This window comes from Sphingomonas kyeonggiensis (assembly GCF_030812785.1).
In the GTDB taxonomy this organism is placed as follows: domain Bacteria; phylum Pseudomonadota; class Alphaproteobacteria; order Sphingomonadales; family Sphingomonadaceae; genus Sphingomonas; species Sphingomonas kyeonggiensis_B.
On the sequence record NZ_JAUSTJ010000002.1, the window covers coordinates 1,624,825 to 1,679,229 of the forward strand.

Annotated in this window: 57 protein-coding genes and 1 tRNA gene (1 of these 58 only partly in view); 34 read left to right on the forward strand and 24 right to left on the reverse strand. The window is 66.8% G+C overall.

The window, feature by feature from the left end; all coding sequences use genetic code 11:
• From cobA to J2W22_RS17315, 7 genes are all read left to right on the forward strand, one after another.
• A protein-coding gene (cobA, locus tag J2W22_RS17285) for a uroporphyrinogen-III C-methyltransferase (protein ID WP_307119464.1) crosses the window boundary here: on the forward strand, window positions 1-690 show its 3' portion. The gene continues 96 nt to the left of window position 1, outside the view; only the last 690 of its 786 coding nucleotides appear in the window; the start codon falls outside the window, past its left edge; the stop codon is at window positions 688-690.
• Window positions 687-983 (forward strand): DUF2849 domain-containing protein, encoded by a 297-nt coding sequence (locus J2W22_RS17290; RefSeq protein ID WP_307119465.1) that lies wholly within the window; start codon window positions 687-689, stop codon window positions 981-983. The genes cobA and J2W22_RS17290 overlap by 4 nt, the downstream gene beginning before the upstream one ends.
• Window positions 980-1,252 carry a hypothetical protein gene (locus tag J2W22_RS17295; protein ID WP_307119466.1) on the forward strand — a complete coding sequence of 91 codons (273 nt, stop codon included), beginning with the start codon at window positions 980-982 and terminating at the stop codon, window positions 1,250-1,252. The genes J2W22_RS17290 and J2W22_RS17295 overlap by 4 nt, the downstream gene beginning before the upstream one ends.
• Window positions 1,252-2,883: a nitrite/sulfite reductase gene (locus J2W22_RS17300; protein WP_307119467.1), complete on the forward strand. Its 1,632-nt coding sequence runs from the start codon at window positions 1,252-1,254 to the stop codon at window positions 2,881-2,883. Before J2W22_RS17295 ends, J2W22_RS17300 begins: the two co-directional genes overlap by 1 nt.
• A gap of 126 nt (window positions 2,884-3,009) precedes the next feature.
• Window positions 3,010-3,435 (forward strand): DUF934 domain-containing protein, encoded by a 426-nt coding sequence (locus J2W22_RS17305; RefSeq protein WP_307119468.1) that lies wholly within the window; start codon window positions 3,010-3,012, stop codon window positions 3,433-3,435.
• Window positions 3,428-4,204, forward strand: a complete 777-nt coding sequence (locus J2W22_RS17310) for a phosphoadenylyl-sulfate reductase (RefSeq protein ID WP_307119469.1) — start codon at window positions 3,428-3,430, stop codon at window positions 4,202-4,204. Before J2W22_RS17305 ends, J2W22_RS17310 begins: the two co-directional genes overlap by 8 nt.
• Window positions 4,205-4,217: 13 nt before the next feature.
• The gene (locus J2W22_RS17315) at window positions 4,218-4,820 is read left to right on the forward strand and encodes a hypothetical protein (protein ID WP_307119470.1); all 603 of its coding nucleotides are present in this window, start codon (window positions 4,218-4,220) and stop codon (window positions 4,818-4,820) included.
• On the opposite strand, the gene J2W22_RS17320 is transcribed toward J2W22_RS17315, so the two are convergent.
• Together J2W22_RS17320 and J2W22_RS17325 are read right to left on the reverse strand one after the other, a co-directional pair.
• Window positions 4,814-6,253, reverse strand: a complete 1,440-nt coding sequence (locus J2W22_RS17320; RefSeq protein WP_307119471.1) for a S41 family peptidase — start codon at window positions 6,251-6,253, stop codon at window positions 4,814-4,816. The genes J2W22_RS17315 and J2W22_RS17320 overlap by 7 nt on opposite strands.
• A 42-nt stretch (window positions 6,254-6,295) precedes the next feature.
• Window positions 6,296-7,789: a replicative DNA helicase gene (locus tag J2W22_RS17325; RefSeq protein WP_183996387.1), complete on the reverse strand. Its 1,494-nt coding sequence runs from the start codon at window positions 7,787-7,789 to the stop codon at window positions 6,296-6,298.
• A gap of 83 nt (window positions 7,790-7,872) precedes the next feature.
• Between J2W22_RS17325 and J2W22_RS17330 the strand changes: the two genes are divergently transcribed.
• From J2W22_RS17330 to J2W22_RS17345, 4 genes are all read left to right on the forward strand, one after another.
• Complete coding sequence (locus J2W22_RS17330) at window positions 7,873-8,358, forward strand: UPF0262 family protein (RefSeq protein WP_307119472.1); 486 nt, start codon at window positions 7,873-7,875, stop codon at window positions 8,356-8,358.
• A gap of 5 nt (window positions 8,359-8,363) precedes the next feature.
• A complete protein-coding gene (locus J2W22_RS17335; RefSeq protein WP_307119473.1) occupies window positions 8,364-9,056 on the forward strand; it encodes a GH25 family lysozyme in 693 nt (230 codons plus the stop codon).
• Window positions 9,053-9,493: a cytidine deaminase gene (locus J2W22_RS17340; protein WP_307119474.1), complete on the forward strand. Its 441-nt coding sequence runs from the start codon at window positions 9,053-9,055 to the stop codon at window positions 9,491-9,493. Before J2W22_RS17335 ends, J2W22_RS17340 begins: the two co-directional genes overlap by 4 nt.
• A gap of 467 nt (window positions 9,494-9,960) precedes the next feature.
• Entirely contained in the window at window positions 9,961-10,329 is a 369-nt protein-coding gene (locus J2W22_RS17345) for a glyoxalase (protein WP_307119475.1), read from the forward strand.
• Here the strand turns inward: J2W22_RS17345 and J2W22_RS17350 are convergent.
• Window positions 10,326-13,016: a glycosyl hydrolase 115 family protein gene (locus tag J2W22_RS17350; protein WP_307119476.1), complete on the reverse strand. Its 2,691-nt coding sequence runs from the start codon at window positions 13,014-13,016 to the stop codon at window positions 10,326-10,328. The genes J2W22_RS17345 and J2W22_RS17350 overlap by 4 nt on opposite strands.
• 94 nt (window positions 13,017-13,110) lie before the next feature.
• Between J2W22_RS17350 and dcd the strand changes: the two genes are divergently transcribed.
• A complete protein-coding gene (dcd, locus tag J2W22_RS17355; protein WP_183996397.1) occupies window positions 13,111-13,662 on the forward strand; it encodes a dCTP deaminase in 552 nt (183 codons plus the stop codon).
• Between the two features lie 96 nt (window positions 13,663-13,758).
• On the opposite strand, the gene J2W22_RS17360 is transcribed toward dcd, so the two are convergent.
• The 5 genes from J2W22_RS17360 to J2W22_RS17380 all read right to left on the reverse strand — a co-directional run bounded on the left by J2W22_RS17360 (window position 13,759) and on the right by J2W22_RS17380 (window position 16,870).
• On the reverse strand, window positions 13,759-14,124 hold the full coding sequence (locus tag J2W22_RS17360) for a tetratricopeptide repeat protein (protein WP_307119477.1): 366 nt from the start codon (window positions 14,122-14,124) through the stop codon (window positions 13,759-13,761).
• Between the two features lie 185 nt (window positions 14,125-14,309).
• A complete protein-coding gene (locus J2W22_RS17365; RefSeq protein WP_183996898.1) occupies window positions 14,310-14,732 on the reverse strand; it encodes an ExbD/TolR family protein in 423 nt (140 codons plus the stop codon).
• Window positions 14,733-14,764: 32 nt separating this feature from the next.
• Window positions 14,765-15,244: an ExbD/TolR family protein gene (locus J2W22_RS17370; protein ID WP_307119478.1), complete on the reverse strand. Its 480-nt coding sequence runs from the start codon at window positions 15,242-15,244 to the stop codon at window positions 14,765-14,767.
• Window positions 15,245-15,338: 94 nt separating this feature from the next.
• Complete coding sequence (locus J2W22_RS17375) at window positions 15,339-16,103, reverse strand: MotA/TolQ/ExbB proton channel family protein (RefSeq protein WP_307119479.1); 765 nt, start codon at window positions 16,101-16,103, stop codon at window positions 15,339-15,341.
• An 86-nt stretch (window positions 16,104-16,189) separates the two neighbouring features.
• Window positions 16,190-16,870 carry an energy transducer TonB gene (locus J2W22_RS17380; RefSeq protein ID WP_307119480.1) on the reverse strand — a complete coding sequence of 227 codons (681 nt, stop codon included), beginning with the start codon at window positions 16,868-16,870 and terminating at the stop codon, window positions 16,190-16,192.
• 368 nt (window positions 16,871-17,238) lie between these two features.
• Between J2W22_RS17380 and J2W22_RS17385 the strand changes: the two genes are divergently transcribed.
• Entirely contained in the window at window positions 17,239-17,940 is a 702-nt protein-coding gene (locus J2W22_RS17385) for a hypothetical protein (RefSeq protein ID WP_307119481.1), read from the forward strand.
• A 172-nt stretch (window positions 17,941-18,112) separates the two neighbouring features.
• Here J2W22_RS17385 and J2W22_RS17390 read toward each other — a convergent pair whose 3' ends face one another.
• Entirely contained in the window at window positions 18,113-18,487 is a 375-nt protein-coding gene (locus J2W22_RS17390) for a dihydroneopterin aldolase (RefSeq protein WP_307119482.1), read from the reverse strand.
• 180 nt (window positions 18,488-18,667) lie between these two features.
• On the opposite strand from J2W22_RS17390, the gene J2W22_RS17395 reads away from it, so the two are divergent.
• From J2W22_RS17395 to J2W22_RS17410, 4 genes are all read left to right on the forward strand, one after another.
• Window positions 18,668-19,189: a GNAT family N-acetyltransferase gene (locus J2W22_RS17395; RefSeq protein WP_307119483.1), complete on the forward strand. Its 522-nt coding sequence runs from the start codon at window positions 18,668-18,670 to the stop codon at window positions 19,187-19,189.
• Window positions 19,190-19,553: 364 nt separating this feature from the next.
• Window positions 19,554-20,120: a DUF1285 domain-containing protein gene (locus J2W22_RS17400; RefSeq protein ID WP_307119484.1), complete on the forward strand. Its 567-nt coding sequence runs from the start codon at window positions 19,554-19,556 to the stop codon at window positions 20,118-20,120.
• Complete coding sequence (locus J2W22_RS17405; RefSeq protein WP_307119485.1) at window positions 20,117-20,707, forward strand: CoA pyrophosphatase; 591 nt, start codon at window positions 20,117-20,119, stop codon at window positions 20,705-20,707. The genes J2W22_RS17400 and J2W22_RS17405 overlap by 4 nt, the downstream gene beginning before the upstream one ends.
• Window positions 20,695-21,885, forward strand: coding sequence for a CCA tRNA nucleotidyltransferase (locus tag J2W22_RS17410; RefSeq protein WP_307119486.1), 1,191 nt, complete (start codon window positions 20,695-20,697; stop codon window positions 21,883-21,885). The genes J2W22_RS17405 and J2W22_RS17410 overlap by 13 nt, the downstream gene beginning before the upstream one ends.
• Here J2W22_RS17410 and J2W22_RS17415 read toward each other — a convergent pair.
• Both J2W22_RS17415 and parC read right to left on the reverse strand, forming a co-directional pair.
• On the reverse strand, window positions 21,855-23,471 hold the full coding sequence (locus J2W22_RS17415; protein WP_307119612.1) for a putative bifunctional diguanylate cyclase/phosphodiesterase: 1,617 nt from the start codon (window positions 23,469-23,471) through the stop codon (window positions 21,855-21,857). The genes J2W22_RS17410 and J2W22_RS17415 overlap by 31 nt on opposite strands.
• Before the next feature lie 159 nt (window positions 23,472-23,630).
• Complete coding sequence (gene parC / locus J2W22_RS17420; RefSeq protein WP_307119487.1) at window positions 23,631-25,871, reverse strand: DNA topoisomerase IV subunit A; 2,241 nt, start codon at window positions 25,869-25,871, stop codon at window positions 23,631-23,633.
• A 536-nt stretch (window positions 25,872-26,407) separates the two neighbouring features.
• Between parC and J2W22_RS17425 the strand changes: the two genes are divergently transcribed.
• Window positions 26,408-27,025: an outer membrane protein gene (locus J2W22_RS17425; protein ID WP_307119488.1), complete on the forward strand. Its 618-nt coding sequence runs from the start codon at window positions 26,408-26,410 to the stop codon at window positions 27,023-27,025.
• 42 nt (window positions 27,026-27,067) lie between these two features.
• On the opposite strand, the gene J2W22_RS17430 is transcribed toward J2W22_RS17425, so the two are convergent.
• Window positions 27,068-28,009 (reverse strand): LysR substrate-binding domain-containing protein, encoded by a 942-nt coding sequence (locus tag J2W22_RS17430; protein ID WP_307119489.1) that lies wholly within the window; start codon window positions 28,007-28,009, stop codon window positions 27,068-27,070.
• A 114-nt stretch (window positions 28,010-28,123) separates the two neighbouring features.
• On the opposite strand from J2W22_RS17430, the gene J2W22_RS17435 reads away from it, so the two are divergent.
• The 7 genes from J2W22_RS17435 to J2W22_RS17465 all read left to right on the forward strand — a co-directional run bounded on the left by J2W22_RS17435 (window position 28,124) and on the right by J2W22_RS17465 (window position 33,113).
• A complete protein-coding gene (locus J2W22_RS17435; RefSeq protein ID WP_307119490.1) occupies window positions 28,124-28,441 on the forward strand; it encodes a UrcA family protein in 318 nt (105 codons plus the stop codon).
• Window positions 28,442-28,613: 172 nt separating this feature from the next.
• Window positions 28,614-29,522, forward strand: a complete 909-nt coding sequence (locus J2W22_RS17440) for a hypothetical protein (protein WP_307119491.1) — start codon at window positions 28,614-28,616, stop codon at window positions 29,520-29,522.
• 115 nt (window positions 29,523-29,637) lie between these two features.
• Window positions 29,638-30,636, forward strand: a complete 999-nt coding sequence (locus tag J2W22_RS17445; RefSeq protein ID WP_307119492.1) for a DUF4349 domain-containing protein — start codon at window positions 29,638-29,640, stop codon at window positions 30,634-30,636.
• A 104-nt stretch (window positions 30,637-30,740) separates the two neighbouring features.
• Window positions 30,741-31,520, forward strand: coding sequence for a phosphoribosylaminoimidazolesuccinocarboxamide synthase (gene purC / locus J2W22_RS17450; RefSeq protein ID WP_183996436.1), 780 nt, complete (start codon window positions 30,741-30,743; stop codon window positions 31,518-31,520).
• A gap of 180 nt (window positions 31,521-31,700) precedes the next feature.
• The gene (gene purS, locus J2W22_RS17455; RefSeq protein ID WP_307119493.1) at window positions 31,701-31,931 is read left to right on the forward strand and encodes a phosphoribosylformylglycinamidine synthase subunit PurS; all 231 of its coding nucleotides are present in this window, start codon (window positions 31,701-31,703) and stop codon (window positions 31,929-31,931) included.
• A complete protein-coding gene (gene purQ, locus J2W22_RS17460) occupies window positions 31,928-32,593 on the forward strand; it encodes a phosphoribosylformylglycinamidine synthase subunit PurQ (protein ID WP_307119494.1) in 666 nt (221 codons plus the stop codon). Before purS ends, purQ begins: the two co-directional genes overlap by 4 nt.
• A gap of 7 nt (window positions 32,594-32,600) precedes the next feature.
• Window positions 32,601-33,113 (forward strand): cysteine hydrolase family protein, encoded by a 513-nt coding sequence (locus J2W22_RS17465; protein ID WP_307119495.1) that lies wholly within the window; start codon window positions 32,601-32,603, stop codon window positions 33,111-33,113.
• Between the two features lie 127 nt (window positions 33,114-33,240).
• Here J2W22_RS17465 and J2W22_RS17470 read toward each other — a convergent pair whose 3' ends face one another.
• The 4 genes from J2W22_RS17470 to J2W22_RS17485 form a co-directional block, all read right to left on the reverse strand.
• Window positions 33,241-34,578, reverse strand: a complete 1,338-nt coding sequence (locus tag J2W22_RS17470; protein WP_307119496.1) for a methyl-accepting chemotaxis protein — start codon at window positions 34,576-34,578, stop codon at window positions 33,241-33,243.
• A gap of 147 nt (window positions 34,579-34,725) precedes the next feature.
• A complete protein-coding gene (locus tag J2W22_RS17475) occupies window positions 34,726-35,556 on the reverse strand; it encodes an alpha/beta hydrolase (RefSeq protein ID WP_307119497.1) in 831 nt (276 codons plus the stop codon).
• 57 nt (window positions 35,557-35,613) lie between these two features.
• Window positions 35,614-35,952, reverse strand: a complete 339-nt coding sequence (locus J2W22_RS17480) for a hypothetical protein (RefSeq protein ID WP_307119498.1) — start codon at window positions 35,950-35,952, stop codon at window positions 35,614-35,616.
• A gap of 4 nt (window positions 35,953-35,956) precedes the next feature.
• Complete coding sequence (locus J2W22_RS17485) at window positions 35,957-36,706, reverse strand: queuosine precursor transporter (protein WP_307119499.1); 750 nt, start codon at window positions 36,704-36,706, stop codon at window positions 35,957-35,959.
• A 58-nt stretch (window positions 36,707-36,764) separates the two neighbouring features.
• On the opposite strand from J2W22_RS17485, the gene J2W22_RS17490 reads away from it, so the two are divergent.
• The 4 genes from J2W22_RS17490 (at window position 36,765) to J2W22_RS17505 (ending at window position 39,744) form a co-directional block, all read left to right on the forward strand.
• Window positions 36,765-36,841, forward strand: a tRNA-Arg gene (locus J2W22_RS17490).
• A 186-nt stretch (window positions 36,842-37,027) separates the two neighbouring features.
• On the forward strand, window positions 37,028-38,071 hold the full coding sequence (locus tag J2W22_RS17495) for a rod shape-determining protein (protein WP_307119500.1): 1,044 nt from the start codon (window positions 37,028-37,030) through the stop codon (window positions 38,069-38,071).
• Window positions 38,072-38,373: 302 nt separating this feature from the next.
• Window positions 38,374-39,216 carry an NPP1 family protein gene (locus tag J2W22_RS17500; protein ID WP_307119501.1) on the forward strand — a complete coding sequence of 281 codons (843 nt, stop codon included), beginning with the start codon at window positions 38,374-38,376 and terminating at the stop codon, window positions 39,214-39,216.
• 63 nt (window positions 39,217-39,279) lie between these two features.
• The gene (locus J2W22_RS17505; RefSeq protein ID WP_307119502.1) at window positions 39,280-39,744 is read left to right on the forward strand and encodes a hypothetical protein; all 465 of its coding nucleotides are present in this window, start codon (window positions 39,280-39,282) and stop codon (window positions 39,742-39,744) included.
• Window positions 39,745-39,792: 48 nt separating this feature from the next.
• Here J2W22_RS17505 and J2W22_RS17510 read toward each other — a convergent pair whose 3' ends face one another.
• On the reverse strand, window positions 39,793-40,023 hold the full coding sequence (locus J2W22_RS17510; protein ID WP_307119503.1) for a hypothetical protein: 231 nt from the start codon (window positions 40,021-40,023) through the stop codon (window positions 39,793-39,795).
• An 84-nt stretch (window positions 40,024-40,107) separates the two neighbouring features.
• Between J2W22_RS17510 and J2W22_RS17515 the strand changes: the two genes are divergently transcribed.
• Window positions 40,108-41,265 (forward strand): aminotransferase, encoded by a 1,158-nt coding sequence (locus J2W22_RS17515; RefSeq protein WP_307119504.1) that lies wholly within the window; start codon window positions 40,108-40,110, stop codon window positions 41,263-41,265.
• Window positions 41,266-41,382: 117 nt separating this feature from the next.
• Window positions 41,383-42,090, forward strand: a complete 708-nt coding sequence (locus J2W22_RS17520) for a hypothetical protein (RefSeq protein ID WP_307119505.1) — start codon at window positions 41,383-41,385, stop codon at window positions 42,088-42,090.
• Window positions 42,091-42,186: 96 nt separating this feature from the next.
• On the opposite strand, the gene mtnA is transcribed toward J2W22_RS17520, so the two are convergent.
• The 5 genes from mtnA to J2W22_RS17545 all read right to left on the reverse strand — a co-directional run bounded on the left by mtnA (window position 42,187) and on the right by J2W22_RS17545 (window position 45,919).
• Window positions 42,187-43,233, reverse strand: a complete 1,047-nt coding sequence (mtnA, locus tag J2W22_RS17525) for an S-methyl-5-thioribose-1-phosphate isomerase (protein WP_307119506.1) — start codon at window positions 43,231-43,233, stop codon at window positions 42,187-42,189.
• Complete coding sequence (mtnC, locus tag J2W22_RS17530; protein WP_307119507.1) at window positions 43,230-43,868, reverse strand: acireductone synthase; 639 nt, start codon at window positions 43,866-43,868, stop codon at window positions 43,230-43,232. Before mtnC ends, mtnA begins: the two co-directional genes overlap by 4 nt.
• 126 nt (window positions 43,869-43,994) lie before the next feature.
• A complete protein-coding gene (locus J2W22_RS17535; RefSeq protein WP_307119508.1) occupies window positions 43,995-44,543 on the reverse strand; it encodes a 1,2-dihydroxy-3-keto-5-methylthiopentene dioxygenase in 549 nt (182 codons plus the stop codon).
• Window positions 44,540-45,157, reverse strand: a complete 618-nt coding sequence (locus tag J2W22_RS17540; RefSeq protein ID WP_307119509.1) for a methylthioribulose 1-phosphate dehydratase — start codon at window positions 45,155-45,157, stop codon at window positions 44,540-44,542. Before J2W22_RS17540 ends, J2W22_RS17535 begins: the two co-directional genes overlap by 4 nt.
• A gap of 45 nt (window positions 45,158-45,202) precedes the next feature.
• On the reverse strand, window positions 45,203-45,919 hold the full coding sequence (locus tag J2W22_RS17545; RefSeq protein WP_307119510.1) for a L,D-transpeptidase family protein: 717 nt from the start codon (window positions 45,917-45,919) through the stop codon (window positions 45,203-45,205).
• A gap of 262 nt (window positions 45,920-46,181) precedes the next feature.
• Between J2W22_RS17545 and J2W22_RS17550 the strand changes: the two genes are divergently transcribed.
• A complete protein-coding gene (locus tag J2W22_RS17550) occupies window positions 46,182-46,898 on the forward strand; it encodes a murein L,D-transpeptidase catalytic domain family protein (protein ID WP_307119511.1) in 717 nt (238 codons plus the stop codon).
• A 256-nt stretch (window positions 46,899-47,154) separates the two neighbouring features.
• On the opposite strand, the gene J2W22_RS17555 is transcribed toward J2W22_RS17550, so the two are convergent.
• Entirely contained in the window at window positions 47,155-48,666 is a 1,512-nt protein-coding gene (locus tag J2W22_RS17555; protein WP_307119512.1) for a hypothetical protein, read from the reverse strand.
• A 95-nt stretch (window positions 48,667-48,761) separates the two neighbouring features.
• Here J2W22_RS17555 and J2W22_RS17560 point away from each other — a divergent pair, with 95 nt between their 5' ends.
• Both J2W22_RS17560 and J2W22_RS17565 read left to right on the forward strand, forming a co-directional pair.
• Entirely contained in the window at window positions 48,762-50,813 is a 2,052-nt protein-coding gene (locus J2W22_RS17560) for an NAD(+) synthase (RefSeq protein WP_307119513.1), read from the forward strand.
• Between the two features lie 144 nt (window positions 50,814-50,957).
• Entirely contained in the window at window positions 50,958-53,177 is a 2,220-nt protein-coding gene (locus J2W22_RS17565; protein WP_307119514.1) for a beta-glucosidase family protein, read from the forward strand.
• Window positions 53,178-53,223: 46 nt separating this feature from the next.
• Here J2W22_RS17565 and J2W22_RS17570 read toward each other — a convergent pair whose 3' ends face one another.
• Complete coding sequence (locus tag J2W22_RS17570; RefSeq protein WP_307119515.1) at window positions 53,224-54,369, reverse strand: oxidoreductase; 1,146 nt, start codon at window positions 54,367-54,369, stop codon at window positions 53,224-53,226.
• Window positions 54,370-54,405 lie beyond the last annotated feature (36 nt).

Sequence of the window (54,405 nt, forward strand, 5' to 3'; positions counted from 1 at the left end):
GCGCTCAAGCAGGCCGATGTGCTCGTCCATGACGGCCTCGTCGATCCGCGCGTCCTCGATCTCGCCCCCCAGGCGCACCGCATCTCGGTCGCCAAGAGCCGCTCGAAGCACACCGTGCCGCAGGAGGCGATCAACGCCCTTATCGTCGCCCATGTGAAGACCGGCGCGATCGTCGTACGCCTCAAGGGCGGCGACCCGTTCATCTTCGGCCGCGGCGGCGAGGAAGTCGAGGCGGTGCGCGCCGCCGGCCTGCCCGTCGAGGTCATCCCCGGCATCTCCGCCGCGCTCGGCGCCGCCGCCGAGGTCAACCTGCCGCTCACCCACCGCGACTGGTCGAGCGCGGTCAGCTTCGTCGCCGGCCAGTGCAAGGGCCTGTCCGAGCAGAACTGGTCGGGCCTCGCCGGCAAGGGTCGCACCCTCGTCATCTACATGGGCGTCGCCACCTGCCCGGACATTTCCGAGAAGCTGATGAACGACGGCGTCTCGCCGGACATGCCCGTCGCCGTGCTCGAGCGCGGCACGCTGGAGGGCAGTCGCGCGCTGCGCACCCTGCTCGCCGATCTCGGCCCGATGGTGAGCCGCGAGAAGGTGCAGAGCCCGGCGATCATCATCGTCGGCGAAGTCGTCATGCTCGCCGATGCCGAGGACAAGCTCGCCAACTGGGCCAAGGCTGCGGAGGCGCTGGCATGAAGCTCCTGACCGGAAACGATCTCGCCAGCGGCGACGTCACTTGGTGGACCGGCACCGGCTGGTCTCGCCATGTCGAAGATGCGGTCGATGTCGGCGACCAGGGCGAGGCGATCGCCCATGCCGAGGAAGGCGCCCGCCGCGTCAACGGCCCCTATGTGATCGACGCCACCGCGACGCCGGAGGGCCCGCGCCCCGCCCACATCAAGGACCGCATCCGCGCCCTCGGCCCCACCGTCCGCCCGGACCTGACTCTGAAGCCCGCCGATCCGAATGCGGGGAGTTGGGTGATATGAACTTTCTCACGCGAAGCCGCGAAGGCGCGATGATTTCTTCGCGCAGAGGCGCAGAGAGCGCAGAGAAGAAGGTGCGCGCGAAAGCGCGCTTTCTTCTGCCTTCGGCAAAGATTGAATGGCTGTTGGGGCAGTCGGGCGAGACACCTCTGCGCTCTCTGCGCCTCTGCGCGAACCAATTCTTCTCCGCGCCTCCGCGTCTCCGCGTGAACCAATCTTCCTTCTTCGCGTCTTCGCGCCTTCGCGCGAACCAAATCGAAGCGACCCGCTGATGTACAAATACGACGAATATGATCACTCCATCGTCGCGGCCCGCGTCGAGGAATTCCGCGACCAGGTGAACCGCCGCCTTGCCGGCCAGATCACCGAGGACCAGTTCAAGCCGCTGCGGCTGATGAACGGCCTCTACCTGCAGCTCCACGCGTACATGCTGCGCGTCGCCGTGCCCTATGGCACGCTCGACAGCCGCCAGATGCACATGCTGGCGCACATCGCCCGCAAGTACGACCGCGGCTATGGCCATTTCACCACCCGCCAGAACCTACAGTACAACTGGATCAAGCTCGAGGACGCGCCCGACATCCTCGCCGAGCTGGCCACGGTCGAGATGCATGCCATCCAGACCAGCGGCAACTGCATCCGCAACATCTCGTCGGACCAGTTCGCCGGCGCCGCCGCGGACGAGCTGACCGATCCGCGCCCCTGGGCCGAGCTGCTGCGCCAGTGGAGCACCTTCCACCCCGAATTCAGCTACCTGCCGCGCAAGTTCAAGATCGCGGTGATCGCCGCCGAGGAAGACCGCGCGGCGATGCGCCTGCACGATATCGGCCTGCAGATCGTCGAGCGCGACGGCAAGCTCGGTGTCGCCGTCTATGTCGGTGGCGGCATGGGCCGCACGCCGATGATCGCGCCGCTGATCAAGGACTATGTGCCCTTCGAGGATTTCGTCAGCTATCTCGAGGCCTGCTTGCGCGTCTACAATCGCTATGGCCGCCGCGACAATATCTACAAGGCGCGGATCAAGATCCTGATCCACGAGCTCGGCGCGGAGAAATACGCCGCCGAGGTCGAGGAGGAGTTCAAGGCCGTCAAGGCGCTCGGCATCGATCCGCCCCGGGCCGAGTTCGACCGCATCGCCGCCTATTTCGCCCCGCCCGCCTATGACGCGGAAGCGCCCGACGCGCTCGATCGCAGCGATCCCGATTTCGCGGTCTGGCTCGACCAGAATGTCTCGGCGCACAAGCAGCCGGGCTATGCAGTGGTGACGATCAGCCTCAAGCCGATCGGCGGCATCCCGGGCGACGCCAGCGCGGACCAGATCGACCTGATGGCCGATCTCGCCAAGACCTATAGCTTCGACGAGCTGCGCGTCACCCACGCCCAGAACATCGTCCTGCCGCATGTCCGCAAGGCCGATCTCTACGGGCTCTGGCAGCAACTGCGCGACGCCGGCCTGGCCGAGGCCAATCTCGACCTGATCAGCGACATCATCGCCTGCCCGGGCCTCGACTATTGCAGCCTCGCCAACGCCCGCTCGATCCCGCTCGCCCAGAAGATCGCCACGCGCTTCTCGGACATCGGACGTCAACGGGAGCTGGGCGAGCTCAAGCTCAAGATCAGCGGCTGCATCAACGCCTGCGGCCACCACCACGCCGGTCACATCGGCATCCTCGGCGTCGATCGTAAGGGCGTCGAGAATTACCAGCTGCTGCTCGGCGGCTCGGGCGCGGAGGACGTGTCGCTCGGCACGATCACCGGCCCCGGCTTCAGCGAGGACGGCATAGTCGATGCGATCGAGAAGGCCACCGACGTCTATCTGCGCGAGCGCGACAAGGGCGAGCGCTTCCTCGACACCTATCGCCGCCTCGGCATGGCCCCGTTCAAGGAGGCGATCTATGGGTAATCAGCATCCGACACGCGCCTTCATCGCTCCCCTTCCGCTTGCGGGAGGGGTCGGGGGAGGGCCTGTAACATCGAATGGGAAGGATACCCCCTCCCCTAGCCCCTCCCGCAAGCGGAAGGGGAACATATGACCAACCTCCTCCGCTACCGCGACGACGAAGCGCATGAGGAGCCCGCGGTCACGCTCGACTCCTTCCTCGGCCAGTCCAACGCCACCGCCGTCCGCATCGAGAGCGGCGAGGACGCGCGCGTCCTCCTTCCCTATCTCGATCGCATTGCGCTGGTCGAAGTCAGCTTCCCCAAGTTCCGCGACGGCCGCGGCTATTCCACCGGCCGCATTCTGCGCGAGGCTGGTTACACGGGCGAGTTGCGCGCCCAGGGCGACGTGCTGGTCGATCAGATCCCGCTGATGCGCCGCTGCGGCTTCGACAGCTTCGCGCCGGAAGCCCCGGTCGACGAGGCCGTGCTCGCCGCCAGCCTCGCCCGCTACGAGTTCCATTACCAGGCCGCCGCCGATCCCGCAGCGCCCGTGTGGAAACGCCGGCATGGCTGAGGCCGCGCGCAAGGTGGATCGGGACATTGATCGCATCGACGTCGCCCCGCGCTGGACGGCGGCCGATGCGATCCGCCTGAACAACCTGTTCCGCGGCACCGACACGCCCGAGATGCTGCGCGAGGTGCTGGGCAACCACATGCTCGGCGAGGTCGCGCTGGTCTCCTCCTTCGGTGCCGAGAGCGCAGCCCTGCTCCACCTCGTCGCCCAGGCCGACCCGAACACCCCGGTGATCTTCCTCGATACCGGCAAGCATTTCCCCGAGACGCTTGCCTATGTTCGGCAGCTCGCGGAATTCATCGGCCTGACCAACCTCCAGATCGTCACGCCTGACGCCGAGACGATCGAGAAGCGCGATGCCACCGGCCTGCGCTGGTCCTATGACCCCGATGGCTGCTGCGAGATCCGCAAGGTGGTCCCGCTCGAGAAGGCGCTCGCGCCCTTCGACACCAGCATCACCGGCCGCAAGGCGTTCCAGGCGAGCACCCGCAACGCCCTGCCCCGCTTCGAGATCGACGGCGACCGGCTGAAGTTCAACCCGCTGGCCAGTTGGACCAAGCAGGATATCGAGGCCTATTTCGAAGCGCATGACCTGCCCCGCCACCCGCTGGAGGCGCAGGGCTATCTCTCGATCGGCTGCGCGCCCTGCACCAGCGTGGTCAAGCCGGGCGAAGACCCCCGCTCGGGCCGCTGGCGCGGCTGGGACAAGACCGAATGCGGCATCCACACCCCGATCGAGGACGGCGACCCCAACCAGCCGAGCTTCTGATAGGGTCGGGCCGATGTCGATTCGGCCCCTGCTCCCGCTTCTCGCCCTGCTCGCCACTGCGAACGCTTCCGCTCCGGACTGGCGCCTCGAGGGTGGCGAGACTCCTGCGCATTTCGCAGCGCGTATCCTCGGCCGACCCGAAGGCGATCTGAACATCGTCGACGCGCCCTGGAACGGTCGACGTACGATCTTCGCCGACTATCAGCGCGGCGAACTACAGAACAACTACACCGTCAGCTTCCGCGAGCTGTTCGCGCTGGTACAGCAGTCGGACGGCGCCTGGCGCAAGATCGCGGTCACCACCGGGGAGGAGGAAGGCGGCGACGCCGAGGTCGCGGCGATCGGCTTCGCCAACGCCGATCGCGACGCGGATCGCGAGCTGATCGTCATCCTCAAATGGCCCCAGCAACATTACGACTATAGCGGCGCCTTTTACGAGGTCCGCCTGTTCGACACCCCCGCTCTCGGCAAGCCCGCGCTGACCTATCTGGAGGGGCTCAGCAAGAAGTTCGGCGGCGTCGGCTGCGAATGCAGCTCGCGCGAGGGCGGCGACACGCACTACCGCTTCAAGACGATCGCCGCTGTGAAGCAGGAACTGAAGCGTCTCGGCTACTGACAGGCTGTCCTGGTAGGCGCCGCCCAGGCCCTGCCCAGCGCCCGCACTGCCACGTCATAGGCAGCATCCTTCACCACGCGCACCTCGCCCACGCTCGGCTGGACGAAGCAATCCGGCATTGCACCGTGATTGGGATGCGGTTCAGGCCATGTGAAGCGGAAGGCGAGCAGCGGGATGCCGATCTCCATCCCCGAATTGGGCAGGGTGATCTCCCATTTATAGCCGCTGGTGTTGCCGCCATGGGTGCCGCCCACTTCCTCGCCGACGAACAGCCCGCGGTTGGTTGCGTGCAGCATCGATGCCAGCTCGGCCCCGCCCGAAAAGGTATAGCCGCCCGCCAGCACCGCCAGCCGGCCGGTATAGACCGGGCTGGCCCTCTCCCAGCGGGTCATCAGCCCCTCGGGCGGGGCATTGATGCGCAGCAGGTCGCCGTTCGGCGCCGGCTCGACCGTCTTCAACTCGTCGGCGTCGTAGATTTCCTGCTCGAACACCTTGCCCGACAGGCTGGTCACCCGGAGCTTGTTCGGTCGCGAGCGGACCGAGGCGTATTTCCGCATCGGTGCCTCGACCAGGTAGGAGAAGAGGATGCTCTCGTTCGGCTCCGATCCGCCGCCATTGTCGCGAAGATCAAGGATCAGCTTCGTCGCACCCCGCGCGGCAAGCTGCTCGAAGATCGCCTGGACCGTCGCGCGATAGTCGGCCCCGACAGCCCGATAGCGCCGGTTGCTGAAGGTGGGGACGTAGAGATAGGCGGTATCGGCATCGATCCAGCTGAGCGTCGCTACCGGCGCCGGATCCTTGGGCGGAGCGGGCCGGGCACTGACCGCCACGGGCGTCAGGCGCCGTGTCACCAGCTTTCCATCCGGCAGCCGCAGCCTGACCCGATAGCCGGGTTCGTTCCCACGCATCCACTGGCGCACCGCAGCATAGCCGCGCCCCAGCCGGTCGCGCATCACCCCCGTGCGATTGTCGCCGTCATGCGCGCTCGCCTGCATCATTTCGGCCAGCATCGCGCGATAGCCGGTGCCATTCACCGACAGCAGCCGGGTGCCCTCCGGCACGTCTGCGGCGTCGCCGTAACCGGCGGTGACATAGGCACCGTCATCGCGCCACAGCAGGTCAAGTGGCAGCAGCCGAGCCGATTCCCGGTACCGGCAGTTCATGCCCTCGCTGCGCGTCAGCGACAGATGCCCCTCGCCAATCCCGCGCAGCAACGGGCTCAGCGCGCGGAAGAGTTGCTCCTCGCTGGCAGCCGCAGCGGCAGCCTTGCGCGCCGCCGCCTTGCGCCGGGCCCAGTCGCCGGCACTCTGCCGCCAGTAGAGATCGGGCAGCCCGGCCTCCGCCGCCGAAATGGCGAGCTCGATATCCTCCCGCGCCTGGGCCTGCGTGAGTTGACCTGCCGGGCAGGCAGCAAGGGCGAACGCGAAGAACATGCCGGCTTGATACGCAACCGTATCAAAGCCGAGCAAGCCGGATCAGTAGCCGCCCGGCGCGAGATCGCTGAACTTGGTGAACTGGCGGTCGAAGCGCAGGTCGACCGTGCCGGTCGCGCCGTGACGCTGCTTCGCGATGATCACGCTCGCCTTGTTCGCCACCTGCAGCTGATGGTCCTGCCAGGCCTGGTATTTCGCGATCTCGTCCGGCGTCGAGTTGCCGTCGGGCACCTTGGGCGCCTTGAAGTCGTGGTAGTACTCGTCGCGGTACACGAACAGCACGATATCGGCGTCCTGCTCGATCGAGCCCGATTCACGAAGGTCGGAGAGCTGCGGGCGCTTGTCCTCGCGGCTTTCCACCGCGCGGCTGAGCTGCGACAGCGCCAGCACCGGCACGTGCAGCTCCTTGGCCAGCGTCTTCAGGCCGCGGCTGATCTCCGAGATTTCCTGCACGCGCCCGTCGCCCGATGCCTTGGCCGAGCCGGTGAGCAGCTGGAGATAGTCGACCACGACGAAGCCGATCTTGTACTGGCGCTTCAGGCGCCGGGCGCGGGTACGCAGCGCCGCGATGGTCAGGCCCGGCGTATCGTCGATATAGAGCGGCAGCCGCTCCAGATCGCCCGCAGCGCGGGCGAACTTCATGAATTCGGGCCCGGAGATGTTGCCGGTACGCAGCTTCTCCGACGAAACCTCGGACTGTTCGGACAGGATACGCAGCGCCAGCTGGTCGGCCGACATTTCGAGGCTGAAGAACGCCACCGGCGCGCCGATCGACTTGTCCTCCGGAATCCCGGCCTCCATGTCGTCGAGGTACCGCTTCGCCGCGTTGAAGGCCATGTTGGTGGCGAGCGAGGTCTTGCCCATGCCCGGGCGTCCGGCGAGGATCAGAAGGTCGGAGCGGTTGAGACCGCCGGTCATCGCGTTGAAGTCGGTCAGGCCCGAGGTGATGCCCGACACGCTGCCGCCCGAGTTCATCGCCCGCTCGGTATGCCGCACCGCCACCGTCGCGGCGCGGGTGAAGCTCTTGGCGCCGGTATCCTCGCCACCCTTTTCCGCGACTTCGTAGAGCTTTAGCTCGGCCTGCTCGATCTGCTTGGCAGGATTGATCTCTTCGCTCGTATCGAGCGCGCTGTCGACCAGGTGGCGCCCGACGCCGACCAGCGCGCGCAGCACCGCCAGGTCATAGACCTGGTCGGCAAAGGCGCGCGCGCCGATCAGGCTCGCCGGGTTGCCGGTCAGCTGCGCCAGATAGGCCGGGCCGCCCAGCTCCTTCATCGCGGCATCGGCGGCGAACAGCGGCTTGAGCGTCACCGGCGTGGCCAGGCGGTTGTCGCCCACCAGCGTCGAGATCGCGTCATAGATCCGCCCGTGCAGCGGCTCGAAGAAATGCTCGGGGCGCAGCTTCTGCAGCACGTCTTCGGCGACTCGATTGTCGATCATCATCGCGCCGAGCAGCGCCGCCTCGGCCTCGACATTGGCGGGCAGGCTCAGCCCCTCGGGAGAATCAGGAATCGGAAGCGGGATCGGTTGCGCCATCCCCACCCTATGCGCACCGCGCGACGTTTCCGGCAACCGCACAGCTTGTGGAAAACGGTAATAGGTCGCAAAGCAACGCCGATATGTCCGCAGATCCGCGCATCATCGACGTCACGCTCGACGAGCGCACGATTCTGTGGCGGTCGGCGGACATCGAGCAGGAACGGCGCATCGCGATCTTCGACCTGCTCGAGGAGAATCACTTCGCCCCCCAGCGGCCCCAGGCGGACGGCTATGCCGGCCCCTACAAGCTTCATCTGGCGGTGCAGGAGGGCCGGCTGGCGCTGGAGATCAAGCGCGCCGACGATTCCCATCAGGAGACGCTTGTCCTCGGTCTGGCCGCATTCCGCCGCCCGATCCGCGATTACTTCGCGATCTGCGACAGCTATTATGCCGCGATTCGCAACGCCACGCCCGCCCAGATCGAAACCGTCGACATGGCACGGCGCGGCATACACAATGATGCGGCGTCGCTGCTCAAGGAACGGCTGGAAGGCAAGATCGACGTGGACTTCGACACTGCCCGCCGCCTGTTCACGCTGATCTGCGTACTGCACATAAAAGGTTAGGGTCGGTGCATATTCGCGTTCTCGCGCGCCGGCTCCGCTTCGTCGTGCCGGCGCTCCTCCTGTTGGCCCTGCTCGGCTGGAGCGCCTGGCTGTTCGCCTCGCGCTGGCGCCCCTCGCCCGCCGATTTCCCGGTCCAGGGCGTCGACGTGTCCGAGGATACCGGTCCGATCGAATGGTGGACCGCCAAGAAGGCCGGCATCGACTTCGCCTATATCCGCGCCACCAGCGGCGCCCAGGCCCGCGACCTGCGTTTCCCGGAGAACTGGCGCTGGACCTTCGAGGCCGGCATCCGCCGCGGCGCGCTCCATGTCTATTCGCTCTGCCAGCTCGCTGCCGACCAGTCGGGCAATTTCATGAGCACCGTGCCGCGCTCGGACGACCAGCTGCCGCCCGCAGTGGAGATCGACTTCCAGCCCGATTGCCCCGCCCGGCCCGAGCGCCAGGTCGTGATTGGCGAACTGGGCCGCTTCCTCCACGATGTCGAGACGCATCTCGGCAAGCCGGCGATCCTGATGGTCTCCAGCCGGTTCGAGGACCAGTATCGGCTCAGCGACGCCTTCCCGCGCCTGCTCTGGGCGCGCCAGGGCTTCTTCCCCCCCTCGTATTTCGCGCGGCCATGGTCGATATGGCAGGCAACCCGCCACCGGCGCATCGAAGGCGTCGGCGAGGCCGTGAACTGGGACGTGATGGCGAAATGAGCGAAGTGAACCCCAAGGCGCTGATCGAGGCAGCCCGCGCGGCGGCGAAGAACGCCTATGCCCCCTATTCGAACTTCGCCGTCGGCGCCGCGGTGCTGCTCTCCGACGGGACGGTGGTGACCGGCGCCAATTTCGAGAATGCCAGCTACGGCCTCTCGCTCTGCGCCGAGACGGTGGCGCTGGCGAAGACGAGCAGCGAGGGTCGCCTGAAGGACGTCGTCGCGATCGGCGTGATCGGCGGCCGGATGGGACACGCCGACACCGCTCCGGTCAGCCCCTGCGGCCGCTGCCGCCAGATCATCAACGAAGCCGCCCAGCTCGGCGGCCGCGACCTGCCGGTGTTCTGTGGCGGCGCCAACGGCGACGAGATCGCCGAGTACACGCTCTCGCAGCTGCTACCCGCCGCGTTCGGGCCGAAAGACCTCGGCATGGCGTGATCGCCCAATCATCCTCCCCCGCCAGGGGGAGGTGGCGCGCGCGGCGCGATGGAGGGGGAGGCAAGCGAGCCGCTAGTTGGTCGCTTATGTCGATACGCCTGCAGCTCCCCGGCGGAGGCCGGGGCCCAGTCTCGGCGCACCATCGAAGGCGCCGGAACCTCACGAACGACATCGCAACTGGCCCCCGGCCTCCGCCGGGGAACGACTAAGCCTGTATCGTCCCGTCAATTCCCCTCCCTGCAAGAGAGGGGAGCGAGAGGACCTCCCACCGCGCCAGGACACCAAATCCTCTCCCGGAGGGAGAGGGAACGCCGCGAACGATATCTCCTGTGGCAAGCCCCCTCCACCACCGCTCCGCGGCCGTCCCCCTCCGGGGGAGGATTTCAGAAGAAAGCTCCACCGCTCAACACCGCGCCCAACCCAAACGAGCCTCTTGCAGCCAAGCCACCAATCGCGATGCTGCACGGATGACCAATCTCGCCACCACCACGATCCGCCCCTTCGTCCCGGGCGGTAAGGATTTCGACCTTTCCAAGCGCTTCTATCAGGCGCTCGGCTTCGAGATGACCTTCGAGGCAGGCGGCGTGGCGGGCTTTACCTGCGATTCCGGCAGCTTCCTGCTCCAGGACCATTATGACGAAGGCTGGGGCAACAACTTCATGATGCAGCTCATCGTGCGGGATCTCGACGCCTGGTGGGCGCATATCCAGGCGCTCGACCTGCCGGGCAGCTTCGGCGTGCCCGAGCCCAGGCCCCCGGCGCTTATGCCCTGGGGACTGACGCTGGCTTATGTGATCGGCCCGTGCGGCGAGCTGTGGCACGTGGTGCAGGGCTAGCGCCCGCCCAGATAGCTCCCCGGCAGCGGGCCCGTGCCCACCACGATCCGCTGCAGCACGACATTGTCGTCGATCCGCCAGACCTTGAGCACATGCCTGCCCGCCGAGACGCCAGGGAAGCGCGCCACCAGCGTCCGGGCATTGTCCTCCACCGCCTTGTTCCAGTCGCGCTTGGGCTGGCTGTCGGCGGCATTGGGCGCCGGGGTGAGCAGGTCGGTCAGCACCTGCACCGGCCCCTCATCGATCGAAACCGCTACCCGCAGCTTGCCGTCCAGGCCCGTTCCCAGCGTCGGCACCAGGATCAGCTGCACGTTCAACTCCCCGGCCTTGGCTACCGGCACCGCATATTCGAGCCGCACGCCATCCGCAGGCGTCGTGGCGGAACGCCCCTGCGGCAGGGCAAGCACTGCGCCCTGGGTTCGCCCGAGATGCGGGATCACCTTCCAGCTCAGCCCCTTGCCGCCCACAGCCCGCACAAAATCCGGCGCCTCGATCACGCCTTCGCCGCCCTGCGGTGACCGCAGCAGTTCGAACAGCGGCTTGCCGACGCCCAATATGTCCTTTGATGCTTCCCGGATCGGCCTTGGCGTGCCCGCCACCCGCTTCACGTCGGGCATCACCTGCTTCTCGGGCTGCTGCCAGTTGGTGTAGCCGATATGGGTCTGCAGCATCATGCCGTCCCATTTGCCGCCGGCGATGCTGTGGTACCGGTCGCTCAATGCCTGGTCGCGGGCGAACAGCTTTTCCGCCTGGTCGGCAAAGGCGTTTGCCCGCGCATCGTCCGCCGCGGCGAGCGCCCGGTTCCACGCCACGGCGTAATAGAGCCGATAGAGGTTCGCCATCGCAGCGATCGGATGCTCGACGAGCTGGAAGAAGGCGTCTTGCGCCTCGGCCGGCATCTTCGCCTTGGCCTGCAGCATCGCCGTTTCCAGCACGCTCCACTCGTCGACCATCGCGCCGAATTCACCGCCGTCTAGCACCGGGCCGATCCGCCGCCCCAGATAGTTGGCCGCAGCATCCATCCGGGCTTCCTCCAGCGTCGCCGCGCTGGGGCCCGTCCCGCGACCCAGCGCGAAGCTCCCCGCATCGATCAGCTCGGGCTTCCGCCGCGCGGCGAGTTGGGCGTAGCGGGTGAGCAGCGTGCCGATCTCCCTGCCCTTCGTCGCCCCGAACTGCGCGCCGGCCCACTCCGCCGGGAAACGCGCCAGCGCCTCGGGCGTCATCGCCTCGGGGTTCCAGGCCTGCTTCAGGAAGAAGCTGAGTGGGTACTCCATCGGCTTCAGGTCGCCGACATTGACGATCCACAGCGCCCTGGCGCCACGCTGCCAGGCCAGGTCCATCTGCTGCCAGCTCTTCTCGATCTGGTTGGTGTTCAACCACTTGTAGTTGCGCGGCCCGCCGACATAATCGAAGTGGTAATAGACGCCGTAGCCGCCCTTGCGCGGGCTCGCACCGGGGTCGGGCAAGCGGCGGACCTGCCCCCAATTGTCGTCAGCGAACAACAGGGTCACGTCGTCGGGCACCTGCATGCCGTGGTCGTAATAGTCCTGCACTTCCTTGTAGAGCGCCCAGACCTGTGGCTGCTGGTCTGCCGGCTTGCCGGTCACCTCGGCGATGATCTTGCGCTGGTCGGCGACGATGCCCTCGAGCAGCCTGGTCGCGGTGCCCTCGGCCATCGGCTCGTCACCATCGCCGCGCATGCCGACGGTCACCAGGCTCTCATAGCCCTTGCCGTCGCCCTTCGACATCATCCGCTCGATACCCCCGCGCCAGAAGGCGCGCAGGTTGGCGGCATTGGTCGTGTAGTCCCATTTGCCTCCGGTTACGCCGCCGGCGGTATTGCGGTGCCATTCGTCCTGCGCCCGGGTCATCGGCTCGTGGTGCGAGGTGCCCATGACGATGCCCATCTCGTCGGCAAGGATCTTGTTCTGCGGATCGTCGTCGTTGAAGGCGCGCGGCGCCCACATCGCCGGCCAGAGATAATTGCCCTTGAGCCTTAGCTCCAGCTCGAAGATATGCGCGTAAGCCTTTGTATTTGCGCCACCGAACTTCTTCTGGGCCCAGGTGGAGAAGGCCGGTGCCTCGTCATTGATGAAGAAGCCCCGGTAGCGCACCTTGGGCTGGTCGCGCCGCGATCCGGCGGTCACGAAGACATTGGTGCGCTTCGCCACCGGCACATCGGCGAACCAGTGCCAGGGCGAGACGCCGATCTTCTCCGAGATATCGTACGCACCGTAGACCGCGCCGCGCCGGTCCGAGCCGATGATCACCAGCGCGCGCGGCACGCCCGGCGCGGGATTGTCGACCACGATCTGGCGGAACGCCTCCCATTCACCGGCGATGTCCTGCGCCTTGATCTTGCCGGCACGGACCAACGCATCGATCATCGGGCTATGGCCGAGCACGCCGATCAGCACCAGCGGGCCCTTCGCCCCGGCCAGCGCCGTGGCGCGTGTCGCCCGGGCGCCGCTCACCCGCTCGAGATCGCCGGCGAAACCGTCCGCGGCGTGGCGCACAGCCGGGTCGGCGCCGGGATCGACCAGCACGGTCGCAGGCTTGCCGGCGCGGATCAGCGCGAAGCTCGCCGCGTTCGGGCGGGCGCAGATCGTCACCGGGCCCTCGCAGGCCAAAGCGGGAATCGTGACGAACATCGCGCACATCGTCATCGTCGCCGCCAGCCCGCGCATTGCCCTCTCCTTGCTCATTTGTCTGCGTTATGCGCAGTTCCGCCACATCCGACAAGCCACTTGCCCCGCCGCACGCTTCCGGCAAAACGGAGCCATGATCCTTTCAGACCGCTGGATTCGCGAACAGGCCCTCTCGACCGGCATGATCGAGCCCTTTGTCGAGGCGCAGCGCCGCGAGAACTGCATCAGCTACGGGCTCAGCTCCTATGGCTATGACGCGCGCGTCGCCGACGAGTTCAAGATCTTCACCAATGTCGATTCGGCGGTGGTCGATCCCAAGGATTTCGCCGCGAACAGCTTCGTCGACCGCAAGACCGATGTGTGCATCATCCCGCCCAACAGCTTCGCGCTGGCCCGCACGGTCGAATATTTCCGCATTCCGCGCGACACGCTGGTCATCTGCCTCGGCAAATCGACCTATGCGCGCTGCGGGATCATCGTGAACGTGACGCCGCTCGAACCCGAATGGGAGGGGCATGTCACGCTGGAATTCTCCAACACCACGCCGCTGCCCGCCAAGATCTATGCGAACGAGGGCGCGTGCCAGTTCCTGTTCCTCAAGGGCGACCAGCCCTGCGAGACCAGCTATGCCGACCGCGCGGGCAAATATATGGGGCAGCGCGGCGTAACCCTGCCGCGGCTCTAAGCCTCTGTTCCAAATGGGAAAGGCGCCGGGATCAGCCGGCGCCGGTATCGCCGCCGGCCGCGCGAGAGGGTGGCGCGGCCGCCGGCGTTGGCTCGCTCAGCGCGAGGTCAACTGGAGCGCGTTGACGCGCTGAAGACCCCTGTTGGCGACGGCGTACGAAGTCGACTGCCGATCCCCCGGAAGGTCCATCTCGAAATTCCGCTGCGAGAGCACCTGGCGATACAGGTCGCGCGCTTCGGCGGCGCGGCCGGTCTCGGCATAGATCGCGGCGAGATTGAGCAGAAGCTCGGGCGCGCCCGGATTCTGGCGCAGCTGGGCGGTAAGCTGGCGCTCCGCCTGGGAAAACTGGCCATTCTGGATGGCGGTACTGGCGACGGGGTCCCCGTTCTGGCCCTGGGCCTGCGCGGGAAGCGCAGCAAGCGCGAACGGGGCGGCGGCAAGGACAATGAGCGCGATGCGCATAACTCCTACTCCTTCTGTTACGACATGGAGACACTTCCATGACTCTTTGAAGACAATAGTGTTACACTTATGTGTCATCCGCACAAGCGGCTTGATGCCCCTCCGTAGTCATACGGGCAAAAAGAAAGGCGGCCCCGAAGGACCGCCTTGCTTTGCTTCCGATGCCGGCCCCGAAGGGCGGCGGATCAGAAATCGTTGCGATACTGCTCGTTGCCGACGAAGCCGAGCTTGTTCACATTCGCGCGCTTGATGATCGCGAGAATGCGGTCGACGACTTCGTAGCGTGCCTGCGGATCGGGCTGGAAGTGCAGCTCCGGCTCCGGCGACATCTGCAGCGTCTGGTCGAGATACTGGCGAAGCGTCACGTCGTCGATCGGCGCGCTGTTCCAGAAAACCTGGCCCTGCGCATCGATATAGACCTTGTTCTTCTCCGGCTCGACGACGTTCTGCGGGTTGTTGTTCGACTGCGGAAGGTCGACCTTCACCGCATGCGTCTGAATCGGAATGGTCATGATGATCATGATCAGAAGCACCAACATGACGTCGATCAACGGCGTCGTGTTGATTTCCATCATCGGGCCGTCATCACCACCGCCGCCCACGCTCATACCCATAGTCTAAACTCCTTTGAGCAGGGCCGTCAGAGACGAACCGTGGCCGAGCCGGCGGGCGGTTCGGAGATGAAGCCAACCTTGACGAAGCCGGCCATCTGCATCGCGAAGATGGTGCCGCCGATGCAGCGGTACGGCGTGTTGACGTCGCCACGGATGTGCACTTCGGGGAGCTCGAGGCCGGCGGCGTTGATGCCACCCTGCTTGTCGATCTCGGCCTTCAGCTTCTTCACGCCACGATCGACCAGTTCCTGGCTCGTCACCGGGGTCATGCCCCAGAAGACTTCGCACTTGCCGCCATTGGCGGTGACCGAGAGCGAGACGTTCTCGGGCTTGGTGGTCGTCGGCTCGAACTGGACCTTCGGCAGCTCCAGCTTCACCGTCTGGATCACGACCGGAACCGTGATCAGGAAGATGATGAGGAGCACCAGCATCACGTCGACGAGCGGCGTGGTATTGATGTCCGACATGGGGGCGTCTTCACCGCCCCCGCCTACGCTCATCGCCATTGCGCGCTATCCTATCCTTCTATTCCAACTCCGGCCCGGGGCCGGAGACGGGCCGCGCGTCCCGAAGGAGCGCGGCCCCTATATTCCAGATCGCTTAGGCGCGCGGCGCGGTGCTGGTGGTCGCGGCCGGAGCGGCCTTGGCCGGAGCAGCCTTGGCGACGGTCGGGCGCACGCGGCCGTCCGAAGCGAGGTAGCCGAGCAGATCGTTCGAGAACGCGTTCAGGCTCTCGTTGATCTTCTTGTTGCGAGCCTGCAGCCAGTTGAAGGCGAGCACGGCCGGAACGGCGACGGCGAGACCGACGGCGGTCATGATCAGCGCTTCACCGACCGGACCGGCGACCGCGTCGATCGACGCCTGGCCAGCCGCACCGATCTTCACGAGCGCGCGGATGATGCCGATAACGGTACCGAACAGACCGATGAACGGAGCGGTCGAGCCGACGGTCGCGAGGAACGACAGGCCGCTCTTCAGCTGCGAGTTGATCAGGTCTTCCGAGCGGGCGAGCGAGCCGTGCAGCCAGTCATGGGCTTCGACCGGATCGGTCAGCTTCGAGTGCTGCTCCTGGGCGGCCAGGCCGTCGTCGACCAGCTGGCGATAGGCCGAGTTCTTCTCGAGCTTCGCAGCGCCTTCGCGCAGGCTGTTGGCGTTCCAGAAGCCGGCGCGGACGCGCTTCGCCTGGTTGAGGATCTTCTGCTGCTCGAACAGCTTGGTGAACAGGATGTAGAGCGAGAAGAACAGCATCAGCACCAGGATGCCGAACACCGTCTGCGAGATCAGGCCGCCCTCACGGAGCGCCGGAATCAGGCCGTACGGATTTTCCTTGGGCGCCCCAGCGGCGGCGAGAATGGTCGTGAGCATTGTCGGTTCTTTCCTCTAACTAAATAGCGCTTTTTATCCACAGATCCGGCGCGCCCTCGCTAGAGCGCGCCAGCGAAACACACAGCCTAGCTCGGAATCTTCCAGGTGAAGCTGCCGTTATAGGGCGCAGGGATCTTGTTCCCGCCCTCGTCCTCGGCCGGATTGAACCGGGCGCGGCGCTTGAGGAGGTTGCAAGCCGTGCTGTCGAGGACGGACACGCCGCTCGAACCCGTGACGGTGCAGTTGGTCACCTTGCCCGACGCATCGACGTCGAGACGGAAGCGGACGGTGCCGGCCTGCTCGGCGCGCAGCGCGGAGGCAGGATAGTCGTCGTCCGTCACCCAGCTCTGCGGCGAACCGCGCGGCGTGAGCTTCTTTGCGATCCGCGGCGGCGCGGGCGGCTGCGGCGGAGGAGCCGGCTGCGCGGGCGGAGCCGGCGGAGTGGTCGGCGGCTGCGGTATATCGATCCGGGGCGTCGTCTGGATGGGCGGCGACGGAGTCGGCACCTGGACCACCGACGGCGGCACTGCGATCTGAGTCGGCGGCGGCGGCACCGGGGTATCCGGCGGCGGCGGCGGCGGCGGCACTTCCTCGGGCGGAGGCGGCGGCTCTTGCACGTCGAACGTGTTCAGCTTTTCCGCCTGCTTCTTGATATATTGATATGCAAGGCCCGTGACGAAGGCATATCCCATGCCAGCCACGATTATCGCAACCAGAACGATCGCGACGACGCGGCTGCCACTTGTATTGCGGTCAGCGTAAGACATCCGGCAACGTCACTCCTCTAATCCCTGACATACAGCCCTGTGCTGCGGATTTGCGACCCCGTGTGCACAAGTCTGCCCGCCGTGCGCTATATGCGTCCCATTCGGCAGCGGGCGAGTCTCTATCGCGCGCACCGGGTGGACGCAAACCCTTTGTCGGACAAACGCGCCCTACAATCGCCGCATGACGGAATTATTTCTGTATAGCCGTAACGGATTCCGGTAACCCGATCGGCATGAACCGTAGCTTCCCCGCCATATTTTCTTGCGCAATTGCGCTCGCCGCACCCTTAGGTGCATCCGCTAAGCCCCAGCAAACACAGGCGCAACCAGCCCCTGTCTTACCAAGCTACGCCACCCTGGCGAAGCAGGTGACGACGGCACCGCTGATCATCGATGCGCGCATCCGCAAGGCCGAACGGCTGAAGGCGGAAGAATCGCCTGGTCTGGCCACTGGTATGACCCGATTCCTGATCGAGGCGGACGTATCCGCCCTGATTCGCGGCACCCAGGCCATGGCCTCGCGCATCACCTACACCGCCGATGTGCCCCTCAACGCCAAGGGCAAGGCACCCAAGCTCGCCAAGCAGCGCGTGCTGCTGTTCGCCCGCCCCGTGCCCAGCCGCCCGGGCACCGTCCAGCTCACCGGATTGCAGAGCCAGATGAACTGGTTGCCCGAGCTCGACGCCCAGGTCCGCGCGATCACCAGGGACGCGCTGGCGGCCGACGCCCCGCCCGCGATCACCGGCGTCGGCAACGCCTTCCATGTTCCCGGCTCGCTCCCCGGCGAGGGCGAGACCCAGGTGTTCCTGCAGACCGCGGGCGGCGCGCCGGTATCGCTCCAGATCCTCCGCCGCCCGGGCGAGACGACGCGCTGGAGTGTCTCATTGGGGGACATTGTCGACGAATCGGCCGGCGCGCCGCGCGCGAATACCTTCCTCTGGTACCGCCTCGCCTGCGGCCTGCCGCGCAGCCTGCCCGCCGAAAGCGTCGAATCGGATGATCCGGCGAACGCGGCGAAGGCGAAGGAAGACTATGCCTTCGTGCTCCGCTCGCTGGGGCCTTGTGCGTAACTTGCCAATTCCCTCTCCCGCATTCGCGGGAGAGGGACGCCGAGCGTAGCGAGGCAGGGTGAGGGCCCGTGCGGGACGCAGGCGCGTCGCGCGCGGCCAGCGCGGCCCCTCACCCTTCCGCCGCCTTTGGCGGCTCCCTCCCTCTCCCGCAAAAGCGGGAGAGGGAAAGAAATCAGCCCTTCCGCCCCCGCACCAGCGTGATGCCGATCGACTCGCCCTGCTCGGCGATCGCCAGCTTGACGATTCGCACCTCGACGCGCTGCACCCGCGCATCGCCGACGAACAGCGTGTCGCAGATATGCTCGGCCACTGCCTCCACCAGCGTGAAGTGCACGTCCTTGGGCAGCCCGTCGGTCGCCGCGTGCTTGACGTCCATATAGTTCTTCGAGGCCTTGAGCGGCGTGTCCGGCTCGAACCGCTCGGGCATGTCGATATCCACCGTCACCGAGATGCGCAGCGGCTGCGGAAGGTGCGTCTCTTCCGAATAGACGCCGGTGAGGACTTCGACTTCCAGGTCGTGGACCTGGAGCTTCAGGGAATCGGGCAAGTCGCCAATGCCTTTCAGGGGAAACAGGCCGCGGCCCATAGCAGATGCACGCCTGCTGGAAAGCCCGCCCCTCGTTCCCGGCCCGCCCCGACATATATTCAGTATTGCGAAAGCGGCGATGGGCGCTATCTCGCGCGGCCCCGATCCGCAGGTCGGGGCGTTGTGAAAGGAATGTATGAAGTGATCGCATTGCTGCCGCTGGAGACCGTGGATCCTCAGGCCGTCGAGACTCTGCTCGACCGTGCTTTTGGTCCGGGCCGACGCGCGCGCACTGCGTACAAGGTGCGCCTTGGCACTTCCGAGATTCCCGAGCTGAGCTTCGCCGCGATGGCCGATGACGGCAGCCTGCTCGGCTCGATCCAGTGCTGGCCGGTCGCGCTCGAATGCGATGGCGGCGGCAGCGTGCCGATGGTGATGGTCGGCCCCGTGGCGGTGCAGCCCGATCGCCAGCAGGGCGGCATCGGCCGCATGCTGATGGAGCGGATGCTCGAAGCGGCGGAGACCGCACCGGTCCCCGGCGCCGACGCGCTGATGCTGATCGGCGACCCCGAATATTATGGCCGCTTCTTCGATTTCACCCCCGAGAAGACCGGCGGCTGGCGTCTGCCCGGCCCGTTCGAGGCGCGCCGCCTACTCGCCCGCGGCACCGGGGTGCCGGTCGGCCCGGGCCAGCTCGGCGCGCGTCTTCGACGGGCGGCCTGAGTAGCAGCCAACACCAAACGACTCTTCTTTCCCCGGCGAAGGCCGGGGCCCAGACTAAACAGTGCGCGGCGAAGACGCGCCAAGGCGCGTGACTTTCAAGGACTGGGCCCCGGCCTTCGCCGGGGAAAAGCCAAGTCACAGCTTCCAATGTAGGATTTTGTCTGCTTGGGTTCCCGGCATGGCCGACCGCGCGCAGCCTTTCCTTCATCCTCTTCGTTCGTGGGAGCATCCGGCTACCGGATGCCTTGCGTCTCGCGCCGTGGACTTCCGCCGCGCCGGGCGGCTACCGGAAAGCCTCGCGCGTGGATGTCGTGAACTTGGTGAACTTCCGCGCCCCAAACGGCCCCTGAACTGAGACGAATCGATGCCCTCCCCGCCCCCGCCCGACTTCGCCAGCCTCTCGCTCGCCGAGATCGCCCGCCTGGCCGAGGAGAATCGCCTGCCCCCGGTCGAGAACTGGAACCCGACGCATTGCGGGCATAGCGACATGCGCATCGCGCGCGACGGCACCTGGTTCCACCAGGGCTCGCCGATCGGACGCCTGCCGATGGTCCGCCTGTTCTCGACGATCCTGCGCCGCGAGCCCGACGGGCGCTTCGTGCTGGTCACCCCGGTCGAGAAGCTCGACATCGATGTCGAGGACGCGCCCTTCACCGCGGTGGAGATGAAGCGCGAGGGCGAAGGCGAAGCGATGCGGCTCGCCTTCCGGCTCAACACCGGCGATCTCGTCACCGCCGGGCCCGAGCATGGCCTGCGCTTCGAGGAGCGCGAGGATGGCCCGCGCCCCTATCTCCATGTCCGCCGCGGACTGGAGGCGCTGGTCGCGCGCAGCGTCTATTACGAGCTGGCCGAGATCGCGCTCGCCAATGGCAGCACGCCGCCGGGCGTGTGGAGCAATGGCAGCTTCTTCGCGCTGGAGCCCGGCGCATGAGCCTCGCCGATCGACTGCGCCTGGCGCTGGCGGCGGATCATTCGCCGCTTCTGCTCCCGGGCGACCATTATGACTTCGATCCCGCGATCCAGGGCAATCCCGCCGCGGTGCTGATCGCCGTCACCGATCGCGCCGCGCCGGGCGTGATCCTCACCCAGCGCACCGAGACGCTGCGCCGCCATGCCGGCCAGGTCGCCTTTCCCGGCGGCCGGATCGATCCGGGTGACGATGGCCCGATCGGCGCGGCGCTGCGCGAGGCCGAGGAGGAGATTGCCCTGCCCCCGGCCTCGGTCGAGGTGGTCGGCATGACCGACAGCTATCGCACCGTCACCAACTATGTCGTCACCCCGGTGATCGGCGTGGTGCCGCCCGACCTGATGCTGACGCCCTCGGAGGCGGAAGTCGCCAGCGTGTTCGAGGTGCCGCTCGATTTCCTGCTCGACACGGCGAACCAGCGCGAGCAGGTGGCGGAGTATCTGGGCCGCGAGCGGCGCTATTACGAGATACTCTGGCAGGATCGCCGGATCTGGGGAGCAACGGCGGCAATGCTGGTCAATCTGTCGAGGCGGCTGCGATGGGCGGCATGATCCTGCCCGATGCCGAATGGCGTCACCGCGCCGGGCTCGCGCATCTGGTCGACGTGCTCGGCGATGCGCGTTTCGTCGGCGGATCGGTGCGCGATACCCTGCTCGACCTGCCGGTCTCCGATCTCGACGTCGCGACGCCGCTCTCGCCCCAGCGGGTGATCGAGCTGCTCAAGGGCGCCGGCATCCGCGCGGTGCCGACGGGGATCGATCACGGCACGATAACCGCGGTGCTGGAGAGCGGTCCGGTCGAGGTCACCACCTTGCGCCGTGACGTCTCGACCGACGGCCGCCGCGCCACCGTCGCCTTCACCGACGACTGGCGCGAGGACGCCGCCCGGCGCGATTTCACGATCAACGCGCTCTATGCCGATCCCGCGACCGGCGAGATCTTCGACTATTTCGGCGGCCTGGCCGATCTCGTGGTGCGCCATGTCCGCTTCATCGGCGATCCGCTCCAGCGCATCGCCGAGGATCACCTCCGCATCCTGCGCTTCTTCCGCTTCCTCGCTCGCTTCGGCGACGTCGCCGATCCGGCCGGACTCGACGCCTGCACGGCACGCGCCAAGGACCTGATGGCGCTCAGCCGCGAGCGGATCGCGGACGAGTTGCTCAAGCTGCTGGTGGCGAAGGACGCGGTGCGCGTGGTCGCGCTGATGATCGAGCGCGGCATCTTCGCGCCGGTGCTGCCGGAGATCGCGTCGGCGGATCGTTTCGCCGATCTCGCGGCGCGCGAGGATGCAGCCGGGGTCGCTCCCGATGCCATCCGCCGGCTCGCCGCGCTGATCCCGGCCGACTCCGTGCTTGCCGAGCTGATCGCGGCGCGCCTCAAGCTGTCGAAGGCCCAGCGCAAGCGCCTCGCCGCCGCCGTCGTGCCGCCCGAAGGCAATTTCATCGCCATGGCGTGGCACGCGGGCGTCGAGGCAGCGCGCGACCGGTTGCTGATCTTCGGCAGCCCGCTCTCCGACGTGGCGGTGCTGGATGCGTGGCAGCCGCCCCGCTTCCCGCTCACCGGCGGCGCGATCGTGGCGCGCGGCATCAAGGCCGGGCCCGAGGTCGCAAGGCTGATGAAGCAGGTCGAGCAAGCCTGGATTGACGAGGGTTTTCCGGACGAGGCACGCGTGTCGGCGCTGGCCGACGACGCGGTGGCTCAGGCGTTGCGCTCGGCGAGCAGCGCGTAGGCGTCCTCGCGCTCGAGCGCGCGCGAGTAGAGGAAGCCCTGGCCATAGGTGCAGCCCAGCGCCGCGAGGGTCTGGGCAAGCTCGTTGGTCTCGATGCCCTCGGCGGTGGTCTGCATGCCGAGCGCCTGGGCGAGGCTGAGGATGGCGCGGACGATCGCGACCTTGTCGCGGTCGGCCAGCATGCCGGAGACGAAGCTGCGGTCGATCTTGAGCAGGTCGATCGGCAGCTTCTGGAGATAGGCGAGGTTGGAATAGCCCGTGCCGAAATCGTCCATCGCCAGCGTGGTGCCCAGGTCCTTGAGCGCGTTCATCGTCTGGGCGATGCGGTCGGGATCGGTGACGATCGCGCTTTCGGTGAGCTCGAGGGTCAGGCGGTTGCCGGCCACGCCGTGCCGGTCGAGCGCGCCCTTGACCATGGCGGGGATATGATCGCGCTGCAGCTGGATCGCCGAAAGGTTGACAGCGATCTTGACACCAGCATCCCCGCCCGCCGCCCTGTCCCAGGCAGCGATGGTCTGCGCCGCTTCCTCCATCGCCCAGCGGCCGAGCGGGATGATCAGGCCCGATTCCTCGGCAACGGGGATGAAGTCGTTGGGCGAAAGCGCCACGCCCTCCTCGTTGGTCCAGCGGGCCAGCGCCTCGAACGAGACGATCCGGCCGGTCGCAAGGTCGCAGATCGGCTGGTAGCAGAGCGTCATCTGGCCATGCTCGATCGCCCGGCGCAGCTCGGTCTCGATGCCGAACTGCTCGCGGGCGATGTCGAAGGTATGCGCCTGGTAGATCTCGGTGCGGCCGCTCTTCTTGGCGCGTTTCACCGCGAACTGGGCGTTGCGCACCAGATCCTCGGGATCGCCGTCATTGTCGCCGCCGAGCGCGATGCCGATCGAGCAGTCGACACGGATCTCGAAGTCCGAGAGGCGGAACGGATTGGCCAGCGCCGCCTGGATGCGCTTGGCGACATGGAGTGCGTCGCCCGGCCCCTCGTCGAGGGTCAGCAGCACGCCGAATTCGTCGCCGCCCATCCGGGCCAGCGTGTCACGGCTGCGCAGCGCGCCCTTCACCCGGCGCGCCACGGTGATCAGCAGCTCGTCGCCGGCAAGGCCGCCCATGCAGGCGTTGACGCGGCTGAACCGATCGAGATTGACCACCAGCACCGCGAAATCGCCGACATTCTCGGGCGAGATCGCATGCTCGAGCGCATCGGAGAATCCGGCGCGGTTGGGCAGGCCGGTGAGGCTGTCCGTCGCCATCTCGCGGCGCAGGCTGTATTCGGTGCGCAGTTCGGAGGTGTGGTCGACCAGGGTGACCATGCAGCGCGGAAAGGCGCGACGGTCGGCACGCTTGGCGAGCATCACCCGGAAATGCCGGGCATCGACCTCGTCGCCGAACTGCCAGCTGATCTCGCACTGCATCTCGTTCGATTCGATGAAGCGGCGCAGGCGCGGTCCGAGCAGGCGGATCAAGGGCGATTCGCTGGCGATGGTGCCGAGGCCGGCGAGGCGGAAGGAGCGGTTGACCGCGTCGAAGACGAAGCAGTCTTCCCGCAATTCGACGAGCGCGGCGGGCACCGGCAGCATGTCGAGCATCATCGCCGAAACGCCCGGGCCGAAGGTAAGCGCGTCCGGCTGCTGCGGCACGGGCAGCGGCGCCACAAAACGGGCTTTCTTCGACCTGGCGAACACCATCCTGTCCGGCCTAGTCCCGATTGGTTAAAACCGCCTGAAACAAAAGCGTTTTACGTCGCCCTAGAAACGATTGTCGCGCGGAAAGCCGTTCGGCGCCATCCGGCCGGCCGCGCCGCGGGTCGCGCGCCAGGGCGAAAGATCGGTTTCGCTGCGCGTCCGGCCGCTCTCGCCGCCCATCGCCCAGCTCAGCCCGTCGACCATCTTGAAGGTCCGCACATCGCTCAGCCCACCGTCGCGGTAGCGCTGCAGCTGAACGCCCTGCCCGCGCCCAAGCTCCGCCACTTCGGACAGCGGGAAGACCAGCAGCTTGCGGTTGTCGCCCACCGCCGCCACCGCATCGTCCTCGGCGCCGATCGGCTTGACCAGCTTGAGATGCGCTCCGGCCCGCGGCGTCACCACCTGCTTGCCCTTGCGGGTCTCGGCGATCACGTCCTCGACCTTGACGACGAAGCCGCGGCCGTCATCCGCCGCCACCAGCAGCTTGGGCGCCTGGCTCGACGGCAGCAGGGCGATAATGTTCCGCTCGCCCTCCAGGTCGATCATCAGCCGCACCGGCTCGCCGAACCCGCGCCCGCCGGGCAGCTTGTCCGCACCCAGCGTGTAGAAACGGCCATTGTCTGCAGCCAATAGCAGCTTGTCGGTGGTCTGGGCATGGAAGGCCAGGAAGGCCGAATCGCCTTCCTTGAACTTCAGCGCCTCGCCCGACAGATCCTCGACATGGCCCTTCATCGCGCGGATCCAGCCGCGCGCCGAGAGGATCACCGTGATCGGCTCGCGCTCGATCATCGCCTCGAGCGGGATCTCGCGCGCCGGCGCCGCTTCCTCGACCAGGGTGCGGCGCTTGCCCAGCGCCGTCTCCGGGCCGTAGCGCTCGATCATCTTGGCGAGGTCGCGCTTCATCCGGGTGCGCTGGCGGGCATCGGAGGAAAGCAGCAGCTCGAGATCGGCCTTTTCCTTCTCCAGCGCATCGCGCTCGCGCTTGAGCTCCATCTCCTCGAGCTTGCGCAACGAGCGCAGCCGCATGTTGAGGATCGCCTCGGCCTGACGGTCGGTGAGCTGGAACTCGGCCATCATCACCGGCTTGGGCTCGTCCTCGGTGCGGATGATCTCGATCACCCGGTCGAGATTGAGGAAGGCGATGATATAGCCGCCGACCAGCTCGAGCCGGTCGGTGATCTTGGCCACCCGGTGCTCGGACTTGCGGCGCAGCACGACGAACTGATGCTCGAGCCAGCCCTGCAACGCCTCGCTCAGGCTCATCACCCGCGGCGTGCGGTGCTTGTCGAGCACGTTGAGGTTGAGCGGCACCCGCACTTCGAGGTCCGACAGACGGAACAGGCTGTTGATCAGGTCCTCGGCCACCACCGTGCGGCTGCGCGGCTCGAGCACGATGCGGATGTCCTCGGCGCTCTCGTCGCGGACATCGCCCAGGATCGGCAGCTTCTTCTCGTTGATTAGCTCGGCGATCCCCTCGATCAGCTTGCCCTTCTGGACGCCGTACGGGATCTCGGAGACGACGAGGTGCCAGCCCCCGCCCTTCTCGGTCACCTTCTCAATCTTCGCGCGCACCCGGAAGCCGCCACGGCCGGTGGCATAGGCCTCGGCGATCGCCGCCGGGCTGTCCACGATGATGCCGCCGGTCGGCAGGTCGGGGCCCTGGACATAGTCGAGGACATTGGCCTGAGGATTGTCGATCAGAGCCACCGCCGCGTTCATCAGCTCGGCGGCGTTGTGCGGGGGGATGCTCGTCGCCATGCCGACCGCGATGCCGGCCGCGCCATTGGCGAGCAGGTTCGGGAACAGGCCTGGGAAGAGCTCGGGCTCCTCGTCCTCGCCGTTATAGGTGGGGCGGAAATCGACGGCATTCTCGTCGAGCCCGTCCATCAGGTCGATGGCGACCTGGGTCAGGCGTGCTTCGGTATAGCGATAGGCAGCAGCGTTATCGCCGTCGATATTGCCGAAATTGCCCTGGCCGTCGACCAGCGGGTAGCGCAGCGCGAAGGTCTGGGCGAGGCGGACCATCGCGTCATAGACCGACTGATCGCCATGCGGGTGGTATTTACCGATCACGTCGCCGACGACGCGGGCGCACTTCTTGTAGCCGCTCGCCGGATCGAGCCGCAGCAGCCGCATCGCCCAGAGCAGGCGGCGGTGGACCGGCTTCAACCCGTCGCGGACATCGGGCAGCGAGCGCGCCGTGATCGTGGAGAGCGCGTAGACCAGGTACCGCTCGGAAAGCGCGCTGTCGAAGGGAACGTCGGAAGGCGCGCCGGGATCTTGAATGTCGGTGTCGAGGCTCATTTCCCACCCCGGATAGCAGCAGCGAAGGCCAAGCGCCAAGCCGGGGCGCGGCGACATTCAACCGAACGCTTGGGTGTTGGAAAATTCGAGCCGCAGATTTTGGCGATAACTATCGAATTTCTCATGCTTTTACCGAAACGCCCGCGGAGAAATGTTGAATCTCTTGAATCCCCACACGCGTGCGCGAGAGCCGATAAAGCCGAGGACTGGATACGAGGTTCGAGACGAGGCAACACTCCGGAACTAAAGCAGAACATTTCCAACTTTGCCAGTGGCGAGGCCGGCTTTGCGCCACGGACCTGCCATTTTCGCGGTGCGATGCGGTCGTGCAAGCGCTGCAGAGACGTTCAAGAATGTGACGCTTCTTATCGGCAATCCGCCACGATCCCGCCCCAATCTTCTCTGTAAAACCTGCCCGCTTACAAGCTCTCTATCCACCCCGGTCAGTCTAAAATTCTTTCACAGGCTATTACGGGATCGCCGAAATCGTTCCGTCTCCGGAATACACAGGGGAACTCGAACGAAAGTAAGCAGATATGCGCAACTCGATCCTTATACTCGTCGCCGCGACTTGCCTCGCGAGCGCGAACACTGCCTTTGCGCAGGAAGTAGAGAAGGAGAAGACGCCGGCACAGAGCTTTGCCGGTCCGCGCGTCGAAGCGACGATCGGCCTGGACCAGAGCGGTGACGATGCGCTTTCCGGCGGCGAACTGACCGGGCTGCGCGCAGGCGGCGCGGTCGGCTATGACGTGGCCATCGGCAAGCGGGTCACCATCGGCGTCGAAGGCGGTATCGGCTGGGTTGTCGCGGGCAGCGCCAAGGTCGGGCCGTTCCCGAGCACCGGGTCCACTACTTACAAGACCGATGCGGCGCGCGACATCGATGTCTCCGCTCGGATCGGCTATGCGCTGAGCCCGAAGACGCTGATCTTTGCCAAGGCCGGCTGGGCGGACCTGCGCTACGATACCCATGGTAGCGACGGCCGGGACTATGGTCCCAGCACCGCCAATGGCCTGCGCGTGGGTGCCGGCGTCGAGCAGAAGTTGACCAAGAACGTCTATGCCAAGGCCGAATATCGCCTCACGCGAACCGACGACTATCGGGGCCACGACGACCGCCACCAGCTGCTCACCGGCATCGGCGTGCGCTTCTAGAACGCATAACCGGCAGGGGGACGGCTTGTCCCCATCCCCCTGTCAGTCTGCCGGGCGATCCTCCGGCGCCACCAGCGCGCCCCAGGGATCGTGCGCCAGCGAGGTCTTCACTTCCTCCAGCAGCCAGTCGCGAAAGGCGCGGATCTTGGGCTGGTTGCGCTTGTTCTCGGCATACATCAGCCAGAAGGCGTTGCGGTACTGGGCGGTGATCTGCGGGAGCAGCTGGACGAGCTGGCCCGAAGCGATCGCCGGCAGCCACATCGGCGGGCTGAGGATCGAGATGCCGTGGCCGGCAATCGCGGCATTGCCGTCCAGGATCTGCGAATCGAAACGGACGCCAGCCAGGTCGACATAGGCCGGAGTCTCGCCCATCGCCGCGGCGAACCACAGGTCCCACCAGTCGTCGTTATAGGTCAGCCGGGGTAGTTCGAGCAGATCGGCCGGCGTGCGCACCGGCGGATGCCTCGCCAGGAAATCCGGGCTGGCAAAGGGCGCCACCGGCATGCCCATCAGGAAATGGCAGCTGTGTCCCGGCATCGGGCCGGGCGCGCCGCGCAGCCCGACATCGGCCTCCCCTGCCAGCAGATCTACGATCTCGTCGCCGACGTGCAGCCGCACCGCCAGCTCGGGCCGGGCGAGCTGGAACGAGCCGATCCGGCCGGCGAGCCAGTTGGTAGCAAGCGTGCGCGGCGCGGTGATCCGCATCACGCTCTCGCTTTCGGCATGGACCGCGGCAAAGGCATCGCCCATCGCATCGAAGGCAGTGGTGATCTGCGGCGCGATCCGGCGGCCGATATCGGTGAGCGCGATACCGCGCCCGCTGCGCGCGAACAGCGGCGCGCCGACACGCTCCTCCAGCAGCTTCATCTGATAGCTCACCGCCGCCTGGGTCATGCCCAGTTCCTCCGCGGCGCGGGTGAAGTTGCCGTGCCGGGCAGCGGCCTCGAACACGCGGACGGCGGACAAGGGAGGAAGGCGGCGCATCAGAATATACAAGCACAGCTTATGGATGTTGGCCAATGATTTGTTGGCCTGGCGGCGCGTTCGGGCGCAGATGGAGGGGGTGCCGAACATGGCGCGCATCCAAAGGAACAAGCCATGCTGAAGACCCTGATCCCCCTCGCCCTGATCCTTTCGCCCGCGTTGATCCCGCTGGCCGCCAAGGCGCAGAACCACGAAATCGTCCGCGTTTCCTATGCCGATCTCGACCTGTCCCGTGCCGAGGGGCGCAGCGCGCTCGACCGCCGGCTGGCCCGCGCGATCGACAAGGCGTGCCCGGCCACCCGCCCCGGCTATGTGACCGAGTCTCCGAGTGCGCTGCGCTGCAAGGCGCTCCTGCGCGAGCGCGTCTCGGAAGCGCGCCAGCAGGCCGTCACCCGGCAGGGCAGCCCCATCCGGATCTCCGCCCGTCCCTGATTGATCCCTCGGAAGGCGAAGAGGCGGGCGGCCTGCAACGTCGCCCGCCAACCCATAAGCGTTGCTGATATCGCGCAGCGCGATCCCGAAAAGGGAAAGCCGGTGCGATCCGGGCGGGTTGGGCCCGTCACAAAATATGGTTACTCCTTGGTCAAGGAACAGGGAGGAACCCATGCGAGTCGTTTGGGCATTGGCGGCGCTTGCGCTGCTCGCGGGATGCGATGGTATCGATCGCCCCGCGGACGGCAAGGACAAGTCCGAATTCGCTTCGGCAGCCAATGCCGAGGCCTTCGCCTCGACCGGCACAGGCTTCGACTATCGCTATGCCTATCGGCTGCCGGGCAGCCGGGTGAAGGGCGTGCTCCAGTCCAATGCCGATGCCTGCGACCGGATCGGCCCGGCGCGCTGCCGCATCCTTTCGATGCGCTACCGCGTCGATGACGGCAACAAGACCCGCGCGGTGCTGACCATCCGCATCGATCCGTCGATCGCACGCGCCTTCGGCGACGCGGTGACCAAGAACGTGACCGGATCGGACGGCGTGCTGGTCGACACCGAGATCACCGGCGCGGACTCGACCGCTACCGCACGCAGCGTCGCGGTGGTGAAGCGGCTGCAGGACCAGCTCCAGAACGCCCGCGCCAGCACCTCGCCCGACGGCCAGGCCCGTGCCGCGCGCCTGCAGAATGCGCTGTCGGTGATCGCCGAGGTGGAGGCGAGCCAGGGCCAGACCCTGGCCAATGCGCCGATGCTGTTCACTTATGAATCAAGCAGCGCGCTGAGCGGCCTCGGCTCGTCCGAGGCGAATTTCCGCACCGCCGGGCAGACGCTGGAGAATTCGGTCGCCCAGCTCGTCCAGCTGCTGGCGAGCATCGGGCCCTGGTGCCTGCTGATGCTCGCGGTGGTGCTGCTGCTGCGTTGGATCATCCATGGCCGCGCCGTGGGACCCGATGTCGAGCCGCGCCACGACGAGGGCTATGAGAGCACGCATGACGGCCGCGACCAGCGCGGGCGCGGCGACAATCGCAACCTGATCCAGCGCTGGTTCTCGCGCGACGAGGAAGACGAGCACGCGCGCTGATCGGCGCGCGTTGCAGCACTGCATTTCGGCAAGCGGGGACAGCATGCGCTTCCCCGCTTGCTTTTTGCCTTGGTTATGTGATGTTATAACATCTATAAACAAAGGGAGAGATGCGATGGTGAAGCCGAAGCGCTGGATGCTGCTGGCGAGCGGCGGCATGGCCGGAGTGCTGGTGCTGGGGACGTGCGTGGCGCTGATCGGCTCCACTCAGTTCCGCGACGGGCAGAAGCTCGCGACCTATGACGTCCAGACGCCGTCATTGCTGACCACGGCGCCCCCGGCCATGCCCAAGAGCGACATCGCCAGGTCCTATGCGTCGTCGGTCCGCAACTCCGTATCGCCGCCCGGCGATTCCACGACCGGCGCCGCAGCGATCCCGATCAGCGTGCCGCAGCTCGCGTATAACTTCACCCTCGCCTATCGCCTGCCCGCCGCCGCGATCGCCGGGGCGCAACAGGCGCATCTCGACCTGTGCAACCGGCTGGGCCCGCGCTGCCAGCTGGTCGCGATGCAGCGCGCCGCCAATGACGACGGCGCGACCAGCGCCTTCCTCAAGCTGCGCGTGGCGAGCCCGCTCGGCCAGGCCTTTGCCGGCGACCTGACCCAGTTGGTCGGCAAGGCAGGCGGCCGCGCGGTCGACACGCAGATCTCGGCGGAAGACGTCTCGCGCGACCTGGTCGACACCGACGCCCGCCTCCGCCAGCGCGAGATCCTCGTCGCCCGGCTCACGGACATGCTGCGCGGGCGCCAGGGCAAGGTGGGCGAGCTGGTCGAGGCCGAGCGCAGCGTCGCCCAGGCGCAGGAGGAGCTCGACCAGGCCAGGGGATGGCTGGGCGAGCTGCGCGGCCGCGTGGCCTATTCCAACTTCTCGGTCAGCTATGTCCCGGTAACCGCGCCGGTGCAGGCGCCGACGCCGCAGGGCTTTCTCGGCCGGCTGAGCGACGCCGTGGCGCAATCGGGCGCGGCGGTGCTGGGCGTTGGGCAGACGCTGCTGCTGCTCGTGATCTTCCTCGGCCCCTGGGCGCTGCTGGCCGGGCTGGCATTGTTCGCGGCACGCCCATGGCTGCGGCAGTGGCGCCGCGCCGGATTGGGGCCCGTTAACGAGGATGTGTGATTGCGCCTCAGCCCCCCTTTCGTTATAGGCCGCCTCTCGCCCCGGCACGTGCGCGGATTCCCCGTGCCGCCGGGGCAATGACTTTCCAGGGGAAAAAGCACCCGATGGCACGCCGCCGGCAGATCTACGAAGGTAAGGCAAAGATCCTCTACGAGGGTCCCGAACCCGGCACGCTGATCCAGTATTTCAAGGACGACGCGACCGCCTTCAATGCCCAGAAAAAGGGCACGATCAACGGCAAGGGCGTCCTCAACAACCGGATCTCCGAGCACGTCTTCACGCTGCTCGCCGGCATCGGCATCCCGACTCACTTCATCCGCCGCCTCAACATGCGCGAGCAGCTGATCCGCCAGGTCGAGATCGTGCCGATCGAGGTCGTGGTGCGCAACGTCGTCGCCGGCAGCCTCGCGAAGAAGCTCGGGATCGAGGAAGGCACCCCGCTGCCCCGCACGATCGTCGAATATTACTACAAGGACGACGCGCTGGGCGACCCGCTGGTCACCGACGAGCACATCCTGTGCTTCGGCTGGGCAAGCCAGGAGGAACTGCACGACATGGCCGACATGGCCATTCGCGTGAACGACTTCCTTTCGGGCCTGTTCGCCGGCATCGGCATCCGCTTGGTCGACTTCAAGCTCGAGTTCGGCCGGATCTGGGACAATGACTACTCGCGCATCATCCTGGCCGACGAGATCAGCCCGGACGGCTGCCGCCTGTGGGACATGACCACCGGCGAGAAGCTCGACAAGGACCGGTTCCGCCGCGACCTGGGCGGCGAAGTCGAAGCCTATCAGGAAGTCGCGCGCCGGCTTGGCCTGTTCCCGGAAGGCGAGGATTCGGCGGTGCTGGACCTCGAGAGCCACCGGAAGCGCCGGGGCAAGTAAGCTCCTCGCCCCATCACCAAACCAATACCGTCATCCCGGCGAAAGCCGGGATCTCGTGCGGCTCTTTCCGAGCGCCGTCGCCTTAGATCCCGGCTTTCGCCGGGATGACGCGCATTTAGGCATGGAAAATGACGCGCTTTGGGTTGCAGCCCGGCGCACTCCGCGCCATAGGCGCTGCCCATGAAGCTCCGCATCATCGTCACCTTGAAGAACGGCGTGCTCGACCCCCAGGGCAAGGCCATCCAGCACGCTTTGGGCGGCCTCGGCTTTGACGGCGTTGAAGACGTCCGCGCCGGCAAGATCTTCGAGCTCGAGCTCGCAGACGGCACCAGCGACGAGGCCATCGACGAGATGTGCCGCAAGCTGCTCGCCAACACCGTCATCGAAAACTACCGGGTGGAAAAGCTGTGAAGACCGCGGTCATCGTCTTTCCGGGTTCCAACTGCGATCGCGACATCGCAGTCGCGCTGGAGGCGGTGACGGGCGTGAAGCCCGCGATGGTGTGGCATGGCGAGAGCGAGCTGCCCACCGGCCTCGGCCTGATCGCCCTGCCCGGCGGTTTCTCCTATGGCGACTACCTCCGTTGCGGCGCGATCGCTGCGCGATCGCCGGTCGTCCGCGCCGTGATCGAGGCGGCCGACAAGGGCACGCCGGTGATCGGCATCTGCAACGGCTTCCAGGTCCTCACTGAGACCGGGCTGCTGCCCGGCGCGCTGATGCGCAACTCGGGCCTCAACTTCGTTTGCCGCGATGTGCCGCTGACGGTCGACAATTCGCAGTCGATCTTCACTTCGGCCTATCGCTCGGGCGAGCAGATCACCGTCCCAGTCGCGCATCATGACGGCAATTACTTCGCCGATGCCGAGACGCTCGACCGGATCGAAGGCGAAGGCCGCGTCGCCTTCCGCTACGCCGCCGACATCAACGGCTCGGCCCGCAACATCGCCGGCGTGCTCAACAAGGCCGGCAATGTGCTGGGCATGATGCCGCACCCCGAGCGCCGCATCGAAGCCGCGCATGGCGGCACCGACGGCCGCCGCCTGTTCGAGGGCCTGCTCGAAGCGGTGGCCTGAGGCCGGCGTGCCGGGGCCGCTGCTAGCCGGACGTCCTACCCTTCCCGGAATTGCCCTGCTGGTCGTCGACGTCCAGCCGAGCTTTGCCGTGCCGGACGCGATCGTCGAGGGCATACGCGCGCTGAGCCGGCCCCTCTACACCGTGGCGACGGTCGAGCGGCACGATGAGTCGGTGACGCCGTTCGAGCGCCAGCTCGGCTGGAAACCCGCACCCGACGACGAGAGCCTGGTCGCGGCCGACCGCATCTTCGTGAAGCACGGCTATCTTCCGCCGGCCGAATTGATCGACCATCTGCGCGATCGAAAGACGGAGCGCGTGTATGTCTGCGGCATCCAGGCGGACACCTGCTGTCTGGCGGCGGGCTTCATGCTGTTCGACGCGGGGCTGCACCCCACCCTGCTGCAATGGCTCAGCGTCGGCTCGTCGCTCGACCGCAGTGCGGATCTCGGCGCACGGCTTTGGGAGCATCACTTCGGAAGCGTGCTGCGGGGCCCTGGCGAACTAGAGCTATCCAAATAGGTTCTCACGCCGAATCGAAACGTGCGTCACCACCGCAACCTTCCTCACGAGACGAAGAAGAGCGGCCGCGAGAGAACCGCGACCGCCCTGCTCCGTGACGAATCTAGAATATATCGTAACCAGCCGCTCAGTGAACCGCACTGGCGAATGCGCCGTTCGATGCGGACAGCCCCGGCGCCGGGAAGGAGATCGGCCGGCCGCCGCCCGTCACCTGAAAACGCGCCGCCTGCTCGGCGAGCGTGGCGACCTCGACGGTGAGGTTGCGCGCGGCGGCCGAAGTCTCCTCGACCATCGCTGCATTCTGCTGGGTCGACTGGTCCATCACGCCGATCGCGCTGCTGATCTCGCTGACTGCCGTCGACTGGGCCTGGTTGTCGGCCGCCATCTGGTTGAGCAAATTGTGCACGCCGCTCACCTCTTCGGCGATATGGGCGAGCGCGCCATCGACCTTCTCGACCATCTCCACCGCAGCGACGATATCGACCTGGGTGGCGGTGAGCTGCTCGCGGGCACGCCCGGCCTCTTCCTCGGCGCGCATCGCGAGCGCGGAGACGAGATCGGCAACAACCGCGAAGCCCCTGCCCGCCTCGCCCGCACGCCCCGCTTCAACGGCAGCGTTCATCGCGAGGACGCGCGTCTGGAAGGCGATCTTGTCGAGCCCTTCGATGACGCTGTCGATGCCCTTGGCGCTGTCATTGACCCGGTTCATCGCCTGCACCGCCTCATCGACGACCTGGCGGCCGCCCGAGACGGTCGCGGTGGCGCCATCGGCGCGGGCGACGGTGCGGCCGGCGGCCTCTGCGGTAGCCTTGAGGCGCTGGTCCATCTGGCTGATCGCGGCAGTGGTCTGCTCGAGGCTCGCGGCATTCGCCTCGGTGCGGCGCGCCAGGCTTTCCGACGCCTGGGCGATCTCGCCCGATCCGTTGCGGATCGCCGAGGTGCTTTCGGTAACGGCGCCGAGCAGGGTGCGCAGCGACGCGAGCGCAGCGTTGAAATTCTCGCGCAGCTTCGCATAGGTCGCCGGATATTCCTCGACGATGTCGGCGGTCAGGTCGCCCTTGGCGAGGCGTTCCAGATTGCCGGTCATGCCGCGGACGATCTCGCCGTGATGCTCGGCTTCCTCGTTCTGCTTGATCTGCGCGGCAGCGGTATCGCGGAAGGTGAACATCGCCTTGGTCAACCGGCCGACACAGTCCCGATATTCGGTGAACTGGATCGGGCTGGCGAGATCGCCGGCGGCGAGCGCCTCCATGCGCACCACGGTGGTGACATAGGGGTCGGCAATGGCCTTGCGATACCAGACGCTGAGGCCGGCGGCCGCCACGGCGGCGGCGATGCCGACGGCCAGAGCGAGCGTCGGAAACAACAACAGGGTCAGCGGCGTGAGCGCGACGAGCGCCGTCATCGAGCCGAACGCTACGAGCAGCTTCCGGCGGATAGGTGCGTTAGCGACGAACCAGTGCATGGGCATTCTCTCAGAACCTGCAACGAAATGTTGCTGCTCGGAGCATTATAGAGTGCCCAGCACCGGAGAATCACAGACCTGCCAAATATCTTCGAAGTAACTTAGGTTATATTTCGCAAGTACGTAAATTACGCAAAAGTCTTTTCGTTACGTTCGCGCTTCAACCCATTGCAGAATATCGGCCATCACACTTTCCTTGCCGAGGTCGGCAAGCAAGTCATGATAATGGCCTTTATAGATCTTCAGCGTTTTGTCGCTCGACCCGACATGCTCGTAAAAGAATTCGCTGCCATGGCAGACAGTGGCGTGATCCTCGGTGCCGTGCAGGATCATCACCGGGATTGTGATCGTGTCGAACTCCTTGCGCATCCGCTCATCGGCGCGGACCAGCGCAGCCACGGTGGCGGCCGGCTGCACCTCGTCCTTGATGTACGGATCGGCGTTGAGCTTCGCGACCCATTCGGGATCGCGCGAGAAATCCTCGTTCTTCAGCTTGAGCACGCCGAGATGCGGCGCAATGTGGCTGAGCCCCTTGATCGCCGCCAGCGCGAAGCCGGGTGCCGGCACCTGGAAGGCGAAGCTCTCGCAGATGAAGCCGGCGAGCTCGTGCTGATTGTCGAGCGTGTAGGTGCAGGAGGTGACGCCGCCGGCGCTATGGCCGAGCAGGAAGACCTTGAGCCCCGGATGGCGCGACTTGGCGATGGCGATCGTGCCGGCGACATCGTCGACATAGTCGGAGACGCTCTCGACATAGAAGCGCTCGCCTTCCGAGCGGCCGCGCCCGCGCAGATCGAGCGCATAGGCGGCATAGCCCTTCTCGACGAAGCGCTGGGCCGTCCATTCATGCTGGCCGCCATGCGAGTTCACCCCGTGGCAGATCACCACCACCGCGCGCGGCTCGCCCTCGGGCAGCCAGGAACGGAAGAAGATGTTGACGTGCCCCGTGCTGCCGAAAGTCTCTTCCGTCGTCGCGGTCATGCTGCCCTCCTGGAGAATTCGCGGGAAATGATGCCAGCGTTGTCGGCGCGCGTCAGCTTACTCCTTCGGGTATTCGCAGGTGTCGCGGCCGAAGAGCCTGGTGGTGCGGGCAAGGAGCAGCAGCACAACTGGCCAGAACATCGTGTTCCAGATGTCGTGCCAATTGCCCCAGAGATCGATGCGGGTGTGATAGACCAGGCTGTCGCGCAGGTCCCAGACCTCGCCGAGCAGCGCCGCGACAAGCGCTACACCCAGCGGCTTCCAGCTCCGCAGCGGCCAGCGAAAGACCAGCGCCGCGCCCAGGAACAGGGTGAGCCCGACATAGATGTGGAGCGCATCCTTGGCGAGCCCGACATGCTGGATCAGCCAGAACTTGGCCGACTGCAGCGGGCTCACCGCCTCACACCCGGGTGGCGAAGGGCGTGAAGTCCGTGCCCTCATCGAACACGTCAACGCCCTCGCGGCGCTTGAGGAAGCCGACGACGAGATAGGTGACCGGCGTGAGGATCACTTCCCAGGCGACCTTGAGCGCCCATTGCGTGAAGAGCACCTGGATGACCAGCGTGGTGGTCCAGCCTTCGGCCCAGAGGAATGCGAGCGGGTAGAAGATAAGGCTGTCGACCCCTTCGCCCGCGATCGTCGAGCCGATGGTGCGGGTCCACAGCATCTTGCCGCCGGTCCACAGCTTCATCCGGGCGAGGACATAGGAGTTGACGAACTCGCCGGCCCAGAAGGCGCAGACCGAGGCGAGGACGATGCGCGGCACCTGGCCGAAGATCGTCTCATAGGCGGCCTGGTTGCCCCAGCTCGGCGCGGGCGGCAGCTTGACCACCACCCAGGCCATCAGCGCCATGAACAGCACCGCGCCGGTGCCAGCCCAGATCACCCGGCGGGCGCGGGCATAGCCGTAGACCTCGGTCAGCACGTCGCCGATCACATAGGAGACGGGGAAGAACAGAATGCCGGCGCCGAATGGCCAATAGTCGTTGTAGATCGGCAGCCAGACCTGCGAAACCTTGCCCGCGCCGAGCACGTTCGACAGCAGGATGATCGCCACGAAGGCGGCCATCACGAAGTCGTAATAGCGGAAATGCCCGCCGCGCAGCGTGTTCGCGGCGACCTGCGCCGGCTTCCCGTTCCCCTCGCTCATGCAGCATCTATGATCCCGGTTCCGCTGCCGCGCAATCCACGCTAGGGGCATCCGGCGCGCGCCCGTAGCTCAGTTGGATAGAGCACGTGCCTTCTAAGCTCGTGGTCGCTGGTTCGAATCCAGCCGGGCGCGCCAATTTTGTTGGAAGCGCCTTGCATAAGCTCCGGCGCGCGTTCGCGCTCACATCGGCGCTGCAACGGGTCATTCCAGCCGATAGCGGCTTGACCCCTCCCCGGCACCAGCCCACCGCAGCGGCCCGCGCGATCGATATCGCGCTCCGCAATCCTGCGCAGCGCACGCGATCCCAACAGATTGAACTTGATGCAATTTCCTCGCTTTTTCTCGGGCGGCTCCCACGACCTCGCGATCGACCTCGGCACGGTAAACACAGTCATCTATCTGCGCGACCGAGGCATCGTCCTCAGCGAACCATCGGTGGTAGCGATGGAAACCACCGGCGGCATCTCAAGGGTCCGGGCAGTCGGCGCCGAGGCGAAGCTGATGCTCGGGAAGACGCCCGACAACGTCCGCACGATCCGCCCGATGCGCGACGGCGTGATCGCCGACGTCGAGGTGGCGGAGCAGATGATCAAATATTTCATCGACAAGGTCGGTGGCCGCCCGATGCGGATCGGCCGCCGCCCGGAGATCGCGGTCAGCATTCCCAGCAGCGCGACCCAGGTGGAGCGGCGCGCCATCCAGCAGGCCGCCACCAATGCCGGCGCCGGCAAGGTCTATCTGATCGAGGAATCCATGGCCGCGGCCATCGGTGCCGGCCTGCCGATCACCGAGCCGCTCGGCGTCATGGTCGTGGACATCGGCGGGGGCACGACCGAGGTCGCCGTCCTGTCGCTCAAGGGCCTGGCGTACAGCGCCTCGATCCGCGTTGGCGGCGACCGCATGGACGAGGCGATCGCCTCCGCGATCCGCCGCAAGCACAATCTCATGGTCGGCGAAGCCACCGCGGAGCGGATAAAGGTCGAGATCGGCACCGCCCAGCTTCCCGAGGACGGCATCGGCCTGACGACCAAGGTCCGGGGGCGCGATCTGGTGAAGGGCATGCCCTCCGAGGTCGAGGTGAACCAGGGCGAGATCGCCAATGCCCTTGCCGACCTCACCGCCCAGATCGTCGAGGCGGTGCACTCCGCGCTGGAGAAGACCGAGCCGGAGCTGGCCTCCGACATCTATGACCAGGGCATCGTGATGACCGGCGGCGGCAGCCTGCTCGCGAATCTCGACGATGTCCTGTCCAAGGCAACCGGATTGCCCGTCATGGTCGCGGAGAATGCCCTGATGTGCGTCGCCAACGGCGCCGGGCGGGCGCTCGAGGACCCGGTGTATCGCGGCGCAATGTCGAGCAGCTGACCTGCCGCTCCGGCCGCAAAAAATCTTTGTCCTGATATTCGCGATCTCCCGTCTCCCTTCTGAGGGCGTGTGCACGCATGGGCCGTGGAAACGCCCCGGCGCGCGCAATAGCGCCTGAAGATCATGAATAATATCGTTACGAAGATATCAACTTAAATACTGCAACAATAGTTTCACAGTAACGCGCGAATTAAATAATGCGCGATTCGTTATAAATATTACCAAACAATACATCCGCAATACTAATTGCGGAAACGAACTGGCGCGACTTGACTCCACATTGTCTTGCATTGGGAGATTATATGAAGAGCCAAATTCAAATGATGGCGGTCGCGACCTTCGGGGCGCTCGCGATGCTGTCGCCGCATTCCGCCCAGGCACAGGGCTGGCCGGCGCCGGTTGCGCCGCTGCCGGAACTGGCCACTGCGCTCGACAAGCGCTTCCAGCCGGCGATCGATTTCGACACCGACGTCTGCTTCAACGTTCCCGCCGTCAACGCCTCGGGCGCGATCAGCGCGGGTGCCTCGACCTACGCGACGAAGCCGCCGGCGTCGTGCCGCCAGGCCAGCTATCGCACGACCAGCAACGTCTATGTCCGGGCGCGCTGCAACAACGGCTATTGCGCCCGCGTCTACAGCTATTTCTGGCAGTCCGATTTCTCGCACGCCTATGACTGGGAATCGGTGATCGTCTGGACCACCGACCAGGGTACCAACAGCAGCGTAGTCGGCGTCACCCGCGGCGACCACGGCAACTGGGAAACCCGCGCGACCAGCGGCGGCCAGCTGCGCTTCCAGAGCGATTCGACCGGCCAGCACGTGAAGATGGTCTATCACTACGAGACCTGGGGCTTCTCGCACCTGTGGCGCTTCTCGAAGACCGACAATGGCGACGAGCCGCCCGAGAACGGCACCGGCCAGTGGCTGATCCAGCCGCTGATCAGTTGGAACGGCTATCCCTCGGCCAGCGTCCGCAACGCCATCTCCAACTATAATTTCGGCAGCGGCAATTTCGACAACAAGGACCCCCGCTTCTCGGGCGTCCTCGCTGCCACCGTCAACGGCAGCATCACGCCGGGGTTCGATCCGAACACCGACTCGGGCGCGAACTCGCCGGGCTGCCCGGCCGGCTCGACCATCTGCTGATCCTCTCCGCCTCGCGCCGCCCTCAACCCCCGGCGGCGCGGGGTGGAACCCGTCGAGGTGCCCATGGGAATGAAGTTGTCGATGCTCGCGCTGGGCGGCGCGGGCCTGCTCGCCCTGGCGGGGCTCTGGTTCGTCCAGGGCAGTGCCGAGAGCGGGAGCAAGCCGCCCGCCGAGGGCGTGGTCGTCACCGCCGCACCGGTGGTCACGGCGCGCGATGCGCCGGCGCCTGCCGTCATCGTGCCGGGCAATGCGCCGGTCATGCCGGACAAGGTGATCGCGCATGTCCGCCAGGCCTATCCCCTGCTCGAGAAGGTGGATTTCAGCTGCGACACGCGCGGCTGCGCAGTCACCGCGACGATCCCGCCGCCGACCGGAGAGGAATTCCTCGCCAGGCGGCAGGAGATGCTGCTCGGCGGGCTGGCGAAGGTAGTCGCGGCGGACGGATACCGGATGCAGGGCCCGGTCCAGATGGACGAGGTGGAGAGCAACCTCTTCCATATCCGCGCATCGGTCGTGGCGGCGCGATAGACGCCAGGACGGACGCCCCGGCCAGCGGGACGCACCGCGGGAAAGAGATTACTTCTTGCCGCCGCGCCAGTAGAGCAGGCCGGCGACGATCGCGGCCGATCCGATGCCGATCGCGGCGCCCATGCCGATCTGCTTGGCATCGGGCTTCCAGCGCTTCTTGGCCTCGGCGATGTCCTTCACCGCTTGGAGCGCCTCGCTGCCCTCGTGATGGTCGTGCGGCGCTTCCTCGATCGGATAGGGCGACCGGGCTTCCTGCGGCTTGGGCGGGGTCTTGCTCATGATCTTCCTTTATTGATGCAAGCCTGAACGCCGGCCTAATGCGGCGGTTGCACCCCAAGATGCAAGCCGCCACAAGCTTGCTCCATGAACCCGCTCTACGCCCGGATGGGCACCACCATCTTCGAAGCCATGTCCGCCCGCGCCCGCGAGACCGGGGCGATCAACCTGGGCCAGGGCTTTGCCGACGGGCGCGGGCCCGAGGCAGTTCTGCAGGCCGCAGCAAAGGCGGTGCTCGAGAAGTCGAACCAGTATCCACCGATGATCGGCCTGCCCGAGCTGCGCGGCGCGGTGGCCGACCATTATGCGCGCCACCAGGCGCTCAACCTCGCCGCCGAGGAAGTGGTGGTCACCTCGGGCGCGACCGAGGCGCTGGCCGCGGCGATCTTCGCCTGTGTCAGCCCCGGCGACGAGGTGATCTGCTTCCAGCCGCTCTACGACGCCTATGTGCCGCTGATCCGCCAGGCCGGCGGCGTGCCCAAATTCGTGCGGCTGAGCCCGCCCGAATGGAAGATCGACAAGGCGGCGCTCGAGGCCGCGGTCTCCAGCAAGACCAGGGTGCTGCTGCTCAACAACCCGCTCAATCCTGCCGCGACGATGTGCGGCGCGGACGAGCTGGCGATGCTGGCGGACTTCTGCGTCAGCCACGATCTGACCGCGATCTGCGACGAGGTCTGGGAGCATGTCACCTTCGACGGCGCGCGCCACCTTCCGCTGATCGGCTTCCCCGGCATGCGCGAGCGCACCGTGAAGATCGGATCGGCCGGCAAGATCTTCGCGCTGACCGGCTTCAAGGTCGGCTGGATCTGCGCCGCCCCTGCCCTCGCCCGGGTGATCTCCAAGGCGCACCAGTTCCTCACCTTCACCACCCCGCCCAACCTGCAATGGGCAGTGGCCGAAGGGCTCGCAACACAGGACGCCTGGGTGCAGGAGGCGCGCCATCGCTTCCAGCATGGCCGCGACCGGCTCCGCGCCGGGCTCGAAGGCGCGGGCTTCGCGGTGCTGCCGAGTGCAGCGACCTATTTCCTCTCGGTCGACCTCACCGCATCGGGCATCAGCCTCGACGATGTCAGCTTCGCCAACAAGCTGATCGACGAGGCGGGCGTCGCCTCGATCCCGGTCTCGGCCTTTTACGCCGAGGACGCGGTGACCAACGTCCTGCGCTTCTGCTTCGTCAAGGAGGACGCGACGCTCGACGCCGCGATCACCCGAATCGCCGAAGCGCGCGGTCGATTGGCCGGCTGATCGAACGACTCGGGCGCGCGGCATTTCACCGACGTAAAAGTCCGCTTCACCGCGCAAGGCGCAACTCGGCTCGTTTCCGGCACGTTCGCCGGCCGCGGGACAAACTGGAGTTGTACCATGCGTAACATGAAGCTGCTGATGCGCGGCGCCGCCGTGACCGCGCTGCTCGTCGCGACCCCGTCGCTTGCCCAGAGCCGTATCGACCGCGCGCGCACCGCCGTCGCGGAGGCCACCGCCAAGGTGGAAGCGGCGCAGACCGCGGGCGCGGAAACCTATGCCACCGATTCCATGGCCAAGGCCCAGGAGGCACTGCGCGTCGCCAAGGACCAGCTGGCACGCGACCATCGCGATTCGACGATCAACGAGGCGCGCCGCGCCTCGGGCCTGGCCGACCAGGCACTGGCCGAAGCCGAGCGCAACAAGGGCGACGCGATCGCCGCCGAACGCGACGCGCGCCGTGATGCGCAGGTCGCGGCGGCCAATGCCTCGGCCAATGCGGCAGCCGAGGCCAGCCAGCGCGAGGCCGCCCAGGACGCGGCGGTGACCGCACAGAGCGATGCGGCGGCGGCCAATGCCCGTGCGGATGCGGCGGCCCAGGCAGCCCAGTCGGCCGCGGCGGATGCGGCGGCGGCACGTGCCGCGGCGGCCCAGCCGGTCGCGACCACGATCGAGACCACCACGACCCAGCCGGCGCGCACCTATTCCTCGGCGCGTACCACCACGCGCAAGGTCGTGAAGAAGCCGGTGCGCAAGACCACCACGACAGTCACGCGCCCGGCGGCGTCGACCACCACCACCACGACGGTGAAGACCGAGCCGCGCTGAGCGGGCTCGCCAACAACCAACCGTCACCCCGGCACAAGGCTGGGGTGACGAGGGATTGGCCTGGCCAGGAAGCGACTGGAGAGCCGCTGATATCCCTCAGATCCGGTCCAGCACCCCGCGCTCGGTGATGTAACCCGTCACCAGGCGTGCGGGCGTCACGTCGAATGCTGGATTGGCGGCGGGGGAATCGGTTACCCGGACAGTGCCGATTTCCCCGCTTGCCAGCGGCCCGGTCAACCGGGTCAGCTCGTCGGCGCTGCGTTCCTCGATGGGGATGTCGGCACCGCTTTCGGTATTGGGATCGAAGGTCGTGTAGGGCAGCGCGACATAGAAGGGCACGTCGTTATCGCGCGCGGCGAGCGCCTTCAGGTACGTGCCGATCTTGTTGCAGACATCGCCGTTGCGGGTGACGCGATCGGTGCCGACCACCACTGCGTCCACCTGCCCCTTCATCATCAGCAGGCCGCCGGCATTGTCGGCGATCACCGTGTGCGGAACGCCATGGTTGCGCAGCTCGAAGGCCGTGAGCAGCGCCCCCTGGTTGCGCGGACGGGTCTCGTCGACCCAGACATGGACCGGAATCCCCGCATCATGCGCGAGATAGATCGGCGCGGTGGCGGTGCCATAGTCGACCGTCGCGAGCCAGCCGGCATTGCAATGGGTGAGGATGTTGAGCGGCCGGTCCGGGTTCTTCGCATGCAGCGCCTTGAACAGTTCCAAGCCATGCTCGCCGATCGAACGGCAGAGCCCGGCATCCTCGTCGCAGATCGCATCGGCGCGGGCAAAGGCGGCCTCGGCACGTTCCGCCTCGGGCAGGTCCTTCACCGCGACGCGGACTTCGTCGAGCGCCCAGCGCAGGTTGATCGCGGTCGGGCGCGTCTCGTGGAGCTTGTCATAGGCCGCCTGGAGGCTGGCGTCGCCCGGATCGACCGCCAGCGCCATCGCATAGCCATAGGCCGCGGTGGCGCCGATCATCGGGGCGCCGCGCGTCCACATCTCGCGGATCGCGACCGCAGCGGCATCGACGTCACGCAACTCTACCCAGCGGATTTCCCAGGGCAGCTGGCGCTGGTCGAGGATGACCGCGCCCTTGCCGTCTTCGGTGCGGCGGATCGAGCGCGTGGGCTTGCCTTCGAGGATCATGGGAGGACTTCCGCGAGAGTATGGACGTCGGCCGGGCCGCCGGCGCGATCGATCAGCAGCGCCTGGAGCCCCGCCTCGCGGGCGGCATCGACCTCGGCCGGCATGTCCGAGACGAAGAGCAGCCCGGACGGCGCGAGGCCGAGCGCATCGGCGATCTTCGTATAGGAATCCGCCTCGCGCTTGGGGCCGGTGGTGGTATCGAAATAGTGGCTGAGCAGCGGCGTGAGGTCGCCGGCGATCGAATGGCCGAAGATCAGCTTCTGGGCCGCGATCGAGCCCGAGGAATAGATGTTCACCTGAAGCCCGGCACCGGTCCAGCGGCGCAGCGCCTCGGGCGTGTCAGGATAGACATGCCCCTTGAGCTCGCCATCGGCATAGCCCTGGGCCCAGATCAGGCCCTGGAGCGTCTTGAGCGGGGTCGCCTTGCGGTCCTCGTCGATCCACTGGATCAGCGTGGCGACCGGATCCTCGCCCGGCACTTCGGCGAGGATCGGCGCGGCGACTTCCGGGTTCGCTTCGACGAAGGCCGCCAGATGCTTGCGGGCATAGGGAAACAGCTCGTCGGCGACGAAGCTGATGCTGCTCGTCGTGCCTTCGATGTCGAGGAGGATGGCTTTGGGTGGGGTGTGGGTCATGCTCTTCCTATCGTCATCCCCGCGAAAGCGGGGACCCATCTCCCGGACTGTCCCTCAACACACCCGTTGTTTGCGCCGAAAGTGCAGGAGATGGGGCCCCGCTTTCGCGGGGGTGACGGCTATTTGTCAGACGGCTTCAGGCTCGTGCCGCGGGAACCGGTCCGCGATCGGGTCGCCGGTGAAGTTGGCGATCCAGCCGTCCGCATTGGTGAACAGGCGGATCGCGGTGAACCTGGGAGAGGGTCCCATGTCGAACCAGTGGCGGGTGCCGGCAGGAACCGAGATCAGGTCGCCCTCCTCGCACAGCACGGCGTAGATCTTCTCGCCTTCGCGCAGAGTGAACAGCCCCTCGCCTTCGACGAAGAAGCGGACCTCGTCCTCCGAATGGCGATGCTCGGAGAGGAACTTGGTGCGCAGGTTCGCCTTCTCCGGGTGATCGGGGACCATGCGGATGACGTCGACCGACTGATAGCCGTTCTCGGCCTTCAGGCGCTCGACCTCGGGGGCGAAGGCCTGCAGCACCTCGTCCTGTCCGGCATCGCTGGCGAGCGGACGCGAGGGCCATTGCTCGAAGCGCACGCCGATGGGCTGGAGCGCGGCGGCGATCTCGGCCGCGTCGCGCGTGTCGGTAGTCGGCGCCCCGCCGGCCTCGTCGAAGATCCTCAGATGGGTCATCGTTTCCATGCCCTTTCGGCCAGTTCGGCGGCGATCAGCCATTCGGTGCCCTCGAGCACGCGCTCGGCCTCGGCCAGGTCCTTGCCCCAGGCATAGAGCCCGTGGCTGCGGATAAGATAGGCCGGCGCGGCGTTCGGCGCCAGCAAGGCGGGACGGATCGCCTCCTCGATCACCGCCATGTCCTGGCTGTTGTCGACGATCGGCAGGCGGATCTCGGCCTCGTGCGTGGTGTTGCCCGGGAAGACCTTGAGCATCTCGTGCCCGGCGAACACCCATTCGCTGGCATCGGCGGCGGCGCGGCTCATGCCCACGGCCTCGGGCGAATGGCCGTGCAGGACGGCGCCGACGTTCGGGAACAGCCGGTAGATCGACAAATGCAGATCGGTCTCGGCCGAGGGCTTGCCCGGGGTGAGCGGCTTCCCTTCCAGATCGACGCGCATGATGCCTGCGGGAGTCAGCCGCCCCTTGTGCCAGCCGGACACGGTGACGGCGATGCTGCCGTCATCGAGGCGGACGGAATAGTTGCCGGCGGTGGCAGGGGCCCAGCCGCGCGCATCGAGCCGGCGGCCGACCTCGACCAGGGCGTTGGCGGCATCTTCGAAGGACATCGTCATGGAATCGCGCTTAGCCGATCCAAAGCGTCGCGCGCATTACAGAATTTATTTCGAGCCGCGACGCGGCAGCGGCTGGACGATCTCGCGGGCCGGGCCCGTTGTCCAGCTCGCCGGCTGGATCCGCAGGCGCGGGGCGGTGCCCGGCATGGTGACCATGTTGAACGCCTCGCCGCCCAGGTTGCGGGCATCGGCCATCAGCAGCGGCGTCGGCGGCACCGCACGCACGGGGTCGAGCACTGGCTCGTCGGTGACCATCACGTCGCCGCCGAGCTCGGTCAGCGCATAGAGCTGCTTGGCGAAGGCGGCGGGGAAGCGGATGCAGCCGTGCGATGCGGGATAGCCCGGCAGGCGCCCGGCATGGAGCGCGATCCCGTCCCAGGTCAGCCGCTGCATGAAGGGCATGGGCGCGTTCGAATAGAGGTTCGAACGGTGGAAGACCTTCTTCTGCAGGATGGTGAAGGCGCCGACCGGCGTCTCGTGCCCGTCCGATCCGGTCGACACGGTGCTGGCGCCGACCAGATGGCCGCCGCGATAGATGTACGCGCGCTGGTCCGGGATGCTGACCACGATCGAGACCGGATCCCAGTCGTTGGTGCTCGCCTTGATCAGCTGGGGTTCCTCATACCAGGCCCATTGCCCGTTGCGCAGCGACGAGGGCGCCGCCTGCATCGTGTCCGATGCGGCGACCTGCGCGGTGGCGGGAATGGCGGGAAGGATCGTGGCACTGGCCAGGAGAAGGACGGCAAGGACGCCGGAACGCATCAAACAGCTCTCCGAATCCGCGAGCCGGGACGGCTCAGGGCGATTCCTTAACGAAATTAACCTAATTTCGTGCCGCTGCCGAATCGGACATATTTCGCGTGCGCAAATCGCTGGCAATGTTCCGGATTTCGGCGGGCCTTCGGCGAACCGGGCATGCGTTGCGGCGAGTCGCGCAACTTGGGACGGATGTTAAGCGCCGCGCTTACCATCTGTCTGATATAGATTCCCCCAAGGGGTAAAGCAGCGGGTTCTTTGGATAGTGATGGATAGCCTCGATACGATTCAGACGCGTCGCGCCTTGCTGAAGGCTGCGATGGTGATGGCGAGTGGCGCGGTGGTTTCGGCCTGCGCTTCGCGCACGATCAACACCGCGATGGCGCCGGCACCGATGCCGGTCCCCGCCCCCGTCCCGGCAATTCCCAAGGCGCCCGAACTGGCTGCCGCCCCCAAGGTGCCCGGCGTCCCCAACGGCATCCGCCCCGAGCTGTTCAAGAAGGCGCTGGCGGCGCTCAACCGCCATTCGATGCGCATCCCGTCGCACGATCGGATCGCGATCGCCGACTTCGCCACCTCGTCGAACAACCAGCGCTTCCATGTCGTCAACCTCGGCACCGGCCAGGTCGAGCGCTTCCTCGTCGCGCATGGCATCGGCTCGGATCCGAACCATAGCGGCATGCTCCAGCGCTTCTCGAACGAAGTGAATTCGGAAGCGACCTGCGAAGGCGCGTTCCTCACCGCCGACTATTATGTCGGCAAGCATGGCGACTCGCAGCGCCTGCTCGGGCTGGACCCGACCAACAACAACGCGCTGGACCGCGCGATCGTGGTCCACTCGGCCTGGTATGCGAACGAGGACATGATCGCCAGGCACGGCAAGCTCGGCCGCAGCCAGGGCTGCTTCGCGGTGGGCGAGAACCAGCTGGCCAAGCTGTTCGAGCGGCTTGGCCCGGGCCGGATGATCTACGCCGCCAAGGTCTGAGCCCATCCCACCGGGACGATCCTGTCCCGGTTGCGATGTAGGATTTCGCATGTTTCGCTGGAGCGGTCGGGACCCTGGTCCCGGCCGCTCTTTGCTTTGTAGGAAAGATAGGATCAGCTGCGCGCAAGGATATTGCGAGATGCGCGGCGGTACCGGGAAATCAGGGAAAATAGGCGCCCCGAAAACCCGCTCTCGGGCTGTACTTCGTGTACTTTGGCGAGTCGCCGCCGCTCTCGATGTTGGATGACGACCCCGCCTAGTTCTTCGGCAGCCCCGGCCCCGGCCCGGTCCCGCAGGGGAAGGGCGGCGCCCAGCAGGGATAGCCGAAGATCAGCTTCGTCGCGTAGCGCGCGATCGGCTTTTGCGGCCAGCTGCCCGGCAGCACCACGTCCTCCTGCCCGCTGGCCTTGGGCCAGGTCGCCATGCCGGGCGGCGTTACGCCATACCAGCGCGCGTCGCCCTCGAACGGGCGCTTGAAGGCGATCGCGGTCACCCGGTCGCCGATCGGCAGCTGGTGGTAATCCGCCGGGCTGCGCTGGGCGCCCTTCGCATCGACAATCGCCGAGCGGGCGAAATAGATGTCCTGCCAGCGTATGTCAGGCGCGACGAAGGTAAGCGCCTTGGCCGGCTCCTGCGGCTCGGCCGGGCGCGGCACGATGCGGAAGCTGGCGAGCAGCACCAGCGCCACCACCACCGCCAGCCCGCGCAGGTCGCGCCAGGTGACCAGCAGCCAGGTGAACAGCGCCGCCATCGGGAACAGCCACTTGAAATAATGCGCGTTGAAGAAGCGCCACATGCCGCTGGGTACCAGATCGACATAGGCCAGCATCATCGTGGTGTAGATCAGCGCGACCAGCGCCATGCAGAGCGTCAGCCAGCGCGCCGGCCCCTGCAGCCGCATCACGCCGAGGATCAGCCCAGCCGCACCCGTGAGCAACCAGGGCAGCTCGCGCAGCAACCCGGTCTCGCCGGGGAACCAGGGCGAGGGATCGACGAGCAGGATGCTCGCCTTCCATCCGAGATCGGCAAAGGCGAAGCCATAGTCGCCCGACAGCACCGTATAGTCGGTCAGCCGCGGGCCGTAGATGGCGAGATAGAGCAAGGCATAGGGCGCCAGCGTCGCTCCCGCCCCGCCCAGGCCCTTGGCAAGATCACTCCAACGCTTCTCGATCAGCACCGGGCGCCAGAGCGCGAACCCGCCGATCACCGCGCTCACCACCACGTCCGCCGGGCGGACCAGCGCGATCGCCATCAGCAGCGCGCCGAGCAGCCAGGGCCGGCGGCGCTGGCCGAACATCATGTCGGCGGCCTCGGCAAAGGCCAGCCAAATGAAGGCGGCCGACATCGTCGTCGTCCAGGGTTCGAGCCAGAATTTGGAGATGCGCAGGTCGCCGATCGTCGCGGCGAGGAAGAGCAGGCCGGCGGCCAGGCTCCCAACCCCGAAGCGCGCGCAGACGCGGTAGAAGCCCAAGAAGGCGCCTGCATAGCAGAGCAGGTTGATCGGCACGAAAGGGGTCGGCGCCCAGGCGAAAGGGGTGCCGGCGAGCGGATAGAGCAGCGGATACCAATGCTGGTCGGGGCTCAGGTCGAAATGCAGGAATGCCTTGGCCGATTTCAGATACTGGCCCTGATCGTGCCACCCGCGCCACCACGGCCCCGCCGGCGCGAAGAACTTCAGGTTGATCTTGAAGATCGTGTACGCGACGAAAACGGCCATGACGGTGCGCACCGGATGCGCGTCGAACTGGCGGCGGATCCAGTGGAGCATGGCGTGCGGGTAAAGCCTGTGCGGGGTTGGCACAAGGCGAGCCGAGCGACTAGGGGATGCAACAGATCGAAACATGTCGCTGCAAGACGGAGACGATGGCCCAATCCCACCCCTTTTATTCGATCCACCGCCAGGGAATGATCCGCGCGGGCGTCTGCACCCCGGCGATGACCGTGGGAGACCCGGTTCGCAATGCCGAGGCGGCGATCGCGCTGGCCCGGCAGGGCGACGCGATGGGCGCCGACCTGCTCGTCTATCCCGAGCTCTGCGTCACTTCCTATGCGATCGACGACCTGCACCTGCAGGACACGATCTGCGAGGCGACCGAGGCGGGTATCGCGGCGATCGTCGCGGCCAGCGCCGAGCTAAAGCCCGTCCTGCTGGTCGGTGCAGCGCTGCGGCGCAGCGGCCGGCTGTACAATACCGCGGTGGCGATCTCGCGTGGGCGCATCCTGGGCGTGGTACCCAAGAGCTATCTGCCCAATTACCGCGAATATTATGAGAAGCGCTGGTTCGCGCTGGGCGCCGGGCTGGCCGGGCTGGAGATCGAAGTGGCGGGGCAGACCGTGCCCTTCGGCACCGACCTGATCTTCGCCGCCGAGGAACTGCCCGACTTCGTCTTCCACGCCGAGATCTGCGAGGACTATTGGGCACCCCTGCCCCCTTCGACCGAAGGCGCGCTGGCCGGCGCGATGGTGCTGTGCAACCTCTCCGCCTCGAACATCGTGGTGGGCAAGGCGCGCGAGCGGGCGATGCTCTGCGCGGCGCAATCGGCGCGCGCGGTGGCCGCCTATGTCTATTCCGCCTCGGGGCCAGGCGAGAGCACCACCGATCTCGCCTGGGACGGCCAGGGCATGATCCACGAGCTGGGCGAATGCCTCGCCACTACCGAGCGATTCGAACTAACCACCGAGGTGGTGTGCGCCGATATCGATCTCGAGCGGCTGCGGCTCGAGCGGATGCGGATGGGCACGTTCAACGACTGCGCCGCCGCCAATGGTGACCCCGAGATGCGCTTCCGCCGGGTGACCTTCCAGCATCGCCCCGACTATGCCGACAAGGGCCTGCTCCGGAAGCTGCGCCGCTTCCCCTTCGTGCCCAACACCCCGTCCAAGCTGGAGGAGGATTGCTACGAGGCGTTCAACATCCAGGTGGAAGGGCTGCGCAAGCGGCTCGAGTCCACCGGCGCCAAGCATATCGTCATCGGCGTCTCGGGCGGACTGGACTCCACCCATGCGCTGATCGTCGCCGCCAGGGCGATGGACCGGCTCGGTCGCCCGCGCACCGACATCCTGGGCTTCACCATGCCCGGCTTCGCGACCAGCGAGGGCACCAAGTCGAACGCCTGGGCGCTGATGGACGCGCTGGGGGTGACCGGCGCCGAGATCGACATCCGCCCTGCCGCACGGACGATGCTCGAGGGGATCGACCACCCCTTCGCCAGGGGCGAGCCGGTCTATGACGTGACTTTCGAGAACGTCCAGGCGGGCCTGCGCACCGATTACCTGTTCCGCCTCGCTAACCAGCGCCAGGGCTTCGTGCTCGGCACCGGCGACCTCAGCGAGTTGGCGCTCGGCTGGTGCACCTACGGCGTCGGCGACCATATGAGCCATTACGGCATCAATGCCGGCGTGCCCAAGACGCTGATCCAGTATCTGATCCGCTGGACCGTGCAGACCGGCCAGTTCACCGGCGAGGCGGCCGAGGTGCTGACCAGCATCCTCGACACCGAGATCTCGCCCGAGCTGGTGCCCGCCGATGCCGACGGCAAGATGCAGAGCACGCAGGACCGGATCGGGCCGTACGAGCTGCACGACTTCTTCCTCCACTATACGATCCGGCATGGCCTCAGGCCCTCGAAGATCGCCTTTCTGGCGTGGCATGCCTGGAAGGAGGCGCAGGCGGGGCAATGGCCGATCGGCTTCCCCGAGGATGCGCGCCACCAGTACGACCTGGCGACCATCGCGAAATGGCTGGAGGAATTCCTGTTCCGCTTCTTCCAGACCAGCCAGTTCAAGCGCTCGGCGCTGCCCAATGGGCCGAAGGTCTCGGCCGGCGGCGCGGTAAGCCCGCGCGGCGACTGGCGCGCGCCCTCGGACGGTGTGGCGCGACCGTGGATCGAGGAACTGAAGGCGAATTTGCCCTGAGCTCGTTGCTCTTGTCGTCATCCCCGCCTACGCGGGAATGACGGTGTAGTCGATGTTCTACGACCATCTCGGTGATAGCGTTACCAAGGCTTGACCTGTATACCCATCCCGACAACGCTGACAAAAATCGCGGGAGAGGAAATCATGAAGCTGCGCCGCCACGCCCTTGCGGGTTCGATGATCGCATTGGGCATCGCGCTCGCCGCCGCTGCGCCGGCCATCGCGCAGGAACAGCCCCGCCCCTGGATGGACGCCAAGCTCTCCGCCGATGCGCGCGTGAAGGCCATCCTCGCCCAGATGACCGAGGACGAGAAGCTCGTCCTGGTCTTCGGCTATTTCGGCACCGATTTCGCACCCAAGAATGGCTACAAGGCGCCCGCCGAGGCGCGGCCGGGCTCGGCTGGCTATATCCCCGGCATCCCGCGGCTGGGCATCCCGGCCCAGTGGCAGACCGATGCGGGCGTCGGCGTCGCCACCCAGGGTGGCGCGCCCAGGAAACGTGGGCGGACCGCCCTGCCCTCCGGCCTCGCCACCACGGCGAGCTGGGACGTCGACCTCGCCCATGCCGGCGGCGCGATGATCGGCAACGAGGCGCGCGCATCGGGCTTCAACGTCATGCTCGCCGGCGGCGTCAACCTGATGCGCGAGCCGCGCAACGGGCGGAACTTCGAATATGGCGGCGAGGATCCGCTGCTCGCCGGCACGATGGTGGGCGCGCAGATCGCCGGCATCCAGTCGAACCACATCATCTCGACCGTGAAGCATTACGCGATCAACGATCAGGAGACCGACCGCGACACAGGCAACTCGATCATCGATCCGGTGGCGGCGCGGATGAGCGACCTGCTCGCCTTCCAGTTCGCGATCGAGCGGGGCGATCCGGGCTCGGTGATGTGTTCGTACAACCGCGTCAACGGCACCCATGCCTGCGAGAATGGCTGGCTGCTGGGTGACGTGCTGCGCCGCGACTGGGGCTACAAGGGCTATGTGATGTCGGACTGGGGCGCGACCCATTCGACCGCGCCGGCGGCCAATGCCGGGCTCGATCAGGATTCGGGCTTCCCGTTCGACAAGGAACCCTATTTCGGTGCGCCGCTGAAGGATGCAGTAGCGAAGGGCGCGGTTTCGAAGGAACGGCTCGATGCGATGGCGGGCGCGATCCTGCATGCGATGTTCGACAACGGCCTGTTCGACCAGCCGGTGACCGAGGCGCCGATGGACCTTTCACCCGAACTGCTGGCGGCCAGCGCCGAAGTGACGCGCAAGGATGCCGAGGGCGGCGCGGTGCTGCTGCAGAACAGGGGCGCGATCCTGCCGCTCTCGCCCGACGTGAAGAAGATCGTCGTGATCGGCGGGCGCGCCGACAAGGGCGTGCTGGCGGGCAGCGGCTCGTCGCTGGTCTATCCGGTGGCGGGCAATGCGGTGCCCGGGCTCAAGCCGACGACCTGGCCGGGGCCGGTGATGTACTATCCCGATGCGCCGCTCGCCGCGATCAAGGCGCAGGCGCCGAACGCGGAAGTAGTGTTCGTCGATGGCGGCAATGCGGGCAGCGCGGCCAAGGCGGCGAAGGACGCGGACGTGGCGATCGTGTTCGGCACGCAATGGGCCGGCGAGGCGTTCGACGTGGCGCTGAACCTCGATGACGACCAGGACAAGCTGATCGCAGCGGTGGCCAAGGCCAATCCGAAGACCGTGGTGGTGCTCGAGACCGGCGGGCCGGTGCTGACGCCGTGGCGCGGCCAGGTCGCCGGCATCCTCGCCGCCTGGTATCCGGGCACCCAGGGCGGCAGCGCGATCGCCAACCTGCTGTTCGGCAGGGTGAACCCCTCGGGCCACTTGCCCGCGACCTTCCCGGCCAGCCTCGAGCAACTCGCCAAGCCCTCGACCCCAAACAAGGGCGACACGACCTACAGCGAGGGCGCGACGGTCGGGTACAAATGGTATGACGCGCGCAAGCTGACCCCGGCCTTTCCGTTCGGGCACGGCCTCAGCTACACCAGCTTCGCCTATTCGGACCTGAAGGCGCAGGCGGCGGACGGCACGGTCACGGCGAGCTTCACGATCCGCAACACCGGCAAACTGCAGGGCAAGGACGTGCCCCAGCTCTATGTCGCCGGTGCGGGCTGGGAAGCCCCGAAGCGGCTGGGCGGCTTCGCCAAGGTCGAGCTGGCGCCGGGCGAGGCGAAGACGGTGACGCTGAAGGTCGATCCGCGCCTGCTCGCGACGTTCGACGGGGCGAGCAATTCGTGGAAGGTCGCCGGCGGTACGGTGCAGGTGCTGCTGGGGACCTCGGCGACGGATATCGTCGCGACGGTGCCGGTTGCGGTGGAGGCGCGGACGATCGCGGTGGGGTGGCGGCCGTAACCTGCAGCCGGCATCCGAAATAAATCGTCATCCCGGTCCCAAACCGTCATCCGCCACAACTCGTCATCCCGGCGAAAGCCGGGATCTCGTGCGGCTCCTTCCCCGCGCCTTCGCCTGAGATCCCGGCTTTCGCCGGAATGACGGATTGGGCTCGGGATGACGGTTCAAGCCAGAGGCTGAGCCGCCGCCCTTCCCGCGCGCTCTCCCGCGCCAGCTCCGCTATGCGCAGACCGAACACCGCGTCCTCGCCCGTCACCGGCGCGGGGCCGCCCTCCACGATCGCCTTCGCGATGCCCGCATAGAAGCCGCGATAGTCGCCGGTCTCGGTCGGCACGATCTCGCTGCTGCCATCCGCATGGGTGAGCGTGCCGTGGAACTGCGGCTCCTCGTCGCCGACGCCGGGATCGGTGTAGCGCGCGCCGTCCTTCACGCGCGGCTCCTGCGGGTCGAGGCCGTGCTTGGCGAAGTCCGCCTTGGTACCGTGCAGCCAGAAGCGCGGGCGCGGGGTGACGAACAGCCGGCCGGCGGAGAGCGTGACGCGGCGCTGGCCATGGAAGAGCGTGATCTCGAAATAGTCGTCGGTGCGCCCGCCGTCGCGCTGGACGGCGATGTCGGCATGGAGCGCCTCGGGCGTGCCGAACAGCTGCAGCGCCTGATCGATCAGGTGTGGGCCGAGATCGGCGAGGATCCCGGCGCCGGCCTCGGGGTCTTCCTTCCAGGCCTGGGCAAGCGCTGGGCGGAACCGGTCCCAGCGCAGCTCGGCGAGCATGATCTCGCCCAGCGTTCCTGCCTCCACCAGCTTGCGCACGGTGAGGAAATCGCCGTCCCAGCGGCGATTGTGAAAGGCGCTGACCAGCCTGCCCTTCTCCTTCGCCAGCGCTACCAGGCTTTCGCCGTCGGGCACATTGGTGGCGAAGGGCTTGTCGATCACCACATGCTTGCCCGCCTCCAGCGCGCGGCGCGCAAGGGGCACGTGCGTGTCGTTGGGCGTGGTGACCACGACCAGCTCGATCGAGGGATCGGCGAGCAATGCGTCGGGCGTGACGACCGCGACATCGGGGTAGCGCGCATGGACGTCAGCGGCGCGCGAGGTGGCAATGGCGGCCAGCTCGAGTTCGGGGACCGCGTTGACCAAGGGCGCGTGAAAGGCGAGACCGCCCAGTCCATAGCCGATCACTCCGGTGCGGATCATGACGTCCTCCTCTTTTGCGGTTGCCGCGCTCGCTCT

What these genes read in the sequence shown, in the direction of transcription:
- J2W22_RS17290 (WP_307119465.1), top strand. Translation starts at nt 687, where the DNA reads ATGAAGCTCCTGACCGGAAACGATCTCGCCAGCGGCGACGTCACTTGG.
- J2W22_RS17295 (WP_307119466.1), top strand. Translation starts at nt 980, where the DNA reads ATGAACTTTCTCACGCGAAGCCGCGAAGGCGCGATGATTTCTTCGCGC.
- J2W22_RS17300 (WP_307119467.1), top strand. Translation starts at nt 1,252, where the DNA reads ATGTACAAATACGACGAATATGATCACTCCATCGTCGCGGCCCGCGTC.
- J2W22_RS17305 (WP_307119468.1), top strand. Translation starts at nt 3,010, where the DNA reads ATGACCAACCTCCTCCGCTACCGCGACGACGAAGCGCATGAGGAGCCC.
- J2W22_RS17310 (WP_307119469.1), top strand. Translation starts at nt 3,428, where the DNA reads ATGGCTGAGGCCGCGCGCAAGGTGGATCGGGACATTGATCGCATCGAC.
- J2W22_RS17315 (WP_307119470.1), top strand. Translation starts at nt 4,218, where the DNA reads ATGTCGATTCGGCCCCTGCTCCCGCTTCTCGCCCTGCTCGCCACTGCG.
- J2W22_RS17320 (WP_307119471.1), bottom strand. Translation starts at nt 6,253, where the DNA reads ATGTTCTTCGCGTTCGCCCTTGCTGCCTGCCCGGCAGGTCAACTCACG.
- J2W22_RS17325 (WP_183996387.1), bottom strand. Translation starts at nt 7,789, where the DNA reads ATGGCGCAACCGATCCCGCTTCCGATTCCTGATTCTCCCGAGGGGCTG.
- J2W22_RS17330 (WP_307119472.1), top strand. Translation starts at nt 7,873, where the DNA reads ATGTCCGCAGATCCGCGCATCATCGACGTCACGCTCGACGAGCGCACG.
- J2W22_RS17340 (WP_307119474.1), top strand. Translation starts at nt 9,053, where the DNA reads ATGAGCGAAGTGAACCCCAAGGCGCTGATCGAGGCAGCCCGCGCGGCG.
- J2W22_RS17345 (WP_307119475.1), top strand. Translation starts at nt 9,961, where the DNA reads ATGACCAATCTCGCCACCACCACGATCCGCCCCTTCGTCCCGGGCGGT.
- J2W22_RS17350 (WP_307119476.1), bottom strand. Translation starts at nt 13,016, where the DNA reads ATGCGCGGGCTGGCGGCGACGATGACGATGTGCGCGATGTTCGTCACG.
- dcd (WP_183996397.1), top strand. Translation starts at nt 13,111, where the DNA reads ATGATCCTTTCAGACCGCTGGATTCGCGAACAGGCCCTCTCGACCGGC.
- J2W22_RS17360 (WP_307119477.1), bottom strand. Translation starts at nt 14,124, where the DNA reads ATGCGCATCGCGCTCATTGTCCTTGCCGCCGCCCCGTTCGCGCTTGCT.
- J2W22_RS17365 (WP_183996898.1), bottom strand. Translation starts at nt 14,732, where the DNA reads ATGAGCGTGGGCGGCGGTGGTGATGACGGCCCGATGATGGAAATCAAC.
- J2W22_RS17370 (WP_307119478.1), bottom strand. Translation starts at nt 15,244, where the DNA reads ATGGCGATGAGCGTAGGCGGGGGCGGTGAAGACGCCCCCATGTCGGAC.
- J2W22_RS17375 (WP_307119479.1), bottom strand. Translation starts at nt 16,103, where the DNA reads ATGCTCACGACCATTCTCGCCGCCGCTGGGGCGCCCAAGGAAAATCCG.
- J2W22_RS17380 (WP_307119480.1), bottom strand. Translation starts at nt 16,870, where the DNA reads ATGTCTTACGCTGACCGCAATACAAGTGGCAGCCGCGTCGTCGCGATC.
- J2W22_RS17400 (WP_307119484.1), top strand. Translation starts at nt 19,554, where the DNA reads ATGCCCTCCCCGCCCCCGCCCGACTTCGCCAGCCTCTCGCTCGCCGAG.
- J2W22_RS17405 (WP_307119485.1), top strand. Translation starts at nt 20,117, where the DNA reads ATGAGCCTCGCCGATCGACTGCGCCTGGCGCTGGCGGCGGATCATTCG.
- J2W22_RS17410 (WP_307119486.1), top strand. Translation starts at nt 20,695, where the DNA reads ATGGGCGGCATGATCCTGCCCGATGCCGAATGGCGTCACCGCGCCGGG.
- J2W22_RS17415 (WP_307119612.1), bottom strand. Translation starts at nt 23,471, where the DNA reads ATGCTCGACATGCTGCCGGTGCCCGCCGCGCTCGTCGAATTGCGGGAA.
- parC (WP_307119487.1), bottom strand. Translation starts at nt 25,871, where the DNA reads ATGAGCCTCGACACCGACATTCAAGATCCCGGCGCGCCTTCCGACGTT.
- J2W22_RS17425 (WP_307119488.1), top strand. Translation starts at nt 26,408, where the DNA reads ATGCGCAACTCGATCCTTATACTCGTCGCCGCGACTTGCCTCGCGAGC.
- J2W22_RS17430 (WP_307119489.1), bottom strand. Translation starts at nt 28,009, where the DNA reads ATGCGCCGCCTTCCTCCCTTGTCCGCCGTCCGCGTGTTCGAGGCCGCT.
- J2W22_RS17435 (WP_307119490.1), top strand. Translation starts at nt 28,124, where the DNA reads ATGCTGAAGACCCTGATCCCCCTCGCCCTGATCCTTTCGCCCGCGTTG.
- J2W22_RS17440 (WP_307119491.1), top strand. Translation starts at nt 28,614, where the DNA reads ATGCGAGTCGTTTGGGCATTGGCGGCGCTTGCGCTGCTCGCGGGATGC.
- J2W22_RS17445 (WP_307119492.1), top strand. Translation starts at nt 29,638, where the DNA reads ATGGTGAAGCCGAAGCGCTGGATGCTGCTGGCGAGCGGCGGCATGGCC.
- purC (WP_183996436.1), top strand. Translation starts at nt 30,741, where the DNA reads ATGGCACGCCGCCGGCAGATCTACGAAGGTAAGGCAAAGATCCTCTAC.
- purS (WP_307119493.1), top strand. Translation starts at nt 31,701, where the DNA reads ATGAAGCTCCGCATCATCGTCACCTTGAAGAACGGCGTGCTCGACCCC.
- J2W22_RS17470 (WP_307119496.1), bottom strand. Translation starts at nt 34,578, where the DNA reads ATGCACTGGTTCGTCGCTAACGCACCTATCCGCCGGAAGCTGCTCGTA.
- J2W22_RS17475 (WP_307119497.1), bottom strand. Translation starts at nt 35,556, where the DNA reads ATGACCGCGACGACGGAAGAGACTTTCGGCAGCACGGGGCACGTCAAC.
- J2W22_RS17485 (WP_307119499.1), bottom strand. Translation starts at nt 36,706, where the DNA reads ATGAGCGAGGGGAACGGGAAGCCGGCGCAGGTCGCCGCGAACACGCTG.
- J2W22_RS17495 (WP_307119500.1), top strand. Translation starts at nt 37,028, where the DNA reads ATGCAATTTCCTCGCTTTTTCTCGGGCGGCTCCCACGACCTCGCGATC.
- J2W22_RS17500 (WP_307119501.1), top strand. Translation starts at nt 38,374, where the DNA reads ATGAAGAGCCAAATTCAAATGATGGCGGTCGCGACCTTCGGGGCGCTC.
- J2W22_RS17505 (WP_307119502.1), top strand. Translation starts at nt 39,280, where the DNA reads ATGGGAATGAAGTTGTCGATGCTCGCGCTGGGCGGCGCGGGCCTGCTC.
- J2W22_RS17510 (WP_307119503.1), bottom strand. Translation starts at nt 40,023, where the DNA reads ATGAGCAAGACCCCGCCCAAGCCGCAGGAAGCCCGGTCGCCCTATCCG.
- J2W22_RS17515 (WP_307119504.1), top strand. Translation starts at nt 40,108, where the DNA reads ATGAACCCGCTCTACGCCCGGATGGGCACCACCATCTTCGAAGCCATG.
- J2W22_RS17520 (WP_307119505.1), top strand. Translation starts at nt 41,383, where the DNA reads ATGCGTAACATGAAGCTGCTGATGCGCGGCGCCGCCGTGACCGCGCTG.
- mtnA (WP_307119506.1), bottom strand. Translation starts at nt 43,233, where the DNA reads ATGATCCTCGAAGGCAAGCCCACGCGCTCGATCCGCCGCACCGAAGAC.
- mtnC (WP_307119507.1), bottom strand. Translation starts at nt 43,868, where the DNA reads ATGACCCACACCCCACCCAAAGCCATCCTCCTCGACATCGAAGGCACG.
- J2W22_RS17535 (WP_307119508.1), bottom strand. Translation starts at nt 44,543, where the DNA reads ATGACCCATCTGAGGATCTTCGACGAGGCCGGCGGGGCGCCGACTACC.
- J2W22_RS17540 (WP_307119509.1), bottom strand. Translation starts at nt 45,157, where the DNA reads ATGACGATGTCCTTCGAAGATGCCGCCAACGCCCTGGTCGAGGTCGGC.
- J2W22_RS17545 (WP_307119510.1), bottom strand. Translation starts at nt 45,919, where the DNA reads ATGCGTTCCGGCGTCCTTGCCGTCCTTCTCCTGGCCAGTGCCACGATC.
- J2W22_RS17550 (WP_307119511.1), top strand. Translation starts at nt 46,182, where the DNA reads ATGGATAGCCTCGATACGATTCAGACGCGTCGCGCCTTGCTGAAGGCT.
- J2W22_RS17555 (WP_307119512.1), bottom strand. Translation starts at nt 48,666, where the DNA reads ATGCTCCACTGGATCCGCCGCCAGTTCGACGCGCATCCGGTGCGCACC.
- J2W22_RS17560 (WP_307119513.1), top strand. Translation starts at nt 48,762, where the DNA reads ATGGCCCAATCCCACCCCTTTTATTCGATCCACCGCCAGGGAATGATC.
- J2W22_RS17565 (WP_307119514.1), top strand. Translation starts at nt 50,958, where the DNA reads ATGAAGCTGCGCCGCCACGCCCTTGCGGGTTCGATGATCGCATTGGGC.
- J2W22_RS17570 (WP_307119515.1), bottom strand. Translation starts at nt 54,369, where the DNA reads ATGATCCGCACCGGAGTGATCGGCTATGGACTGGGCGGTCTCGCCTTT.